This window comes from Pseudomonas sp. MONT-RG-20F-20-E-7-02 (assembly GCF_022662395.1).
GTDB lineage: Bacteria > Pseudomonadota > Gammaproteobacteria > Pseudomonadales > Pseudomonadaceae > Aquipseudomonas.
In genome coordinates this window covers 1-45,815 of sequence record NZ_JAKNQN010000017.1, presented here as the reverse complement: position 1 = coordinate 45,815, position 45,815 = coordinate 1, and the positions used below count along the sequence as shown (strand labels likewise).

Here is a 45,815-nt window from a genome sequence, read left to right as displayed (position 1 = left end):
ATTTGGTCTCCAGCAGCCTTGAATCAGCGCACTCCTCAGGCCTTGTCTACACTCAACTACACCCCAGGAGAGTAAGCGCTCGGCGACTCGCCGGCACAGGAGTGCTCGATGTCTCCCCGATTTCAGTGCAAGCAGCGCGGCGCCATCGGCTTAATGGCCGTCGGCGTATTGGCGGTGGTATTGGCCTTTACCTTGCTGGTGGTCGACAGCGGCCGCCTGTACCTGGAGAAACGCAAGTTGCAGGGCGTGGCAGACACCGCGGCGCTGGAAGCCGTCAGCCGCAATGGCACCTGCGTGGCGGGCCTCAGTGCGGCGTCTTATGCCGGGCAAAGTGTGGCGCGCAATCATTTCGTGGTGGGTAACGGCAACACGCTTGTCACCCAATGTGGCTCCGTCACCACCGGCGCCTCGGGCCAGCGCACGTTCAGCGCCAACCCGGCGCTGTCGTCGGCTATCCAGGTGGTTGCCAGCAAAACCGTAACGACCAGTGTGGCCGGCGGAATCTGGTCGCTATTCTCCGGCAACTCGGTCAGCCTCAATACGGTATTGAGCGCTACGGCGGTGGCCGCCAAGCCCACGCCAACCTTGGCCCAGTTGACCATCAACAGCATGTTGGCCAGTGTCGACACCACCAGCTCCAACCTGCTGAACCCGCTGTTCAGCGGCTTGCTCGGCGGCAACGTCAACCTGACACTCGCCGGCTGGAATGGCCTGCTCAACACCAATATCAGCCTGCTCAGTTACCTCGACCAGTTGGCGATCAACCTGGGCGTGTCCGCCGGCAACTACACCCAACTGCTCAACACCAATGTCACTGCCTCGCAGTTGATCCAGGCGGCGATCACGGTGCTGACCGCCAACGGTGCGACTGCAGATGTCTTGACCGCCCTGGGCAGCCTGAAAATCGCCGCGATCAACCAGGCGCCACTGACCCTCGGGAAGATTCTGCAGCTGCAGACGGGCACCACGTCTGCGGCGCTGAATGCCAACTTGCAGGTGTTCCAACTGATTCAGGGTGTGGTGCAGCTGTCCAACAGCCAGAGCGCGGCCGCCGCAACCTTGCCGGTCAGCTTGCTGGGGCTGGCGAATATCACCACCCAAGTGAAAGTGATTCAACCGCCGCAGTTGTCGGCCATCGGCGATCCGGCGCTTGCCGTCGCCAACCCCACAGGCCCGAATGCGATTTACGTGCGTACCGCCCAGGTGCGCACCCAGGTGACGGTCAGCTTGCCGGTGCTGAGCAGTTTGTCGGGGCTGACCACGGCCGTGAATGACTTGGTAGGCCCGCTGACTCCGGTACTCAGCGGCCTGTTGAGCTTGAACCTGGTGACCACGATCAACTCGACCTTGTGTTTGCTGGGCGCCGGCTGCCAGCAGTTGGATCTGCTGGTGTTACCAGGCAACTTGCCGCTCAGTATTGTGCTGGATGCCGGGGGCGCCAGCAGTTATGTCACCGCCTACAGCTGCCCGACCGGCAACGCGGGCACTAAAAGTGTGACAGCCCACACCTTCACCTCGCTCGCTTCGCTGAATGTGGGCAACATTACCAATACCTTTTCGTCCACGCAGCCGATGTCAGTGGCGCCTATGGCACTGGTCGATATTGGCACCAAGACCTGCCATAAGATTCTGGGTATTGGCTCTTGTGACCCCCGCGTACCGTTTGGCGCAGGTGGTCTTGCGATCCAGGTACAAAGCAAAATCGCTGGGAGCAACAGCATCCAGGACTTGACGTATTCCAGCACCACGCCGTTCGCCACGCCACCGAATGTGGGGCTCCCGCCGACCTATCAGGCAGCTGCGTCGGCAACCAATCTGGTAAGCGGGGTTTCCACTGCACTTAACGGCGTGAGCATTACGGCTTTCCAGCCATCAGGGGGGAACCCATTGGGTATATTGGCGCCGACCGTCGCCTCGCTTATCGGCGGCGTCAGCGCCATTGTCACGCCGGTGGTGGATAACCTGCTCGGCCCGCTGCTCAACCCGATCCTCAACAACCTGCTGAATATGCTGGGCATCAGCCTGGCGAACGTAAACGTCGGCGCCAACCTGACCTGTGGCCAGACCGGCGAAGCCTACCTGGTGATTTAAGCCTCGGTGGCCCTGGGCAGTTCCACACAAAAGCGCGCGCCGTATTCGCCGTTGCTGACGCTCAAGCGCCCGCCCATGTTTTCCACAATGCCGTAGCTCACCGACAGGCCCAGCCCGGTGCCCACGCCAATCGGCTTGGTGGTGAAGAACGGTTCGAAAATCCGCTCGAGCAAGCGCGGGTCGATGCCGCCGCCGTTGTCCTCGACCCAGATGCGCACATGGCGGCTGTCGTGTTCGGTGTGCACGGCGATCCACGGGCGCAACGCCGGGTTTTTCTCGCGTTGGCCCAGCAGGGCGTCGCGGGCGTTGACCATCAGGTTGATCAGCACCTGTTCAAGCTGGTCGACGTAGCCTTTGACCTGCACGGGAATGTCCGCCTGGGTCAGGCGCACGTCCACGCCTTTGCCGCGCAGGCCTTCGCTGAGCAGCGACAAGGTGCCCTCGACCGCCTGCGCCGGGTCGAAGGGTTGCTGTTCGACTTCCGAGCGGCGCCCAAACACACGCATATGGTCGACCACCCGCGCCGCCCGCTGCACCTGGGCATCGATGCGCTGGAGTTTTTCGGTCAGGTAATCGATCTGCGCATCGCCATTGCTCAGGCGCTTGAGCACATTGACGATGGCCATGCGCATCACGTTCAGCGGCTGGTTGATCTCGTGGGCCAGGCCTGTGGCCATTTCGCCAAGGGTGGCCATTTTCGCGCTTTGCGTGAGTTGCTGTTGGGAGCGGCGCACTTCGGTGTTGTCGCGGCCCACCGCCTGCACCTCGACCAAGGCGCCGTGCTCGTCAAACACGCCACGGTCAGACCACACCCACCAGGCATGTTCGCGCCCGGGCAGTTGCAGGCTGATTTCGGCGGTGCTCACCGGAAACTCCGGCGTCAGTTGCTGAATGCGCTGCACAAATGCTTCGCGCTGTTCGGCCGACAGCCAGTCGCCCAGGTTCAGCCCGCGCAACTGAGCGGGTCGGCATTCCAGGTAGTTGGCCAGCGGTGTGTTGCCGAAGGTCAGGGTCAGGTCCGGGCGATAGCGGCAGATCATCGCCGGGGAATCTTCCACCAGGATGCGGTAACGCTCTTCGCTGTCCTTGACCTGTTGCGCGGCCAAGGTCGCGTCAGTGACGTCCAGCCACAGGCCAATCGCTTCCACTGGCACACCCAAGTCATCGCGCAGCAGCTTGGCTTCGTCGAGCAGCCAGTGGTAATCGCCGTGTTTATCCTGCACCCGATAACGACTGCGCACACTGCCTTCGCGCAGCAGTTGGCGGGTGCGCTGGAAGTACAGGTCGCGGTCGTCGGGGTGCACCCATTGCACCAGGTTGTCTAGGCTGCACTCGGCGAGGGTGCGGCCCAACAACGGCAGCAGGCTGTCACTGAAAAACACCGGCAGCAGCGCACCGTTTACGTAGCGTTGCACGTAGATCACCGCCGGCGAGCTGGCAATCAGGTTGTCCAGGCGCGCGTGGGCGGCGTCGGCTTGCACCTGCTGGTTCTTGATGTCGCTGATGTCGAGCATGAACCCGACCCAGCGTCGCTGATCACCCTGGCCCAGCACTTGGCCCTGCACGCGATACCAGGTCGGCGGCTGGGCGCTGTTGCCACGGTGGAGGCGCACGCTGGCGAGCAAGGGCTTGCCAAGGGTTTGCAGGTCACGCAGGCGGCTGTGCAGTTCCTGGCGGTCGGCGGGGTGGATGAGTTCCAGCCAGGCGTCCAGGGGCTGGCGGGTCGGGGCTTGTTCCGGGCCGAGGTTGCGCATCAATTGGGGCGCGAGTTGGATCTCGCCGCTGGCCGGCAACAATTCGAACCAGCCAGTGCCCAGCAAACCTTGCAGGGCTTCCAGGCGCTCCAGTTGTTGATGATGGCGTTGTTCGCGCAGGCGGCTGAGCAGTGGCGCAGCGAGGGCGGCGGCGAGGTTCAGCCAGTCGCGGTCGCGCATCTGCGGCTGGCCGCTGTAGGCCCCGCATAGCAACCACGCGGCGACGCCTTGGCCATCGCGATACGGCACCAGAAAGCCATCGGCATTGCCGAACACGCTGTGCAAGCGCGGGTACTCGCCGCGACCATAAGGCGCCTGCAAGCTCAGCGGCGTGGTGCCGTTGAGGCTGTCCAGGCACGTACCGAGGCGCTGCCCGTTGTGCCAGAACATCGGCGCGTCATGGTTGGCGTACTGGCTGTAGATGATCCAGCCCTGGTCTTCCTGATCGAGCAGTGCGAGGGCCGCACACGGGATGCGCCAGCGCTGTGCCACGCTGGCCAATTGTTCGTTGAACACCTCGGGCAATCGGCTGAGGCTGCACACGCGCAGGTGCTCACTGACCAGGCTGGCCAGTTGCTGATTCTGTTCACGCTGCTCGGCCAGGTGGTGGCCATTGAGCAAGTCGCCGATATCCATGGCATGCAGCAACCAGCCGCTGTCGTGGGCTTCAATCGTGCCGCGGGTCTGCAGGATTTGCCCCGCGACGCCCTGGAAATCCAGGTCGAGGCTATGGCGCTGCCAATCGGCGGGCACGCCTTCAACCGTCAGCGCGCTATGGGGGCACAGCAGGTCTTGCAGGTACGGCGAGTCGGCGTACGGCGCCAGCTGCTGGCGCAGCGTGCCGCTGATATCGAGCACACGGCCTTGCGCGTCCAAATGCACCTGCAACCCGGCAGACGCCGGTGCCGGTGTGTCGACGGCCAGCGCGCTGCTGCGGCCGAGCAGGCGCCCGAAAAGTTTGTCCCCCGAGGTCAAAACTGCAGGCTCGAGGTGGCCTGCAGCGTCGCCGGCAACTGCGGCACGGTGCCGATGCCGGGCAGGACAATAAAGGGCATCACCGCCTGCAGGTTGGCCGTGGGGTAGTTGATTTGCACAGACAGCAAGCCGCCGACGAAGGTGGTGGTGACTTGGTTGGCGTTAAATTTGTACGTGGAGGGAATCCACACCAAGCGATTGATGACGGCGGTTTTGGCGGTGCTTTGCACGGCGGCCTGATAGCCGGTCATGGTGGGGTCCAGCGCCACGCTCAGGCGCACGGCTTCGGCGGTGGCCTGGTTGAACGACTGCAACAGCAGCAGCGGCAGGCTATAGCTGACCATGCCGTAGAACACGGCGAAAAAAATCACGAACACAGCAATGAACTCGATTGCTGCCGCGCCTTTTTGCTTCTTCGGGAGGCTTGTTCTCATCACCGCGTCTACCCTGACGGCTACTACTTGATATCAGCATAGAATCAATCGGCAAAAAGGGATGTTTTTTACGTGATCAACGGCGCAGTGGTGGTGGTGTGGTTGGTGCTGTGTGCGGTGCAGGATATTCGGCAGCGATTGCTCGCCAATCGCCTGACGCTGGGCGCAGCGCTGTTGGCGTTGATCTATGCGCTGTGGACGGGCAGCACTTGGCTGGGCGCGCCAGCCGGGCAGGGTTTTCTGGCATTTTTTCTGGCGCTGCTGCTGACCTTGCCGGGTTACGCCCTTGGCCGCCTGGGCGCGGGGGATGTGAAGCTGCTCGCGGCATTGGCGCTGGTGTCGGATGCCGAGTACCTGCTGTGGTCGTTTGTAGGGGCTACGGTGGCCAATGGGCTGTGGATTTTAAGCGCGCCAACACTAATCCCGCTTATGAGTCATGGGCTTAAGGAGAGCATGGGTTATCTGGTGCCGGAGCCGTCAAAAAAACTGCCCTTTGCGCCGTTTCTATTGGTGGGTTTTGCCTCCGCCTGGTTTTGGATCCATTAGTCGCCAGCGGGTATTAACGCTATGTACATAGTCGGAAAGTACGTCTACGTTTAATACATAGATGTACGGGAATATGTGTCGTCAAGGATCAGTCAAACATTTGGCTCGCTAGGCATGGAGTAGCGCGTGAACAAGCTTACCTCTGCGGTAAAAGTGCTCGTTGTCGATGATCAACCGCTGATCGTGGAAGAGCTCTGTGAATTTCTTGAAAGCCGCGGTTTCCGCTGTGTTCCGTGTGAATCCAGCCAACAGGCCTTGAAGCGCTTCAGCGAAGACGCCGAGATCGGCCTGGTGCTCTGCGACCTGCACATGCCGGAGATGGACGGCATCGAGCTGGTCCAGGCCCTGCAAAAGGTCGCCGGTAAGCAGCGTGCCTTCGAGGCGATCATGCTGACCGGTCGCGCCGACAAGCAGGATGTGATCAAAGCCCTGCGTGCGGGGATCGCGGACTATTACCAGAAACCCATCAACCTCGATGAATTGCTCGAAGGCTTGCAGCGCCAGGAAGCGGCGTTGCAAGAGCGCAAGAAGGACCTGCAACTGGGCAACTTGAACCAGAAGCTGCAGTTCCTTTCCGAGTCGATCAACGACCTGTACCAGGACCTCGACAAAGTGCGCAGCAGCCGGCCTGGGCTGGACAGTGAAGAACTGTCGGCCGAGGACGTGGGGGCGGTGGAAATTCCGGCAATCTTCAACCAGTTGTCGCCGCGCCAATTAGACGTCGCGCGGCTGGTGGGGAAAGGGCAGACCAACTATCAGATTGCCTGTGAATTGGGCATTACTGAAAACACCGTGAAGTTGTATGTGTCCCAGGTGCTGCGCTTGACGCACATGCATAACCGCACGCAATTGGCGTTGGCGTTGTCGCCGAATAATTCGGCGCTGCGTCAGCGGGTAACGGCACACTGATTTTGCAACAAACGTGGGAGCGGGCTTGCCCGCGATAGCGGTAGATCAGTCACAGATAGGGTGGCTGACACTCCCTCATCGCGGGCAAGCCCGCTCCCACATTTAGAGAGTGGCCTGGCAGAAATTTACTCAATTACTCCCTTCGGTTTTCCCGCCCACCTTCTGCTCGAAATACTCCGGAATTGGATACTTGTAGCTGTCCAGAAACCGCTGGTTGGCTTTGTCGCGTTCGGCCGCCGAGGCTTTCTGCGGCTTCTGCGACGCGGCGCTGCCCGTAGACTGCAACGTCAACCATTGCTCGGTGAGCGCCTGCTGCGGTGACGACGGGCCGGGTTCTATGGCCATGACGCTCATGGGCAACGCGAGCACGGCCAGGCTGGCGAGATAAGGCAGGTTCATCATCAATTCCTCGGGTTGCTTGCAGCGTCACTGACGGTGGCGACTTGATCCTTGGCCTTGGCGACAGATGCGCTTGAGCCCTTGAGTTTCTCGGCGCGGGCCTGGGCTTCAGTGACTTGTTCGGGGCTCAAGCTCATCTGGCTGACCAGTTGCGCCGCCTGTTTCCACTTGTCCTGATAGATCAGCAGGGTCACCAGGTTGACCGCGGCCAATGGGTCGCTTTGCTTGAGTTCCATGGCGGTCATGAATTCAAAGCGCGCGTCTTCCAGGCGCAGTTGGTTGAGGTAGACCACGCCCAGGTCATTGCGGATTTTCTCGTCGGTGGGCGCCAGCCGGGCCGCGCGTTGCAAGTGGGCCATGGCTTGCACGTTATCGCCCTTGGCCGAGGCGATTTGCCCCAGGCCGTGTTCGCCTTCGGCGGCCATGCAGGTGCCGACCAGGCTGCGGTACAACGGCTCGGCTTCGCTGCGCCCGAGCAGGCGATAAGCCTTGGCCTGGCGCAGGCGTACCTGGGGCAGATTCGCCGGCAGGCTTTGCAAGTTGGCGAGGCTGGCGTGCAGCTTGCCGTCGCCGGCCATTTCATCGGCCAGGTTCAACGACAGTTCCTGCTCGGAGCTGGGCTTGGGGCAACTGCCGGTGGCCAACAACGCGTCCCACGGGGCTTGGCCGTTGCTGGCACAACCGCCCAGCAGCAACAGGCTACAACCGGCTATCAAGGCTTTCATCGGGCGCTCCTCATAAGTTACTCAAGGCTCGGGTGATGCCGATAAAGGCCGGCCCCCCGAGCACGATCAGCAAGGCGGGAAACAAAAACACCATCATCACCACCGACATTTTTGCCGACATCTTCGAGACGAATTCCTGGATGCGTGTAAGGCGTCGGTCATCGAGCAATTGCTTGAGCGACAGCAACGATTTCATCGCGCCACCGCCTTGCTGAACCAGTTGCTGGAGGATGGTGCAGGTGTCGGTGAATTCATCCACGGCCAGCAGGCGGGCGGTTTTGCCCAGCTCCTCGCTCAGCTCCAGGCCGGAGTCGACCCGTGTGAGGATCAGGCGCAGTTCAAAGGTCAGCGCGGGCAACAGGCGTTGCGCTTCGGTACTCAATACGCGCAGCGCTTGTTCAACCGCCATGCCGGATTCGAACAGGATGCGCAGCAGCGGAATGAAGGTCGACACCTCGCGGGAGATCCGCAGCTGCCGCGCCTTGGCCGCCCTGGCCAGGATGCGTTTGGGCAACAGGTAGCCGATGCCCAGGGCCAACAGCGGCGCCAGCCATGGCGAGGCGAGGTGAGGAAAAAGTAATTGCTGGCCCACCAAGGTAATCACCAACAGCAGCAACGGCGTGCCGACCTGGAAGGCAGCGAACATCGAGCGCTGGTTGGCTTTGCGCCAGCCGACGCGGTTGAGCAGCACCTGGGTTTCGTTGTCCAGGCTCACCGAGCGTTGCGCGAGCGGGCTGCTGCCCAGTTGCCGCATCAGCGTGCCGAACCGGTGTTCACGCGCCATCTGGCCCTGCAAGCGTTGGGTGACCAGACGCTGGCCGCGCCGGTGTTTGAGCAGGTTGGCCAGCACCAGCAGCAGGGCGGCGGTAAACAGTACAGCGCTGATCAGCAGTGCAATCGCCATCTCATACGCTCCGCAACATGCGCCACAAGGTGAAGCACCCCAGCAGCTGCATGATTAAGGCCACGAACAACAGGATGCGCCCGGTGCCGTCGTCCCACATGGTCATCAGGTACGCGGGGTTCACCGCCAGGAAGTAGCCAATCATTGAGATTGGCAGGGCGGTGAGCACATACGCGGTCACCCGCGTTTCGCCGGTCAGGGCGCGCAGCTGGCGGGCGGCTTGCTCGCGCTCGCGGATCATCTTGATCAGGTTTTCCAACAGCTCGCTGGCATTGCCCCCGTAGCGATGGTTGACCTTCAAACCCAGCGCGAACAGGCGAAACTCATCGCGCTCGTAAAATTCGGCAAAGTCGTGGGCCGATTCCGGCAGGCTCACGCCCAGCTGCACATTGCGGCGGATGCGGCCCATGGCTTGTTGCAGCGGGTCTTCAGTGATCTCGATACCGCCCAGCACCGCGTCGGCCAGGGTGCGCCCGGCCTTGAGGCTGCGCACGGTGTGGTCGAGCAATTGCGGCAGCTGTTCGATCATGCGCTTGATGCGCCGTTGATAGCGCCAGGCGATGTACACGCGCAGCAGCAGGGGCGGCAGCACCAGCATCACCAGCAGGCCGAGCCAACCGGCCACCAGCAACCCCAACACCACGCCCAGGCGCCACACGGCCAGCCACAGGCCGAGGTTGTCACTGGGCTTGCCCAGGCCGGCGCGCAGGAACATGCGTTCTACGCCGCTCCACTGTCTGTTCTCTTCGACCAGCTGCGGCTGGCCTTCGGCAAGGCGGCCGAGCACGCGTTCGGTCTGGGCGCGGCGCAAACCGTTCTGGAAGGAGCGAATCGACAGGCCGATCAGGATCAGGCAGATGAGCAGCAGGATAGCCCCGGTCATGGTTGCGTCCCCTTCAAGGCAGTATCGGTTCGCGGCGCAATTTTTCGCCGGCCGGGTTGACCGCCTCGCGCAGGAAGCCGAAGCCGGTGCGCCGGTCATGGCGGAACAGGGTGTTGGTCACGTACACGTCTTCACGGATGCCCACCACCTCGACCACTTCGCTGACGCAACGTCGGCCATCCGGCAGGCGGGTCAGTTGGATCACCACATCCAGCGCCGCGCAGATCATCTGCCGCAGGGTTTTCTCCGCCACCACGCGGCCGGTCAAACCCACCAGCGTTTCCAGGCGCAGCAGCGCATCGGCGGCGTTGTTGGCGTGCACGGTACTCATGGAACCGTCGTGGCCGGTGTTCATCGCGGTGAGTACGTCGAGTACTTCCACGCCGCGAATCTCACCGAGGATGATGCGGTCGGGGCGCATCCGCAGGGCGTTGCGGATCAGGTCGCTGGCCTTGACCTCGCCGTGGCCCTCGGCATTCGGCGGGCGGGTTTCCAGGCGCACCACGTGTGGGTGGCCCAATTGCAGCTCGGCAACGTCTTCGATGGTCACCAGACGTTCATGCGGGTTGATCAACTGACTGAGGATATTCAGCAGCGTGGTTTTACCCGTGCCGGTGCCGCCGCTGATGAGGATGTTGCAGCGCTTGCCCACCGCTTCCTGGAAGAAATCGAAGATGTTCTGGTCGATGGTCTGCATCGCGACCAGGTCGCTGCTTTTGAGCATGTCCTTGCGAAATTTACGAATCGACAGGCATGGCCCGTCCAGGGCAATCGGCGGGATGATCGCGTTGACCCGGCTGCCATCGGGCAGGCGCGCATCGACCATCGGCGACGACTCATCCAGGCGCCGGCCCAGGGGCGCCAGAATGCGTTGCATCACGCGCTCCACGTGGTGGGCGTCGATAAATCGCAGGTCACTCTGGTGCAGCAAACCGTCACGTTCGATAAACACCCGGTGCGGGCCGTTGACCAGAATCTCGGTCACCGACGGGTCGCGCAGCAGCACTTCCAGCGGGCCGAAACCGGTCAGCTCATCAACGATTTCTTCGGCCAGGCGCTCCATCTCGTAGCGGGAGATTGCCAGGTGCATGCGGTTGATGTATTCGGCGACTTTGTCGATGACAAATTGCGCCAGCAGCGGGCGCGAACCCTCGAGCAAATTTTTCCCCGACTCTTCGATGGCGTCGATGATGTAGCGATGCAGCACCAGTTTCAGCCCGTCGTGGTCGGTGTTGCCACCGACGCCGCGAGCGGGTGCGCCGAAGAGTTTTTCGCCGTTCATTTGCCGGATCCGATCAGGCGTTCAAACCAATTGTGTGACGGCTTTTTCATGCCTTCCGAACGTTTTGCCAGGCGGTCGCCCAGGGTTTTCAGGCCGTGGGTCAGGGGTTCTCGCGGGGCCAGGGCGAACAAGGTTTGCCCCTGGTTTTTCGCGTTCAGGCGCACTTCCGGGCTCAGCGGCAACACGGCGATCACCTCCAACCCATAGCTCTTGCTCAGGGCCTCGGCGTCGGGCGCGCAGTTTTTGATATAACGATCCACCAACAGCTTGGCGTGCTCCAGTTTCATGCCTTTTTCGCGCCACTGGTTCAGCACCGCGAGGTTGCGACGGCAGTCCAGCACGCTTTGGTCGGTGCACCAGAGCAGCTTGTCGCAGTGGCTGACAAAGGTGCGCAGCGCTTCGCTGTCCGGCTGGCCGGCAAGGTTCACCACAATGTGCTGGAAGTGTTGGCGCAAGGCGCTGAGCAACATGTACAGCTCGGCGGCGCTGGTCTGCTCCAGCGGCTCGTCGTTGGAGGCGTAGGCGAGGATGCGCAGGCCGTCTTCAGCGGAGGTAAACGCGCTGTTGATCAACGTCGCGTCCAGCCGCCGCAGGTGGCGCAGGGCATCGCCGAAATTGAACGAGCTTTCCAGGCCCAGCAGCGCCAGGCTGTCACCGCGGGGCAGGCCCAGGTCGAGCAGCAGGGTTTGCTGGCCGCTCTTTTGGACGACCAGCGCCAAGTGGCTGGCGAGCAGCGCGCCGTCGGCATTGCTTTGGGTGCCGTACAGCACGGTGAGGCCGCCCAGTTGCGTGTTGGTGGTCACCGGCGGCAGGCGTTTACTCAGGCGGCGCACCAGCCCGGCGACTTCGCTGGAGCGTGAACCGTAGGCGACAAAATCCCGTGCGCCGGCACGCATTGCATTGAGCACCAACTGGTTGTCCATGCCGTCGCCGAGGGCGACGATGGCCAGCATCGGCTTGGCTTCCAGCGCGCCTTCGATCAGCGCGCTCTGGGCTACCACGTGCTCGCGATCGAGGCCGACAAACACCAGATTGGCGAAGGTCACGTCGACCAGGGCCAGCAGTTCGTCGAGGGTGCCACTGCCGGCGCTGACCACTTGGCCAAGCGGCGCCAGCGCGCCCTGCAGCCATTCCAGGTCGGTGGTATTACGGGTGATTGCCAGGAAGGTCTGGCTCAGGCTATCGCTCATTGAGACAACCCATTGTTACGGTCGAAATTGCCGTTTTCGAGGAAGTACAGGCGGTACCAATTCGGGTCGTAGTTGCGCAGGTTCTCGCCGGGCAAGGACGGTAGCTGCGCGTTGGCAGCCAATGGCTGCACCAGGTGCGGAGTGACGATCATCAGCAGTTCTTTGTCCTGGCGGTTGACGGAGGAATCGCGAAAGAACGCGCCCAGGATCGGGATGTCACCCAGGCCAGGAAACTTGCTGATATTGGTGGTGTTATTGCTGCTGATCAGGCCACTGATCACGAAACTTTCGCCATCGGCCAGCGACACGGTGGTGTCAGTCCGGCGGATGGTCAGGGCCGGCACCTTGATGCTCTGAATCACCAAGGCGTTGGTGTAATCCAGCTCGCTGACTTCCGGTGCCACCTTGAGGGAAATCCGGTTGCGGTCGATCACGGTGGGGGTCAGGGTCAGGCGAATGCCGAACTCTTTGTACTCGATGGAAATGGTATCGCTGCCACTGCTGGGCACCGGGATCGGTATCTCGCCACCGGCCAAAAAGGTCGCGCTTTGCCCACTCATGGCCACCAGGCTTGGGCGCGCCAGGGTGTAGGCAAAGCCGCTGCTTTCCAGGGCGTTGATCATCGCCGAGACGCGCCCGCCGCCGAAGCCGATATTGAATTGGTCAGCGCTCACCGGCAGCTTGAAGGTGCTGGGAGTGGGAAATAACAGGTTGGGGCTGCCGAGGAAAAAGTTCTTGCCCATGCCCAGGATCTTGGTGCTGGCTTCCTTGAGCTTGGTGCGGCTGACCTCGACAAAACGGATATCGGTCTGCACCTGGCTGGGTAGAGAAGGGTCATCCGCTGGCGCCAGTGACAAGCTGGTCAAGGCGGCGGTGGCCTTGCCCTTGACGAACACCATACTCTGGCGCGGTGTAGTCGAGCAGGCGGTCCAGACAAGCACGCTGGTAGTGCCGGAAGCGATGCCGGTGAGCAGGAAACCGCGATCGCCATTGAGGTGGACGTCGGCGATTTTCGGGTCGCCAATCGCCAGGCGCGTGATCGCCACCGGCAACCGCAGTTCTTGTTGCAAACCCTCGCCGACCGACAGCGCGGCGGGCAATTGGCCGAGGCTGGCGCAGTTGCCCGTGGCGGCCACAGCCAGGCCCACGGCCAGGTTCGACAGCAGCAGGACACAGGCGATTTTCAGCGTGAACACCGGTGCGAAACGTCGGGTCATGCACAGCATCCTTGTTCAGTCGGGCGTTGTTTGGGTTGCTTGGTTGCCGCGTATCACCTCGACACCGGTGCGGCGCGGTGCGCTCTGGGCGACTTTTTTCGGGGCTTGGGCGAAGGCCAGCTGGGTGAATTGGTAGAGGTCGCGGTTGGCGCTTTGCAGCTTGGCCGGCGTATCGCTTTCGCCGGCCCAGTAGTGGCTCAACAGGCGTTCGTCGCTGCTGCGCACGGCCAGGCGCAAGGTGCCGGCCTGGGAGGCGAGCATCAACCGGCTCAGCAGTTGCTCGGGCACCGCCAGCACCACGGTGCGGGAGGGCGCGCGGCGTTGGGCTTTTTCTTCGGCGGTCATCGCGGGCGGGGAAGCAGGGGTGCCGTCGTTGGTCAGGCCCAGTTGGTCGCCGACGCTGAGCAGGCGCATGGCGGGGACGACCACTTGCGCCGATTGTTCGAGGTTGGCGGTGTCTTGGCGCAGGTACAGCAGCACGTCCACATAGTCGCCGGGGCTCAACTGGCCGGCAGCGCCGATCACTTCATCAACGGCAACGGCCAGGGCGCGTTCATCCGGGCGAATCATGCGTGCCAGCGGGCCGCCGGGGGTGAAACTTTCCTCGTTGAGCCAGGTGCCGGCCTGCAGTGCACGCCACGGGGTGCGGCCGATGGCCTGGTCAACACTGGTCATGCTGCCGGCGGGCACGGTGCGCAGTTTTTCTACGATAAGGTCAGCGGCATTCAGGGCAACAAAGGGCGGCACATCATGGGCCAGCACCACCACCGGTTGGCGGGTCTGGTCTTCAACCACGGCGACGGCTTTTTCGGCAGGAGCGGTTTGTGGCGGTGGCGGTGGTGCCGGAGCGGGCTCACGGCTGAGTACCAAGCCCCAATAACCGGCAAACAGCGCGCCGACCAAAAGCACACCGGCCAGTATCATGCTCAGACGCGTGTTCATGACGGCTCTCCTTTTCCTGTTGCACCACAACCCGTCTATCCGAACAGGTCAAATCCGCAACCCGGCTGCTATGAACAGTGGACTAACTATTTCGCTATTTGAAGGTAGTTCAGCTAGGACGAAATGCCATTACTGACAGAAAGATTTCTTTGACGGGCAAGACTCAGCCTTTGAAATCACGGTTTTAAGGCGTCAGCAAAGCACCCACTACTTTGTGATTAATCCGTTCTTACAGTTGTGAGTGCGGGGTTTGTTGACAATGCTCAGATGGCACATCGCAATTACTGTGCAGCACCGAGCTAGGGCGCCTGGCCGCCCAGGGAGCAGTACGATGATTCTTGATTTCCTGATTAGACTTCACGTCCAACTTCAGTTGTTTTTTCAGCGCAAAGACGGCGCGACGGCAATTGAATATCTCATTCTCGTGGCGATTGTAGCGTTGGTGATACTGGCAGCTGGTACTACGCTGAAACCACAGATCACCGCCTTCTTTACCAAGATCACCACCGCCATTACACCGACAAATTGATGATCGGGCGCGCAGTCGCCAGAGGAGCAGTGTCATGATCCTTGATCTACTGATGAAACTTCATGTTCAACTGCAGTTGCTGTTTCGTCGCGAAGACGGTGCAACCGCCATTGAATACCTTATTCTCGTGGCAATTGTAGCGCTGGTGATACTGGCTGCAGGGACTACGCTGTCGCCACAGATCAGTGCGTTGTTTACCAAAATCACCACGGCTATTACGCCAACGTGATCGTGCAGACGGCATTCTGTGAGTACTTTTATGATTGATTAGCAAGGCCAGGTAGTACCCATGAATGCTGCATCCGCACCTTTTCGCCAACAAATCCTGTTGGTGGACGACGAAGAAGATGCCCTCGTAGAACTGGCGGAGTCGCTGGAGAACGAGGGCTTCGTTTGTTTTACCGCCACCTCCGTCACCTACGCGCTGCAGGAGCTGACCCTGAACCCCGACATCGCGCTGGTCATCACCGACCTGCGTATGCCCGAGGAAAGCGGCATCTCCCTGATCAAACGCCTGCGTGAACACACCGACCGCCAACACTTGCCGGTGATCGTGATGTCGGGTCATGCCGAGATGGATGATGTGAGCGACATGCTGCGCCTGCAGGTGCTGGACCTGTTTCGCAAGCCCATCTATCTGTTGCGGTTGATTGATACGCTCAACAGCCTGTTTCCACTGAGAAAGACTCACCTGTAGGTGCGAGCTTGTTGTAGTAAGCGGGCTTGTACTGGCCAGCGGGCTTGTTGTGGCGAGCGGGCTTGCCCCGCGTTGGGGCGCGAAGCGGCCCTGACCCAGGCACCGCATTTCTCCAGTTAGAACTCATCGGCAGGTTTTGGCGCTGCTTCGCAGCGCAACGCGGGGCAAGCCCGCTCGCCACAAAAGGTATTCCCTCCATTCACAGCTGATAGCTGAAGCTCAGCGTATACCGCGGCCGCCGGTTGAAGCTATCCAGCGCTATGTCCGACATCGGCTTGGCGGCTTCCAAGGCAATGTTGTAGTACTTGTTGTCGCCAAAGCGCAGGCCTACCGCCGCCGATGACATGTCATTGCCTTTGACCGGCAGCTCGTTGAACCAGGTCTTGGCGCGGTCGAGTACCACATAGGGTTGCAGCACCCGCACCCAATCGCCGGCGCGGTTGAAGCTGTAGTTGACCTCATACGCCACGCCCCAACCCTTGTCGCCCGAGCCCTGGTCATCCGGGTAGCCACGGCCGAAATTCTGCCCGCCGAAGGTCGCGCGTTCACTGTCGGGCAAGGTGTTGTCGCTCCAGTAGAACGCACCCGAGAGCACGCCCTGCCAGTTATCGAAGAACTTGTCGCTCTGCACGCCGGACAGGCGCAGGCGGAAGAAGTCCAGGTCAGGTTTTGTACCCTCCAGATCACTGCGCGTCGTGGCGCCCAAACCATTGATGCCTTGATACAAACCGGCGCTGAGAATACGCAATTGGCGCGTGTCGGACTTGCGCCAGTCGCCCTCGAACGCCAGCGCGCGCAAGTTGGTTTCGATGTCGAAACGGTTGGGGTAGCCGACCAGTTGATAGCGGGTGGTTTGGTCCACCGCGTACAGGCGCGTGCCCAGGGTCAAGGATTCGTTGGGCGAGGCGATCAGCGGGTGGCTGAGGCCGATGGTGTAGCGGTCGATCGACTGGTGCGGCTTGAGTTCGAAGCCGCCGTCGAGCTGGATGTTGCTTCTGGGGTCGGCACGATAACGCTCGGCGCCCAGCGCCAGTTGGGTGCCCTCGGCATTGATGAACTGGCTGTAGCCCAAACGGTAATAGTGTTCTTTGTCGTCGCCCGGTGGGAACAGGCCGCTGACATTCAACTGCTCGCCCATGGACGTCTGCGAATTGCTGGTGGCGGTGAGCAACGCCTGCGTGCCGCCACGGTTTTCGTCGACCAGGCTCATGCTGGTGGTGAAGGGCTTGCGGCTGGCCTGGATCGTCATGTGCGTGCCGCCATCGGTGGTGCCGGGCGGTGGCACTTGGGCCTGCAAGGTTACGCCAGGAATACGGCCCATCAGCGTGGTGTAGCGCTCGAAGGTCTTGCGGGTCAGCGGGCGTTCGGCGAGCAGTTTATTTGCCAGTTTGTCGACGTAGGCCGACACCGAACCGATGTCGCCGCTTTGCTGGTAATCCTTGATGTAACCCTCCACCAGTACCACACGCACCAGGCCGTTTTCGAAGGTCTGTTGCGGCAGGAATGCGTAGGACAACAGGTAGCCGTCATCCTGGTAGCGGCGCGTGATGCTGCGGGTGGCTTCGATCAGTTGCGCAAGGTTGGTCTCATGGCCAATCAACGGCGCGTAGGCCTTGGCGGTCTCGTCCAGCGGGTAGATGGTGCCGCCATCGATCTGCAGCTTGCGGATGGTGACTTTGGTGTCCATCAGTAACGGCTGGCCTTGGGTGGCCGGCGCCTCGGGGACCTGGGTCTGGGGTGTGACCGGTCGATAGGCATCGGCGGGCAGGTTGGGCACCGGCAGGTTGCGGATGGTGTCGTTGCTGTTGAGGAAGCTGGGAAGGGTCTCGGCCTGGACGTAGGCACTGAGGGTGAGCAGTAACAACGGCGTCAACACGCGCATAGGACACTCCATGGTCAAACTGCAGCAGCGTTTCTGGCCCGCCGGGTTCTGGGACGCGGTTCGGGAGAGCCAAGCATTAGGTTTTGAAACAAGCCCCATAAAAAAGACGAGAGACTTATAGGGTCTCTCGTCTCAACCAAGCGTAGGCGCTGTAGGGGAGGCCGTCTAATCGGCCAGGTGCAATTCTATTTTTTACCGGTCAGGCCGTTTAACAAACCGCCCAGGCCGCCGCTTGTACCGGTGCTTGCACTGCCACTGGCCGACGCGTTGGCACCGACGCTCAGGCCACCGAGCAAACCGCCACCGCTGCTGGTGCCACCGGTGACCAAACCACCCACCGAGCCCACGGTGTTGCCAACGGCGGTGACGGTGGTGCCTACAGCGTTAGTGATCGGGTTGGCGTTGGCTGCGGTCAGGTTGGCGCCGATACCGCTGACTGCGCCGCCGACTTGAGTCACCAAACCGTTGACCGGTGCGCCGATGCCGGTGGTGGTGCCGATGTTTTGCGTCAGGTTGGCGACACCGGAGGTCACAGGGTTGAGTGCTGCGCCGACGTTGGTGGCCAGGCCCGCTACCGGTGCAGTGGCGGCGGTGTTGGCCACGCCGTTGCCGCCGATGAGGGTGCCGAGGGAGGCAACCGTATTGCCCAGTGCCCCACCGGTGACACCCGCTGCGCTGATGGTGCCGTTGGTGTTGCCGACATTCAGGCCGTTGCCCACGTTGGCGACCAGGCCGCCGACCAATTCAGGCAAACCGGAAGTGGGGCCAGTCGAAGCCGGATTGATATAGCCGCTCGACTTATCGAGTGCCGAGCCGGCACCGGTCAACACGCCGCCCACGATTGTGCCCAGAGGGTTGCCCGCACCGCCGGCGCCGGCGACTTGGATGCCCGCACCATTGAGGGTGGAGCCGACTTTATCCAGCAGGCCGCCGACCGGGTTGGCCAGGCCAGTCTTGTCGCCGAGGTTGCCGGTAGTGTTTTCCACCAGCGACACGACGGGGACCAAGATTTTGCTGCCCACGGTGTTCGTCAGGGAACCCAGTGGGCCGGTAGTGCTCGCGGTGCTGAGGGTGTCGCCGAGCATGGTCACAGCCTGGCCGACTTTATCGACGACGCCGCCTGCTGCATTACCCACGCCACCGGTCAGCCCGCCGACGACAGGAATACCGCCGAGGGTGGTGCCCAGGGATTTGCCGGTGTTCGATACGCCGGTGCCCAAGTCGGCAACGCCGTCACCTACACCTGCGACGGTGATGCCCAGTGAATTGCTGTTGGTGCCCAGCGAGCCCAGGCCCGCAGTCACGCCGGTACCGATGCTGGTCACGGCATTGCCAGTCGCAGTGACCAGGCCGCCCGCGGTTACACCGACGATAGGTACGCCGGTCAAGGTCGAGCCAAGATCACCCACCGCTGCGCCGACGTTACCCACGGTTGTGCCCAGGGTGCCGGCAATTTGGCCGGTGACCAGCGGGGTAGTGGTCGAACCGGTTCCGCCACCTGTGCCGCCGCCAGTGCCACCACCGGTTCCGCCACCGGTTCCACCACCCGTGCCGCCGCCAGTGCCACCACCCGTGCCGCCGTCAGTACCGCCACCAGTGCCACCGCCCGTGCCGCCGTCAGTACCGCCACCGGTGCCACCGCCTGTGCCGCCGCCAGTACCACCACCGGTTCCGGCTCCTGCGTCAGGGGAAGAGGCCGCCACACTGCTGTGATGTCCGCCACCACCGCTGCTGCAGCCACCGAGGCTCATCGCCATGATCAGGGCCAGCGCGGTACTTGCTTTCCATAGCACTACTTGAGTTTGAGTTTTCATGATTGAGTTCCCTTGCACCTGTACAACCTTGGTTGTTTCAAACGCTCGTTACTTCTAGGGATAGCGATGCGTTTGTCCGTGTGGCTATCACAGACCCAGGTACTCTTTCTCGCAACGCTCAACTTGGTATTAACGATTTATATACGGGGGGGCTGGCAGCGCTTAGCGACTAATACCAAGGGTGTAAAGGGAGGATGTATCAAGATATATATATATGTTTTATATCAAGGGTTTAAATAAAAAAAGCGGACCTGATAAGGTCCGCTATAACTTTGGGTGTATATATACAATTAATCAGTGCTTTTCAGGCAATGGGCTGCCATTTACCGCGCATATGTTCAATATCGCCGGCGCCCTTTAACAGCAACTCGCCGCTGGAGCCGGGTGCACTCGCCAGCAAAATAACTTCACTGGGCAGGCGCACCGGTTTTTTAAACTCGACCACGATTTCAATATTGGCGGCGGGCAAGTGTTCGCCCAGTGCGGCGAGGGTGTGCGCCTTGTTCCACAACCCATGAGCAATGGCTTGGGGGAAGCCGAATAGTTTGGCGGTCAGGGCGCTCAAATGGATCGGGTTGTAATCGCCGGACACCCGGGCATAGCGGCGGCCGATATCGGCAGGGGCTTTCCAGCGGGTCAGTTCAGTGACCTGCGTGGGGCTGGGCAACGCGTTATCCGTCGGCTCGCCCTCGAGCTTCACGCCCCGGCAGAGCATCTGGCTTTCGGCTTCCCACAGCAGGCCGAGGGAATCCTCGACCGTTGTGATCACCTCAAAGGTTGCACCCTTGGCGTGCGGCTTAAGGTTTTGCGCGTGCACCGCCACCGTCAACTCGTTCAGCGCGCCCAGCGGCCGGTGAATGCGGATACGGTTACTCAGGTGAATCAACCCCAGCAACGGGAACGGAAAATCTTTTGCGGTGAGCAATTGCATCTGCAGGCCGAACGCCAGGATATGCGGGTAAGTAGCCGGCAGGATGGGGCTGTCGGCAAAGCCGCAGACGTTGCGATAGGCCGCCACCGCCTTGGCGTTGACACTCACCCGGCAACGCAATCCTCGCTCGGGCAACGTGCTGCCGGTGATCTTGCGCTTGAGGGCCGCGCGCCAATACAGCGGCGGCAGAAACGGGGTACTGCCTAAGGTCTGCCATTCCATGCTTATGCTCCCAGCAGGCTCTGCCCACACACCCGCAATGCCTGGCCGGTGACTGCGCCGGAACCCGGCTGGCCGAGCCAGGCCACCGCTTCGGCGACGTCCTGTGGCAAACCGCCCTGGCCCAGCGAGCTCATGCGTCGCCCGGCTTCGCGCAGGGCGAACGGAATGTGCGCGGTCATCTGGGTTTCAATAAAGCCAGGCGCCACGGCATTAATGCTGATCCCGCGCTCGCCCAGCAACGGCGCCCAGGCCTGGGCCAGGCCGATCAGCCCGGCCTTGCTCGCGGCATAGTTGGTTTGCCCGCGGTTACCGGCGATGCCACTGATGGAGGCCAGCAAGACCACGCGGCCGTTGTCGTGCAAGGTGCCGCTGTCGAGCAGCGCCTTGGTCAGCACTTGTGGGGCATTGAGGTTGACGGCCAGCACCGCGTCCCAGTATTCCGGGGTCATATTGGCCAGGGTCTTGTCGCGCGTGATGCCAGCGTTGTGCACCACGATATCGATGCCGTCCGGCAGGTGTTCGATCAACTGCGTGGCCGCGTCTTCGGCGCAAATATCCAGCAACACACTGCGTGCGCCCAGGCGTGCAGCCAGGGCTTCGAGATCCGCCTTGGCCTGGGGCACATCCAGCACGATGACCTCGGCGCCATCGCGCGCCAGGGTTTCGGCGATGGAGGCGCCAATACCTCGGGCGGCACCGGTGACCAGCGCCTTGCGCCCGGCCAGCGGGCGAGTCCAATCCTCGACCGGCGTTGCGCAGGCTTGCAGGCGAATCACCTGGCCGGAGATGTAGGCGCTTTTCGGCGAGAGGAAAAACCGCAAGGCGCCTTCCAACTGGTCTTCGGCGCCTGCACCGACATACAGCAGTTGCAGGACGCCACCGCTGCGCAGCTCCTTGGCCAGGGAGCGACTGAACCCTTCCAGGGCGCGCTGGGCACTGGCGGCGAACGGGTCGCTGAGGCTTTCCGGCGCGCGCCCCAGAATCACCAGGTGCGCGCTGTGATCGAGATTTTTCAGCAGCGGTTGAAAGAATTCGCGCAGTTGCTTGAGTTGGTCGGTGTGCTGCAAGTCGCTGGCATCGAACACCACGGCCTTGAGTTTGGGGCCATGTCCGGGAATCCATGCGGGCGCGCCCAACGGCTCGGCGCCATAGCTGTAAATCGCGTCGGTGAGCTTGTTGGCAAAGGGCAGCACCTTGGCCGCCAGCGCACCGCCGCCCAGCAGCAACGCGCCTTCTACCGGGCGCAGGCGCCCGGCCTGCCAGCGTTCCAGGCGTACCGGTGACGGCAGGCCAATGGCGGCGACCAAGCGATGGCCGAGGCTTGAGTTGGCGAAGTCGATATAACGGTCAGACATGGAACGCTCTCCGAAGGCTGGGGTTCAAAGGGTTGACCACCCCGGTGCGGTAGTCGTTCGATCAGCCTAGGCTAGGCTGGATGATTCCACCCACAACTATCAGGGAGCTTTCCATGACTCAATTGCGCCGTGTAGCGATCATTGGCGGTAATCGCATCCCCTTCGCCCGATCCAACGGCCCGTATGCCACGGCGAGTAACCAGGCGATGTTGACTGCGGCCCTGGAAGGCCTGATCGAACGCTACAACCTGCACGGCCTGCGCATCGGCGAGGTAGCCGCCGGTGCGGTGCTCAAGCATTCCCGTGACTTCAACCTCACCCGCGAATGCGTGCTGGGTTCGCGCCTGTCGCCGCAAACCCCGGCCTACGATATTCAGCAGGCCTGCGGCACGGGGTTGGAAGCGGCGTTGCTGGTGGCCAATAAAATCGCCCTGGGCCAGATAGAGAGCGGGATTGCCGGGGGCGTCGACACCACCTCCGACGCGCCCATCGGCGTGAATGAAGGCCTGCGCAAGATCCTGCTGCAAGCCAACCGCAGCAAGTCCATGGCGGACAAACTTAAAGTCCTGTTACAACTTCGTCCCCACCACCTCAAGCCGGAGCTGCCGCGCAACGGCGAGCCGCGCACAGGCCTGTCGATGGGCCAGCACTGTGAGTTGATGGCGCAGACCTGGCAGATTCCCCGCGCGGAACAGGACCAGTTGGCCCTGGAAAGCCACCAGAAAATGGCCGCGTCCTACGCCGAAGGCTGGCACAACGATTTGCTCACGCCGTTTCTCGGCCTGACCCGAGACAACAACCTGCGCCCGGACCTGACCCTGGAAAAACTTGCCAGCCTAAAACCGGTGTTCGAGCGCAGCGAAAAAGGCACGCTTACCGCCGGCAACTCCACCCCACTGACTGACGGTGCTTCCCTGGTATTGCTGGGCAGTGAGGCCTGGGCCAGGGAGCGCGGCTTGCCGATCCTCGCTTACCTGCGCGATGGCGAAGCGGCGGCGGTGGATTTCGTCAACGGCGCCGAAGGCCTGCTGATGGCGCCGGTGTACGCGGTGCCGCGTTTACTGGCCAGGAATGGTCTGACGCTGCAGGACTTCGATTACTACGAGATTCACGAAGCCTTCGCTGCCCAGGTTTTGTGCACGCTGAAGGCTTGGGAAGACCCGCAATACTGCAAAACCCGTTTGGGGCTGGACGCGCCGCTGGGCTCCATCGACCGTAGCCGACTCAACGTCAAAGGCAGTTCACTGGCGGCCGGGCATCCGTTTGCGGCGACGGGTGGGCGGATTGTGGCCAACCTGGCCAAGCTGTTGGACGCCGCCGGGAAGGGCCGTGGGCTGATTTCAATCTGTGCGGCGGGAGGCCAAGGTGTAACGGCGATTATCGAACGCTGAATTGTGCAGTTAAATTGGCATATTGGATGCATTCTTGAGTGCCAAAGGTCGGTAGCCTCTCCCCGCGGCGGGCCGATTGCCGTATAACGAGTGCCATACGCGTGTTTGGTAATAAAGGACCCACAATAAAAGCTGATGAAGACTCCTAAACGCATTGAACCCCTGATCGAAGACGGTCTGGTCGACGAAGTGCTGCGCCCACTCATGAGTGGTAAAGAAGCAGCTGTTTATGTGGTGCGCTGCGGCAACGAATTGCGTTGCGCCAAGGTTTACAAGGAGGCGAATAAACGAAGTTTTCGTCAGGCGTCCGAATACCAGGAAGGCCGTAAGGTCCGTAACAGCCGGCAAGCCCGGGCCATGGCCAAGGGTTCCAAATTCGGCAAGAAAGAAACCGAAGATGCCTGGCAGAACGCCGAAGTAGCGGCGTTGTTCCGTCTGGCCGGTGCGGGCGTTCGCGTGCCCAAGCCGTACGACTTCCTCGAAGGCGTGCTGTTGATGGAGCTGGTGGCCGACGAATACGGCGACGCCGCGCCACGTCTGAATGACGTCACGCTGGAGCCGGACCAGGCACGCGAATACCACGCCTTCCTGATTTCCCAGATCGTGCTGATGCTGTGTACCGGCCTGGTGCACGGCGACTTGTCCGAGTTCAACGTACTGCTCACGCCGACGGGCCCGGTGATCATCGACCTGCCCCAGGCGGTGGATGCGGCGGGCAACAACCACGCGTTCAACATGCTGGAGCGGGATGTGGGCAACATGGCTTCCTACTTCGGGCGCTTTGCCCCGGAGTTGAAGAAGACCAAGTACGCCAAGGAAATGTGGGCGCTGTATGAAGCCGGCACCTTGCACCCGGCCAGCGTATTGACCGGCGAGTTCGACGAGCCGGAAGAGTTGGCGGATGTTGGCGGTGTGATCCGCGAGATTGAAGCGGCGCGGTTGGATGAAGAGCGTAAGCAAGCGATTCGGGCGGCGGATGATGCGCCACCGACCAAGACGGCAGAGGAACCGCCGCCGCCTTGGATGCAGTGATCTTGCGGTAGCTGATCGTTCCCACGCTCCGCGTGGGGATGCTTCTTGTGACGCTCCGCGTCACGCTTTGGGACGCGGAGCGTCCTTGGCTGCGTTCCCACGCAATGTGTGGGAACGATCGTCAGGCGCAGCAACTGCCCGACGCCAACTCCTTGAGAATCGGACAGTCCGGCCGATGATCGCCCTGGCAGTGCTCCACCAGGTCCTGCAACGTATCGCGCAGTTGCCCAAGCTCCAGAATCTTCTGATTCAGCTCATCGATATGCTGGCGTGCCAAGGCTTTTACGTCGGCGCTGGCCCGTTGTCGGTCTTGCCACAACGTCAGCAACTTGCCGACTTCCTCCAGCGAAAACCCCAGATCCCGCGAACGCTTGATAAACGCCAGAGTGTGCAAGTCGTCGCTGCCGTACACGCGGTAGCCGCTGTCGGTGCGGTGCGCGGCTTTGAGCAGGCCGATGGATTCGTAGTAGCGAATCATCTTTGCGCTCAGCCCGCTCTGGCGGGCGGCTTGGCCGATGTTCATGGGCGTTGATCCTCCAGATCCTTGGGTTTCCAAGTTTTCAACAGTAACGCATTGCTCACCACACTGACGCTGGACAAGGCCATCGCCGCGCCCGCCAATACCGGGTTGAGCAGGCCAAACGCAGCCAGTGGAATGCCGATCAAGTTATACACAAAGGCCCAGAACAGGTTCTGGCGAATTTTGGCGTAGGTCTTGCGGCTGATCTCCAGCGCGGCCGGCACCAGGCGCGGGTCGCCACGCATCAACGTGATGCCCGCCGCGTGCATGGCCACGTCGGTGCCGCCGCCCATGGCAATGCCGATATCGGCAGCCGCCAGGGCCGGGGCGTCGTTGATGCCGTCGCCGACCATCGCCACTACGCCGGTTTTCTTCAGCTCGGCGACGGTGGCAGCTTTGTCGGCCGGGAGGACTTCGGCGTGGACATCGTCGATGCCCAGCGCTTCAGCAACCACGTGGGCGCTGCCGCGATTGTCGCCGGTGAGCAAGTGGCTGCTGATGTGCTGCGCCTTGAGTTGTTCCACGGCTTGCAGTGCGCCGGGCTTGAGTGTGTCGCCGAAGGCGAACAGCCCCAGCACGCGCGGTTGTTCACCTTGTTCGATCAGCCAGGACAAGGTCCTGCCTTCGGCCTCCCAGGCCTTGGCGGCAGTGGCGAGGTCGCCCTCGTTCAAGCCGTTTTCTTCCAGCATGCGGCGGTTGCCGAGGGCGAGTGGCCGGCCGTCGAGCGTGCCGGCAATGCCGCGCCCGGTCAGGGACTGGCTGGCAGTCACATCGGCCACGTTCAGCCCTTGTTCGCTGCAGGCGTCCAACACAGCCTTGGCCAGCGGGTGTTCGCTGCCGCGTTGCAGTGCCCCGGCCTGTTGCAGCAGTTGCGCTTCATTGCCATCCACCGCCGCCAAGTGCGCAATTTTCGGCGCGCCGGAGGTCAGTGTGCCGGTCTTGTCGAAGACCACGGCGCTGACTTCATGGGCGCGCTCCAGGGCTTCGGCGTCCTTGATCAGAATGCCATAGCGCGCGGCGACGCCGGTGCCGGCCATGATTGCGGTCGGTGTGGCCAGGCCCAAGGCACATGGGCAAGCAATCACCAGCACGGCGACGGCATTGATGATCGCGGTTTCCAGCGGCGCGCCGTACAGCCACCAGCCCACCAGTGTGATCAACGCGATCACCAACACAGCAGGCACAAACACCTGGCTGACTTTATCCACCAATTTCTGAATCGGCGCTTTGGCGGCCTGGGCGTCTTCGACCAGGCGGATGATGCGCGCCAGCACGCTCTCGGCGCCCAGCGCCTGGGTGCGCACCAGCAAGCGGCCTTCACCGTTGATGGCGCCGCCGGTGACCTTGTCGCCCGGTTGCTTCGGCACGGGCAGGCTTTCGCCGCTGATAAGTGCCTCGTCGGCATGGCTTTGGCCGTCGACCACTTCACCGTCCACCGGGAAGCGCTCGCCGGGTTTGACCAGCACCAGGTCATCGAGCTTGAGCGCGCTGATGGCGACGTCTTCTTCGCGGCCATCCAGCACGCGAATCGCCCGCTCCGGGCGCAAGGCTTCGAGGGCGCGGATGGCGCTGGCGGTCTGGCGTTTGGCGCGGCTTTCCAGGTATTTACCCAGCAGCACGAGGGCGATCACCACGGCCGAGGCTTCGAAATACAGGTGCGGCATGCTGCCCGCAGGGGCAGTGAGCCATTCATAAATACTCAGGCCGTAACCGGCGCTGGTGCCGATGGCCACCAGCAGATCCATGTTGCCGGCGCCGGCGCGCACGGCTTTCCACGCGGCGATATAGAAGCGCGCACCAAAGATGAACTGCACCGGTGTGGCCAGGGCGAACTGCACCCAGGCCGGCAGCATCCAGTGCAGGCCGAAGGGCTCCACCAACATCGGCAGCACCAATGGCAGCGCCAGGGCAATTGCCAGCAGCAATGACCAGCGCTCGCGGTGCAGGCGCTGGGCTTGATTGGCGTCGGTGACGGTTTCACTTTGCGGCAGGGTGGCGGTGTAGCCGGCCTTGTCGACGGCGGCGATCAAGATGCCGGGGTCCATCTGGCCCTGCACTTGGACATGTGCGCGTTCATTGGCCAGGTTGACGCTGACACTTTGCACCCCCGGCACTTTGCCCAGTGCGCGCTCGACACGGCCGGCGCAGCTGGCACAGGTCATGCCGCTGATGGGCAGATCAAACGTGGTAGATCCATTCATGGGGCAGCCCTCCAAGAGACATTGCCCCTAGGATCAACCTTGACCTGTGGGGAAGGTCAAGGGCCTTTAATAACCCAGTAAGCGATCATTCCCACGCTCCCGCGTGGGAATGCTGCTAGGGACGCTCCGCGTCCGCTCTTAAGGGTTTGACGCAGAGCGTCACAGGCTGCATTCCCACGCGGAGCGTGGGAACGATCAATAGCCTAAAGCAGCTTTCTTGAGGTACATGCCATCCGGGCCTTGAGCGATGCGCACCTTACGGACGTCTCCGGCCTTCAGCGTCATGTTTTGCGCAGGTGGCGCCAACAGTCCAGGCAGGCAACCCGGGGATTGGCCCGGCAGCAGCTTCAGGCGCAACGACACATTGCCGGCCGGCAGGTTGAATGAGGTCGCTTGTTCCTGGAATAGACGGCCTGCGAGCTGGTCATTGAGGTAAAGGCCGATCTCGCAGTTGGTCGGCACTTCCAGGCGCTCGCGGGAAATAATCAGCACCGCATAGTCTTCATCTGCACTGGCCATGGGCGCAACGGCAGACAGGCTCAACAGGCCGACAACGGCAAAAAACGACCAGCGCATGGCGAATGCTCCGTGGTTCATATCTAAGATGGATCAAGCTTGGCCGAGGCGGCGCCTGAATACCAGCCCGGCCGACATTTTAGGCGCTTGACCTTGCCATCGTGGCAAGGTCGAGACTGGCCCCAACCTCATCAAAGGAGTCATGACATGCAAGTATTCAGCGTTGAAGGAATGACCTGCGGCCATTGCGTTCGGGCGGTGACCGAGGCGGTGAAAAACCAGGACCCGGCGGCGAGCGTGAACGTCAACCTGGCGGCCAAGGAAGTCGGTGTGGAAAGTCGCTTGTCAGCCGAGCAAGTCATCGAGCTGATCACCGAAGAAGGCTACAGCGCCAAGCTCGCGTAAATTTTCCGATAGTTAGCGAGCTAACGTAATGTTCATCACACCCAAGCGCGGCTAGACTGTCGGGCTGCCGACTCACTTGGGTGTCTGATGAACCTCCGCATAATCCTGATTCTGGGCGCCTTGAGCGCCTTCGCGCCGTTGGCGATCGACTTTTATCTGCCGGGCTTCCCGGCGATGGCCACGGCCTTTGCGACTGACGAAAAACATATCCAGCTGACCCTGGCGGTGTATTTCGCTGGCCTGGCCATCGGCCAATTGATCTACGGCCCGCTGGCGGACCGCTTTGGCCGGCGCGTGCCGCTGCTCAGTGGCGTGACCCTGTTTACCCTCGCATCCTTTGCCTGCGCCTACGCGCCGTCGCTGGACTGGCTGATCGGCGCGCGCTTTGTACAAGCGCTCGGCGGTTGCGCCGGCATGGTGATTTCCCGTGCGGTGGTCAGCGACAAATGTGATGCCGTGGGCTCCGCCAAGGTGTATTCGCAACTGATGCTGGTGACCGGCCTGGCGCCGATCCTCGCGCCGTTGGCGGGTGGCGTGATGGTTGGGGTGTGGGGCTGGCAGTCGATTTTCCTGGCGCTGTCGATGTTCAGCGTAATGGCGGCCATCGCAGTCGCGGTCGGCCTGCCGGAAACCTTTCCCGCGCATCAGCCGCGCCAGCCGTTGTCCGGCTCGCTGCGCCGCTACGGCGCGCTGTTGTCCGACCGGGTTTACCTCGGCTACGCCTTGACCGGCGGTATCTCGATTGCCGGGATGTTTGCCTACATCGCCGGTTCCCCCTTCGTATTTATCAAACTCTACGGCGTGCCTGCCGAGCATTACGGCTGGCTGTTCGGCTCCAACGCCGCCGGCTTTATCCTGGTGGCGCAGCTCAATGCACGGTTGCTGGCCAAGCGCGGTCCGGCGTTTTTGCTCTCGCGCACGGTCTGGGTCTACGTCGCGGCGGCGTTGTCGCTGTTGGGCATTGCCGCGTTGCGCACTGAAGCGCTGTGGCCTTTGTTGGTGCCCCTGTTTATCTGTATCGCCAGCCTGGGCTGCATTTTGCCCAACACCTCGGCGTGCGCCATGAGCGGGCAGGGCGCGCGCGCCGGGAGCGCCTCGGCGTTGCTGGGCTGCATACAGTTTGGTGTGGCGGCGGGCGCGGCGTCGCTGGTCGGTGTGTTGCACGACGGCACGGCAATGCCGATGGCGATGGTGATCAGCTTGTGCGGTGTATTGGCAGTGACGATTGCCATGTCGACCCAGCGCCTGCAACGGGCGAGGGCCGTGCAAGCGCAGGTCTGAAGTGCGGATCAGCCAGCGGCGGAGCGTTGCTGGCTGAGGGGAATGCGGTGGGGCGCTTGAATGCGGGCTTGCAGGGTGTCGGCAAAGGCACGGGCCTCGGCCTCACTGCGGAAGGTGAACGCATCACCGTCGAGGCTGACCTGCCATTTGTTGCCGGGGGATTTTGCTAACGCTCTTATCAGGATCTTCATTGCTGACTTCCTCACGTAAAAGAATCGTGGCAAAGGCGGCCAATATAAACCCGAATGCGCTCACAAATATGACAAAGGTCAACTCTCTGACTAGCGGTGTCGTCCATTACTCACAGGAATAAAGGACGACACTGACAGACGATTTTTAGAACCCTTCCAGCACGATCTTGCCTTTGGCTTTGCCGCTTTCCAGCAGCGCGTGGGCGCGGCGCAGGTTTTCTGCGTTGATCACACCGAAGTGCTCACCCACCGTGGTTTTCAAGGTGCCGGCGTCGATCAGGTCAGCCACACGGTTGAGCAGGTTGTGCTGTTCGATCATGTCCGGCGTCTCGAACATCGAGCGCGTGTACATGAACTCCCAATGCAACGACAGGCTCTTGCGCTTGAGCTTGCTCACATCCAGCGCCTTGGGGTCGTCAATCAGCGCCAGCTTGCCTTGCGGCTCCAGAGCTTCCACCAGTTGGTCCAGATGATGATCTGTCTGGGTCAGGCTGGCGACGTGGGTCACTTGCGGGTGGCCGGCGTTTTTCAGCGCTTCGCTCAGCGGCTGGCTGTGGTCGATCACCAAGTCGGCGCCGAGGGCCTTGGCCCATGCCTGGGTTTCCGGGCGCGAGGCGGTTCCGATGACTTTCAGCGCGGTGAGCTGGCTGGCCAGTTGGGTCAGGATCGAACCCACACCGCCGGCGGCGCCGACGATCAGCAGGCTCTGGCCTTCGTCATCGTTGCCTTCGCGCACTTTCAGGCGCTCAAACAGCAGTTCCCAGGCGGTGATGGCGGTCAGCGGCAGCGCGGCGGCTTCGGCAAACCCCAGGCTCTTGGGCATGCGGCCGACGATGCGCTCATCCACGGTGTGCAGTTCGCTGTTGCCGCCCGGGCGTACCAGGGAGCCGGCGTAATACACCTTGTCCCCGGCCTTGAACAGCGTCACGTCGCTGCCGACCGCCTTGACCACGCCAGCCACGTCCCAACCCAGCACCTTGGCGGCGCCGTTTTCCGGGGCGACGTTCTGGCGCACTTTGGTGTCCACCGGGTTGACAGAGATGGCTTTGACTTCCACCAGCAGGTCACGCGGGCCGGCGACCGGCTCGGGCAGTTCGATGTCTTGCAGGGCTTGTGTGTCGGTGATCGGCAGTGAGGCGTAGTAGGCAATGGCTTTCATGTGGGCTCCGGAAAAAGGGCGGTGATCAGGCAATAAATTTCAGGCGCTTGAGTTCGAAGTGCTCGATCACGTCAGCGGCCTTGGCGCGGAAATTCTGGATATGCGCGCTCTGGTCGTGGTCGGCCAGCGCTGCGTCGTCGCTCCAGCGTTCGAGCATGTAGAAGGTCTCGGGGTGTTGCAGGTCCTGGTGCAGGTCGTACTGCTCGCAACCAGCTTCCAGGCGGGTCGGCTCCAGGATGTCGCGCAACAAGGTTTCCAATGCGGCGTGTTGGCCGGGTTTGGCGATCAGCGTGGCGATGACGTTAAAGGCAGTGGACATATTCAACTCCTGGCACGTGATGAACGGGATGGGCAGATGATTGGCTATTTCCCAGGAAGATAAAAGCCGCTAAAAGAGCAGTCTGTTTCAATGAAGTATTGATAATCGGCGGGAATGCATGCTGCGTTTTGATGATTTGCAATTGTTTGTGCGCGCGGCGGACTTGGGTAGCCTGTCTGCTGCCGCACGGGTCATGGACCTGTCGCCCGCGGTGGCCAGCGCTGCGTTGAAGCGCATCGAGCAGCAACTGGGCGCGCGGTTGCTGGCGCGCTCCACCCGCAGCTTGCGTCTGACCGCCGAGGGCGAAGGTTTTTTGGAATACGCCCGCGCCGCGCTGGGCTCATTGGACGAAGGGCGGCGCTTACTGGCCAGCGGCCAGGACCATGTCAGCGGCGTGCTGCAACTGTCGGCGCCGTCGGACTTCGGGCGTAATCAGTTATTGCCGTGGCTGGATGAGTTCCAGCTTGAATACCCGCAACTGAGCATCCGCCTGCTGCTGGGCGACCGGATTGCCGACCTTTTTCGCCAGCCGGTGGACATCGCCCTGCGCTACGGCGAGCCCGAAGACTCCAGCCTGATTGCGCTGCCCATCGCCCCGGACAATCTGCGCGTGCTGTGCGCCGCGCCCAGCTACCTCGCACGGCATGGCGAGCCGCGCCATCTGGAACAACTGGCCCAGCACAATTGCCTGCTGTACATGCTGAGCAGCCGCGTTCACGACCACTGGAGTTTTCACGACGGCAAACGCGAAGTCAGCCTGACGGTGAGCGGTGACCGTTTCAGTGACGACGCCGATGTGGTGCGCCGCTGGGCCGTGGCGGGTGTCGGCATTGCCTATAAGTCCTGGCTGGATGTGAGCAGCGACGTGCTGGCCGGGCGCTTGCGCGTGATCCTGCCGGAGCTGCGCGGTGAGCGCACGCCGCTCAACCTGCTATGCGCCCATCGTGCGCAATTGAGCAAACCCATCAACCTGCTGCGGGAAATGCTCGTGGCCCGCTGTGCGACGTTGACGGCGCAATGGCCGGAGCGATTAAGCGTCGCGCAATAGCCTCCATCAAAGCAGGAAATTTCACTCAGACCCTGTCCCTATCCGCGCCGTCAGACGCCGCGGAATGGGCGGTTTGCGCCCCTATACTTCAGTTCCAACCGCAGCAGACAAATGATTAACAAGGAGTGAATACATGGAAGCGGCACCTTGCATCAGTCACATCGCCAGCTTGCTTTGCGAGCCCAAGCGCACCGCCATGCTCTGGGCCTTGATGGACGGGTCGGCCAAATCTTCAGAAGAGTTGGCGACGCTCGCCGGGTTGTCATCGGCCTCGGCCATCGCCCATTTATCGCGGCTGACCGGGGGTGGATTGCTGCGGGTGGAGGCCCGGCGCGGCAAGCGCCTGTTTCGTATGGCGGCCGCCGATGTCTGCGTTGCCATCGACGCGTTGGCCAGTACCACCATGGCCAGTGCCGCGCGCAGTACGCCGGATGTATTGCCGCCGGCATTGCTGGCGCCGGCACCTTTGCGGCGCGCGCGCTTATGCCACGGCCACCTGGGCGGAGAGCTGGCGGCGGGGCTGTATAGGCGGATGTTGGAGGCTGGCTGGATCGACCGTTATGAACAGCGTACCGACGTCACCCTGGCGGGCGTGCGGCAGCTGGCGGCCATGGGCATTTTTACCCAGGCACTGGGCGCGCCCTTGGCGTGCGATTGTTTTGACTGGAGCCAGCAGCAACCGCACCTGGGCGGTGCATTGGGAGCCGGGCTGCTGAAACTGTTTATGCAGTCCGGCTGGATCAGCCTGGTCAACGAGTCCCACGCGTTGCTGGTCACCGACCTCGGGTTTGCAGAAATCAACCGGCTGGCCGCGTTGTAGCAGGGCAATGGTCGTTCAGAGTTTCAGTCAGGTCGCATCCAGCAATTAGCGGCGCAAACGTTACCGCACACTCGCCGAGGGGGTTCTTCACACAGGGGGTGCGGCATGGGTATGCAAGGCTATAGCGCAGCGGAACGGCTGGAACGGTTGCCCATCAGCGGTTACCACCGAATCATCTTCATCATCATCGCCCTGGCGTTTTTCTTCGATTCCATGGACCTGGCGATGATGACGTTTCTGTTGGGCTCGATCAAAACCGAGTTCGGCCTGAGCACGGCCCAGGCCGGGTTGCTGGCCAGTTCGAGTTTTTTCGGCATGGTGGTGGGTGCGTCTTTGTCCGGGATGTTGGCGGATCGTTTTGGACGCAAGCCGGTGTTCCAGTGGAGCATCGTGTTGTGGGGCCTCGCCAGCTACCTGTGCTCCACCGCGCAAACGGTGGAGACGTTGACGCTGTTTCGCATCCTGTTGGGGATCGGCATGGGCATGGAGTTTCCGATTGCGCAGTCGATGCTCTCGGAGCTGATCCCGGCCAAAGGGCGCGGGCGCTATATCGCCTTGATGGATGGCTTCTGGCCGCTCGGTTTTGTGGCGGCGGGCGTGCTGTCTTACTTCCTGCTGCCGGTGATTGGCTGGCGCGACATCTTCTTGGTGTTGGCCGTGCCGGCGGTGTTTGTCCTGGCGATTCGGTTTTTTATCCCCGAGTCGCCGCGCTGGCTTGAACAGGCAGGACGGCACGAAGCGGCAGACAAGGTGTTGCAGGGCATTGAGCAAAAAGTGCGCGACTCGTTGGGGCGTGCCGACTTGCCGGAGCCCATCGCCTTGCCACGGGTGGAGAGCGTGCCGGGGACGTTTTTTTCGGCGTTTCAACAACTGTGGTCGGCGCAGTATCGCCAACGCACGATGATGATCTGGAGCGTGTGGTTCTTTGCCTTGCTTGGCTTCTACGGGCTGACCTCCTGGCTGAGCGCGTTGTTGCAGCAGTCGGGTTTTGCCGTGACTCAGTCGGTGTATTACACGGTGATCATTTCCCTGGGCGGGATTCCCGGCTTCCTGATGGCGGCCTGGCTGGTGGAGCGCTGGGGGCGCAAACCGGTGTGTGTGGTGACGTTGCTGGGCGGCGGGGTGATGGCGTTTCTGTATGGGCAGAGTGCGGTGTTTGGCGGCAACGTGGGGCTGCTGATTACGTCGGGGCTGTTGATGCAGTTCTTTCTGTTTGGCATGTGGGCGGTGCTGTACACCTACACGCCGGAGCTGTATCCCACATCGGCGCGGGCCACGGGTTCCGGGTTTGCCTCGGCGATTGGCCGGGTTGGGTCATTGTTGGGGCCGTTGGTGACCGGGCTGGTGTTTCCGATAACCGGGCAGGGCGGGGTGTTTGCCTTGGGCGCGCTGTGTTTTGCGGTGGCGGCGCTGGTGGTGTGGGTATTTGGGATGGAGACGAAGGGTAAGACGTTGGAAGAACTTACCCAGGCTTGAGACAGATGAGGTCAATGTGGGAGCTGGCTTGCCTGCGATGGCGGTATATCAGTCCGCCATAGGGTGCCTGATACACCGCCATCGCGGGCAAGCCCGGCTCCCACATTGATTTCTGCTGTGTCAGCCGTTGTTGCTTAAGGCTTTACGAGCCGCGCATCCAGGCTGTTCTGCGCCAGGCGTTTGGCCTGGTCCTGGGTCATGCCCAGGCTGGTGTACAGCGCGTGGAAGTTCTCGGTCACATAACCACCGAAGTACGCCGGGTCATCCGAGTTGACCGTCACCTTCACACCACGCTCGAGCATGTCGAGAATGTTGTGTTGGGCCATGTCATCGAACACGCACAGCTTGGTGTTGGACAGTGGGCACACGGTCAGCGGGATCTGCTCGTCGATGATGCGCTGCATCAAACGCTCGTCTTCGATGGCGCGCACACCGTGGTCGATGCGCTGGATTTTCAGCAGGTCGATGGCTTCCCAGATGTACTCCGGCGGGCCTTCTTCGCCGGCGTGGGCCACGGTGAGGAAGCCTTCGTGACGGGCACGGTCGAACACGCGCTGGAACTTGCTTGGCGGATGACCCATTTCCGAGCTGTCCAGGCCGACGGCCACAAACGCGTCACGGAACGGCAGGGCCTGGTCGAGGGTTTTCTCGGCTTCGGCTTCGCTCAAGTGGCGCAGGAAGCTCAAGATCAAACCGCTGGTGATACCCAGTTGCTGCTCGCCATCTTTGAGCGCAGCGGCGATGCCGTTGAGCACCACTTCGAACGGCACGCCACGGTCGGTGTGGGTTTGCGGGTCGAAGAAGGGTTCGGTGTGGATCACGTTCTGTGCTTTGCAGCGCAGCAGGTAGGCCCAGGTCAGGTCGTAGAAATCCTGGGAGGTGCGCAGCACATCGGCGCCCTTGTAGTACAGGTCGAGAAACTCTTGCAGGTTGTTGAAGGCGTAGGCCTTGCGCAGGGTTTCGACGTCGTTCCACGGCAGTGCAATCTTGTTGCGCTCGGCCAGGGCGAACAGCAGCTCAGGCTCCAGCGAGCCTTCCAGGTGCAGGTGCAATTCAGCCTTGGGCAGGGCGTTGAGCCAATCGTACATTTTCTAAATTCTCATCAGGTGCAATGGCGGCATTCTACAGGCCATGGCTGAAATAATCGGCAAAACCTGACCAGCAGGAGAGTATTGCTTTTATTCACGCAAGGAGCGCGTGAACTAAGGTGTAACGAAACGTTAGCGGCGCGGTGCAGTCTGTACCCCATCAATGACTGATTTGCTGCACGAAAAGGCCCGGAATGCTCACATCCCTCAAGCAAGAAAAATACATGCTACTGGCGCTGATTGCCGCCATCGCCGCCTACCCGTTGGAGCACTGGATGCTGCACAGCGGGCAAATCGTGGCGCTGCTCAGCGGGGTGGCGCTGATTGTGTTTATCGTCGTGGCCTCGATGCGTGTCGCCCACCATGCCGAGCAACTCGCGGAAAAGGTCGGCGACCCTTACGGCACCATGATCCTGACCCTTGCCGCCGTGCTGGTGGAAGTGGTGATCCTGGCGATCATGATGAGCAACGAGCCTTCACCGACGCTGGTGCGCGACACCATTTACTCGGCGGTGATGCTCGATATAAACGGCATCCTCGGCCTGGCCGCGCTGATGGGCGGCATCAAGCATGGCGAACAGTCCTATAACGATGACTCGGCGCGCAGCTACAGCGTGATGATCCTCACCGCCATGGGCGTGTCGATGGTGGTGCCGGAATTTATCCCCGAGGCGGACTGGAAAATTTACTCGGCCTTCACCATCGGCGCGATGATGCTGCTCTACACCCTGTTCCTGCGCATGCAGGTGGGGCCGCACAGTTATTTCTTCAGCTACAGCTACCCGGAAAAACGCCGCAAGAAACAGCCGGAAGAACAGCAGGAGCCGCCGATCAGTTTGGCTTTCTCCATCGGCACCTTGGTGTTTGGCGTGATCGTGATCGGCGCACTGGCGGAGGTGATGTCCAAGACCCTCGACCTTGGCCTGGAAGGTACGGGCGCACCGCCGGTGATCACGGCGATCGTGGTCGCGGCCATTTCGGCGGCGCCGGAGATTCTGACGGCGTTGCGCGCGGCCTTGGCCAACCGCATGCAGTCGGTGGTGAACATCGCACTGGGTGCGTCTTTGTCGACGGTGATCCTCACCGTGCCGGTGATGGAGGCCATGGCGCTTTACACGGGCCAGCCTTTCCAGATGGCGATGACGCCGGTGCAAACCGTGATGGTGTTGATCACGCTGGTGGTCAGCGCGATCAACCTCAACGATGGCGAAACCAACGCCATCGAAGGGATGACCCATTTTGTGTTGTTTGCGACGTTTATCATGCTGTCGTTGTTGGGCCTGTAAACACCACAGAACCCAATGTGGGAACTGGGTTGTGTGGGAGCTGGCTTGCCTGCGATGCAGACACCTCGGTTTTTCAGTTGCACCGAGATGATGCTATCGCAGGCAAGCCAGCTCCCACAGAGGCCCGCACCCACATTTTTGAAGGTGTTTCTTCAGTTACGCCCGGTTGATCAGTTCCCGCGCTGCCTGGCTGTGATCGGCGATCAAGCCTTTGAGATCCAAACCTTCAACCTGCCCATCAATCACCCGCCACTTACCGCCAACCATCACCCGATCCGCGCGGTCCGCACCGCACAGCAGCAGCGCCGAAATCGGATCGTGGCTGCCGGAGAAGCGCAGCTCATCGAGCTTGAACAGTGCCAGGTCAGCCTGTTTGCCCACGGCCAACTCGCCAATATCCGTACGCCCCAGCAACTGTGCGGAGCCCTTGGTGGCCCAGCCCAGCACGCCTTCGGGGGTGATCTTTTCTGCGCCGTAACGCAGGCGCTGGATATACAAGGCCTGGCGCGCTTCAAGGATCATGTTCGATGCATCGTTGGAGGCAGAGCCATCCACGCCAAGACCAATCGGCGCGCCGGCGGCAAGCAGGTCCAGGGTCGGACAGATGCCGGACGCCAGGCGCATGTTCGAGCTTGGGCAATGGCAGATGCCGGTGCCGGCAGCGCCGAGGCGCGCGATTTCATCCGGGTTGAAGTGAATGCCATGGGCCAGCCATGTGCGCGGGCCGAGCCAGCCGACGCTGTCGAGGTAGTCGACGGTGCGCAGGCCGAAACGCTGCAGGCAGAAGTCTTCTTCGTCGAGGGTTTCCGCCAGGTGCGTGTGCAGGCGCACGTCGAGGCTGTTGGCGAGTTCGGCGCTGGCTTCCATGATTTGCGGCGTGACCGAAAACGGCGAGCAGGGCGCCAGGGCAATCTGGATCTGCGCGCCGTCGCCGCGTTGGTGGTAGGTGCGGATCAGGCGCTGGCTGTCTTCGAGAATCACTTGGCCTTGTTGCACGGTCTGTTGCGGCGGCAGGCCGCCGTCGGCTTCGCCCAGGCTCATGGAACCGCGAGTGAGCATGGCGCGCATGCCCAGTTCGCGCACGCTTTCGACCTGTACGTCGATGGCATTTTCCAGACCGTCGGGGAACAAGTAGTGATGGTCCGCCGCGGTGGTGCAGCCCGAGAGCAGCAATTCAGCCAAGGCGACTTTGGACGCCAGTGCGAGTTTTTCCGGGGTCAGCCGCGCCCAGACTGGGTACAGGGTTTTCAACCATGGGAACAATGGCTGGTTAACCACTGGCGCCCAGGCGCGGGTCAGGGTTTGGTAGAAGTGGTGATGGGTGTTGATCAGCCCGGGCAGGATCACGTGTTCGCGAGCATCGAACACTTGCCCGCAAGGCACGGCGGGCTCGCGTCCCCAGCCGAGCACTTCGGTGATTACACCGTCTTGCAGCACCAGGCCGCCACGGGCGTCGAGGCCATTGGCAGTGAAAATCGCGAGGGGGTTTTTTAACCAGATACGGGTCGCAGGCATTGGCCGGCTCCTCTGAATGATGGGTTCAGGTTTGCCAGCTCAGTGTTGCCCTGTCTGCTGATCCAGGGTCGCCGGTGAGGGCGAGGTCGGTAGATTACGTGTTGTTAGAGGTTGGGTCTACATTGCTCAATGTGGGAGGGAGCAAGCCCTCCCACATTTTGATCCGTGGTATTACCAGGCGATGGTGTCGCCTTTGTAGTCGATAAAGTGATGGCCGCCCTTGCCGGTATAGGCATTCACTTGATCCACCAGGCCACGCACGCTGGTGTCCACATCGATGTGCGCGTTCTCGCCGCCCATGTCGGTTTTCACCCAGCCTGGGTGCAGCGACAACACGGTGAGTTTGTGGTCACCCAGTTGCGTAATGAAGCTGTTGGTCATGGAGTTGAGTGCGGCCTTGCTGGCCTTGTACAGCGCCAGGTCGGAACCGTCGGGGATGGTCACACTGCCGAGTACCGAACTCATGAAGGCCAGCACGCCGCTGTCTTTGCGGATCTGCCCGACAAAACGCTGCGCCAGGTTGATCGGCGCCACCGCATTGGTGAAAAACAGCTGGCCGACTTCCGCCAGGGTGGCGTGGCCAGGCTCCTGGTTGGCCGGGCCCTTGACGCCGGCGTTGACGAACAGCAGGTCTAAGGTGCGGTCCTTGAGGCGCTGGCTCAGGGCGATCACGGCTTGCTGATCGTCCATGTCCAGCTTCTCGATGTGTACCGGGCCCACGGCTTTCAGCGCATCGGCCTTGCTCGGGTCACGCACGGTGGCAGTCACATCCCAGCCGTCATGGAGCAATTGCTTGACCAGGCCAAGGCCCAGCCCGCGGGAGGCGCCGATAATCAGTGCGGTTTTTGGCGTAGACATGAAGGCTTCCTTTAGCGTCGCGGTTCAGTGAATTCGGCTGACAACATTACTCCAGCCTTGGGCAAATAGGGGCCAGTGTTTCTGGTTAAAAAACAAACAGCGCCCGCAAGCCCTTATGACAGAAGGGTTACGGCTGGATGTGCTCAGGTTATCCACAGGCAGGTGCACAGTAGATGTGGGCAATTTCAGCGTTGCAGCAGGATGCGCCCACGGCTCAGGTCGGCAAGCTGGGTTTGCAGGGTGTCGATGTGCGCTTCGCCCAGAGCCAGTTGCAACTCCACGCCATTGGCGGTGAAGGTTTCTTCCACAACTAACCCGCCCAGTTCGGCGGCGCGCAGTTTGACCAGGTTCAATTCGGAAAACCCGCAGGCGCAATTCAGTGGTACACGGCTGATCAGCTCGATGCGCTCGGCGGCTTGCAGGCATTTGTTCGCGCCGCCGCCGTAGGCACGGGCCAGGCCGCCGGTGCCCAGTTGGATGCCGCCGTACCAGCGAATCACCAGCACCGCGACTTGATCAAACCCTTGGGCTTCGATGGCGGCCAGGATCGGTCGCCCGGCGGTGCCGCCGGGTTCACCGTCGTCGTTGCTGCGGTACTGGTCGGCGAGTTTCCAGGCCCAGCAGTTGTGGGTGGCGTTGAGGTCGCTGTGTTGCTCGAAAAACGCCTGGGCGTCTTGCGCGCTGGTGATCGGCGCCGCGAGGGTGATGAAGCGGCTTTTGCGTATTTCTTCGCGAAATTCGCAAAGGCCGGTGAGCGTGAAAGGCATAAGTCGCTTCGATTATTGGGCTGGCTTGATGCCACAGCCTTTGAGAATGATGTGGATCAGGTTGGTGCCGGCGTCTTCCATGTCTTGCTTGGTCAGCTTGGTGCGACCGGTGACGCGGCAGATCTGGGTGGCAAAGTCGGCGTAGTGCTGGGTGCTGCCCCACAGCAGGAAGATCAGGTGCACGGGGTCGATGGGGTCCATCTTGCCGGCGTCGATCCAGGCCTGGAACACGGCGGCGCGGCCGCTGAACCAGGCGCGGTAGTCCTGGCTGAAATATTCGGTGAGGCATTCGCCGCCACTGATGATTTCCATGGCGAAGATCCGCGAGGCCTGCGGGTGGCGCCGGGAAAACTCCATCTTGGTGCGGATGTAGCGGGTGAGGGCCACGGCCGGGTCATCCTCGGCGGTCAGCGCGTTGAAGGTGCTGTCCCAGAGTTCGAGGATGTTGCTCAGCACCGCGATGTACAGGCCAAGTTTGTTGGTGAAGTAGTAATGCAAGTTGGCTTTGGGCAGCCCGGCACTTGAGGCAATGGTGTTCATGCTGGTGCCTTTGTAGCCATGGCGCGCGAACTCGTCTTCAGCAGCCTGCAGAATCGCTTGTTCATTTTTTTGCCGAATACGGCTGGCGGGTTTACCGGCGTGGTTGCTGTGGGCAGGAACTTCGAGGCTCATGGAGGTTTCCGTGCTGATCGAGAGAGACGACGTGTGCACAGATAACCCACCCTCAAGCCCCAGACAAGTCCCGATGCAATAAAAGCGTCAAAGCGGTTCCAGAGTGTCGCTTTCCGGTGCGTGGTTTGCGGCAGTGGAGGCCGCCTTGGCTTCCGGTAACAAAAGACACAGCACAATCGCAGTCAGGCCGCCGCTGGTGATAGCTGAGTCGAACAGGTTTTGCACCAGCGAGGGCATCAGGTGCAGCAGGTCCGGCTGGGCGGCAATGCCCAGGCCGACGCCGAACGAGGTGGCGATGATCAGCATGCTGCGTCGGTCCAGCGGCGCCTGGGCCAGGATGCGCACGCCAGCAGCGGCGACACTGCCGAACATCACCAGCGTTGCGCCGCCCAATACCGGCTTGGGAATTTGCTGCAGCACGGCGCCGATCAGCGGAAACAAACCGAGGCAAAACAGCAGCACGCCGATGTACAGCCCGACGTAACGACTGGCCACGCCGGTGAGCTGAATCACGCCGTTGTTCTGTGCAAAGGTGGTGTTGGGGAAGGCGCTGAAGGTGGCGGCGATCATGCAACTCACGCCATCGCCCAATACGCCGCCTTTGAGTCGGCTTATATAAGAAGGGCCGCTGATGGGCTGGCGCGCGATCATGCAATTGGCGGTGAGGTCGCCGACCGTTTCGATACTGCTGATCAGATAAATCAGCGCGATAGGCAGGAAGGCGCTCCAGTCGAAGTTGAAACCGAAGCGAAACGGCATGGGCACGCTGATCAACGGCAAGTCGGGCAGGGCTTGGGGCACCAGTTTGCCGCTGAACCACGCGGCCAAACTGCCGAGGGCCAGGCCGATGATGATCGCCGAAAGACGTACCCATGGGGTGTTGGAGCGGTTGAGCAGGATGATGGTCAGCACCACGAACACGCCCAGTGCCAGGTTGATGGGCGCACCAAAGTCCGGCGCGTTGAACCCGCCGCCGAGGTCGGTGATACCGACTTTGATGAGGCTGATGCCGATCAGTGTGATGACAATCCCTGTAACTAATGGCGTGATCACACGACGTAGCTGGCCGATAAAGCGGCTCAGCACGATCTGCACTGCCGCGCCGAAAAAGCACACACCAAAGACCATCGCCATGATGTCTTCCGGGCTGCCGCCGCGTTGCTTCACCAGGAATCCCGCCGACAACACTGCGCCGAGAAACGCAAAGCTGGTGCCTTGCAGGCAGATCATCCCGGCGCCGATGCCAAACGGCCTGCGTGCCTGAATGAAAGTACCGACGCCGGAAACCATCAACGCCATGCTGATCAAGTAGGGCAAATGGGCGCTGAGGCCCAGGGTGGAGCCGATAATCAGCGGCGGGGTGATGATGCCGACAAAAGCTGCCAGCACATGTTGCAAGGCGGCCAGTAGTGCGGGAATGGGTTTCGGGCGGTCGTTGAGGCCGTAGATCAGGTCGCTGGGGCTGGCGTTTTCTGGTGGCATGGTGGGCAAACTCGGGGCGGACGGTTCAAGGTCCTGGCTTCCTTGCAAAAAGCTGTCCAGTTGCTCAGCTTTTGACGAGAGGCCCGAGTTAACGCGTTGTTGCCAAACTCTCGAGGAAGCTTTCCAGCACCAAATGAGGGCGGCGGCCCTTGCGCGTGACCGATGCGAGGCTTAAATCGTAAAAACGTGTAGCCGGTTTCAGCGCGCGCAGTCGGCCTTGTTGCACCCACAGGCTGGCGTAGTGATCGGGCAAGTAACCGATGTAGCGACCGGTGAGGATCAGGAACGCCATGCCTTCGCGGTCCGAGGCGCTGGCGGTGCAATTGAGTGCCTGGTAATGCGCCTGGATCTCGGCGGGCAGGCGGAAGGTGGGGGCGATGGCGTCCTGGCTGTCGACGCGGGTGTCGTCGAGTTGTTTGTCGTCGGCATAAAACAACGGGTGGCCGACCGCGCAATAGAGCAGCGAGCGTTCGCTGTACAACGGCTGGTATTCCAGGCCGGACAAGGCACTGGCCTGGGGCACCACGCCGACGTGCAGGCGTCCGTCGAGTACGCCTTGCTCGACTTCGTTGGGGGCGATCATGCGGATTTGTATTTGCACGTCCGGCCCGCGTTCCTTCAACTGCGCCAAGGCGTGGGTAATGCGCATGTGCGGCAGGGTGACGAGGTTGTCGGTGAGGCCGATGATCAGCTCGCCGCGCAAATGTTGGTGCAGGCCGTTGACCTCAGTGCGAAAGCTTTCCAGGGCACTTAATAGTTGCAACGCCGATTGGTAGACCTCGCGGCCTTCTTCGGTCAGCGAGAAGCCGGCGCGCCCGCGTTGGCACAGCCTTAATCCGAGGCGCTGCTCCAGGTCGCTCATTTGCTGGCTGATGGCCGAGCGGCCGATGCCGAGCACGGTTTCTGCGGCCGAGAAACCTCCGCATTCCACCACGCTGCGAAAGATGCGCAACAGGCGAATATCGAAGTCGCTGACTTGGGCCAGTGGGTCGGGTCGACGGCTGCTCATAGTTTAGTGAAGGCCTGACTGAAGGTTAGAAGAGTTGAATTTCACCGACTTTATCCCCGTGGCAATTTAGCTGCAACAACGCTTTTCAATCCCGACGCTGCCTTATGCCCTGCGAGGTTTTGCTGATGAACATGCCCGAAAACGCCCCTTCGTCCCTGGCCAGCCAACTGAAGTTGGATGCGCACTGGATGCCCTACACCGCCAACCGTAACTTCCAGCGTGACCCGCGCCTGATCGTGGCCGCCGAAGGCAGCTGGTTGACCGATGACAAGGGCCGTAAGGTGTATGACTCATTGTCGGGCCTGTGGACCTGCGGCGCCGGGCACACGCGCAAGGAAATTCAGGAAGCCGTGTCCAAACAACTCGGCACCTTGGACTACTCCCCAGGCTTCCAATACGGTCATCCGTTGTCGTTCCAACTGGCGGAAAAGATTACCGACCTGACCCCAGGCAACCTGAATCACGTGTTCTTCACCGACTCCGGCTCCGAGTGCGCCGACACTGCGGTGAAGATGGTGCGTGCCTACTGGCGCCTGAAGGGCCAAGCCACCAAGACCAAAATGATCGGCCGCGCCCGTGGCTATCATGGCGTGAACATCGCCGGCACCAGCCTGGGCGGCGTGAACGGTAACCGTAAGCTGTTTGGTCAGGGCTTGATGGATGTTGACCATCTGCCGCACACCTTGCTGGCCAGCAATGCATTCTCCCGTGGCATGCCGGAGCAGGGCGGTATCGCCTTGGCCGACGAGCTGCTCAAGTTGATCGAGCTGCACGACGCGTCGAACATCGCTGCGGTGTTTGTCGAGCCGATGGCCGGCTCCGCTGGCGTGCTGGTGCCGCCACAGGGTTACCTCAAGCGCCTGCGTGAAATCTGCGATCAGCACAACATCCTGCTGGTGTTCGACGAAGTGATCACCGGCTTTGGCCGTACCGGCTCGATGTTCGGTGCCGACAGTTTCGGCGTGACCCCGGACCTGATGTGCATCGCCAAGCAAGTCACCAACGGCGCGATCCCGATGGGCGCGGTGATTGCCAGCAGCGAGATCTATCAGACCTTCATGAACCAGGCGACGCCGGAGTACGCGGTGGAATTCCCCCACGGCTACACCTACTCGGCGCATCCGGTGGCTTGCGCGGCGGGCCTGGCGGCATTGGACCTGTTGCAGAAAGAAAACCTGGTGCAGAGCGTGGCCGAAGTCGCCCCGCACTTTGAGAATGCGCTGCACGGCTTGAAAGGCAGCAAAAACGTAATCGATATTCGTAACTACGGCCTGGCCGGTGCGATCCAGATTGCCCCGCGTGACGGTGATGCCATTGTGCGTCCATTCGAAGCAGGCATGGCCTTGTGGAAAGCCGGTTTCTACGTGCGCTTTGGCGGCGACACCCTGCAGTTCGGGCCAACCTTCAACAGCAAGCCGCAGGACCTGGATCGTCTGTTCGACGCGGTCGGCGAAGTGCTGAACAAAATCGACTGATTTCTCCTTCTATATAGAACAACTTTTCAGGAGCCCTGCATGAGCCTTATCCAGCACTTGATCAACGGTGAGTTGGTCAACGACAGCGGCCGTAGTGCCGACGTGTACAACCCGTCTACCGGCCAGGTGATTCACCAGGTACCGTTGGCCAGCCGTGAAACTATTCAACAGGCGATCGACTCGGCCAAGGCGGCGTTCCCGGCCTGGCGTAATACCCCACCGGCCAAGCGTGCCCAGGTGATGTTTCGTTTCAAGCAATTGCTGGAGCAGAACGAAGCACGTATCTCGCAGTTGATCAGCGAAGAGCACGGCAAGACCTTGGAAGACGCCGCAGGCGAATTGAAACGCGGCATCGAGAATGTCGAGTACGCGTGCTCGGCGCCGGAGATTCTCAAGGGCGAGTACAGCCGTAATGTGGGGCCGAATATTGATGCCTGGTCGGACTTTCAGCCGCTGGGCGTGGTGGCGGGTATTACCCCGTTCAATTTCCCGGCGATGGTGCCGCTGTGGATGTACCCGCTGGCGATCGTCTGCGGTAACTGTTTCATCCTGAAACCTTCGGAGCGTGATCCAAGTTCTACGCTGCTGATCGCGCAATTGCTGCAGGAAGCCGGGCTGCCTAAAGGCGTGTTGAGCGTGGTGCACGGCGACAAGGGCGCGGTGGATGCGCTGATCGAAGCGCCGGAAGTCAAGGCGCTGAGCTTTGTGGGCTCGACGCCGATTGCCGAGTACATCTATTCCGAAGCGACCAAACGCGGCAAACGTGTGCAGGCACTGGGCGGGGCGAAGAACCACGCGGTGTTGATGCCGGATGCAGACCTGGACAATGCCGTGAGTGCATTGATGGGCGCGGCGTATGGTTCCTGCGGTGAGCGTTGCATGGCCATCTCGGTAGCGATGTGCGTGGGTGATCAGGTGGCGGATGCGTTGATTGCCAAGCTGGTGCCGCAGGTCAAGGCGCTGAAGATCGGCGCAGGCACTTCGTGTGGCCTGGACATGGGGCCGTTGGTGACGGGCCAGGCGCGGGACAAGGTCAGTGGCTATATAGAAGACGGTGTGGCTTCGGGCGCTGAGCTGGTAGTGGATGGTCGCGGGTTGAGTATTGCGGGCCATGAAGAAGGCTTCTTCCTGGGTGGCAGCCTGTTTGATCGCGTGACCCCTGAGATGCGTATCTATAAAGAAGAGATCTTTGGGCCGGTGCTGTGTGTGGTTCGGGTGAACAGCCTGGAAGCGGCGATGCAGCTGATCAACGACCATGAATATGGCAACGGCACCTGCATCTTTACGCGTGACGGCGAAGCTGCGCGCCTGTTCTGTGACGAAATTGAAGTGGGCATGGTCGGTGTGAACGTGCCACTGCCGGTACCGGTGGCGTATCACAGCTTTGGCGGTTGGAAGCGCTCGCTGTTTGGCGACCTGCATGCCTATGGGCCGGATGGGGTGCGTTTCTATACGCGTCGCAAGGCGATTACCCAGCGCTGGCCGCAGCGGGCCAGTCATGAAGCGTCGCAGTTTGCCTTTCCTAGTTTGTAAGCCGTTGTAGTTGAAAGCCGGCCCCTTGGGGCCGGCTTTTGCGTTTCTGGGGGCTTTTTGACCGATATGACAGAAATGTGAAAAAAGGTG

General features: G+C 61.5%; 43 protein-coding genes. 16 read left to right on the top strand and 27 right to left on the bottom strand.

Going from position 1 to position 45,815, the window contains the following annotated elements:
- The first annotated feature begins 108 nt into the window (after positions 1-108).
- Positions 109-2,091, top strand: coding sequence for a pilus assembly protein TadG-related protein (locus tag L8I05_RS28520; protein ID WP_242176518.1), 1,983 nt, complete (start codon positions 109-111; stop codon positions 2,089-2,091).
- Here L8I05_RS28520 and L8I05_RS28515 read toward each other — a convergent pair.
- Together L8I05_RS28515 and L8I05_RS28510 are read right to left on the bottom strand one after the other, a co-directional pair.
- A complete protein-coding gene (locus tag L8I05_RS28515; RefSeq protein ID WP_242176517.1) occupies positions 2,088-4,820 on the bottom strand; it encodes a PAS domain-containing sensor histidine kinase in 2,733 nt (910 codons plus the stop codon). The genes L8I05_RS28520 and L8I05_RS28515 overlap by 4 nt on opposite strands.
- Positions 4,817-5,254: a TadE/TadG family type IV pilus assembly protein gene (locus tag L8I05_RS28510; RefSeq protein WP_242176516.1), complete on the bottom strand. Its 438-nt coding sequence runs from the start codon at positions 5,252-5,254 to the stop codon at positions 4,817-4,819. Before L8I05_RS28510 ends, L8I05_RS28515 begins: the two co-directional genes overlap by 4 nt.
- A gap of 72 nt (positions 5,255-5,326) precedes the next feature.
- Between L8I05_RS28510 and L8I05_RS28505 the strand changes: the two genes are divergently transcribed.
- Entirely contained in the window at positions 5,327-5,800 is a 474-nt protein-coding gene (locus tag L8I05_RS28505; protein WP_242176515.1) for a prepilin peptidase, read from the top strand.
- Positions 5,801-5,926: 126 nt separating this feature from the next.
- Positions 5,927-6,709, top strand: a complete 783-nt coding sequence (locus L8I05_RS28500) for a response regulator transcription factor (RefSeq protein ID WP_242176512.1) — start codon at positions 5,927-5,929, stop codon at positions 6,707-6,709.
- Positions 6,710-6,838: 129 nt separating this feature from the next.
- Here L8I05_RS28500 and L8I05_RS28495 read toward each other — a convergent pair whose 3' ends face one another.
- The 8 genes from L8I05_RS28495 to cpaB are packed head-to-tail and all read right to left on the bottom strand — an operon-like array spanning position 6,839 to position 14,251.
- On the bottom strand, positions 6,839-7,108 hold the full coding sequence (locus L8I05_RS28495) for a DUF3613 domain-containing protein (RefSeq protein ID WP_242176488.1): 270 nt from the start codon (positions 7,106-7,108) through the stop codon (positions 6,839-6,841).
- A 2-nt stretch (positions 7,109-7,110) separates the two neighbouring features.
- A complete protein-coding gene (locus L8I05_RS28490; RefSeq protein WP_242176486.1) occupies positions 7,111-7,833 on the bottom strand; it encodes a tetratricopeptide repeat protein in 723 nt (240 codons plus the stop codon).
- 10 nt (positions 7,834-7,843) lie between these two features.
- Positions 7,844-8,737, bottom strand: a complete 894-nt coding sequence (locus L8I05_RS28485; protein WP_242176475.1) for a type II secretion system F family protein — start codon at positions 8,735-8,737, stop codon at positions 7,844-7,846.
- Between the two features lies 1 nt (position 8,738).
- Positions 8,739-9,620: a type II secretion system F family protein gene (locus L8I05_RS28480; protein ID WP_242176473.1), complete on the bottom strand. Its 882-nt coding sequence runs from the start codon at positions 9,618-9,620 to the stop codon at positions 8,739-8,741.
- 13 nt (positions 9,621-9,633) lie between these two features.
- Positions 9,634-10,902 (bottom strand): CpaF family protein, encoded by a 1,269-nt coding sequence (locus L8I05_RS28475; RefSeq protein ID WP_197625605.1) that lies wholly within the window; start codon positions 10,900-10,902, stop codon positions 9,634-9,636.
- Positions 10,899-12,092, bottom strand: coding sequence for a pilus assembly protein (locus tag L8I05_RS28470; protein WP_242176457.1), 1,194 nt, complete (start codon positions 12,090-12,092; stop codon positions 10,899-10,901). Before L8I05_RS28470 ends, L8I05_RS28475 begins: the two co-directional genes overlap by 4 nt.
- The gene (locus tag L8I05_RS28465; protein WP_242176455.1) at positions 12,089-13,309 is read right to left on the bottom strand and encodes a type II and III secretion system protein family protein; all 1,221 of its coding nucleotides are present in this window, start codon (positions 13,307-13,309) and stop codon (positions 12,089-12,091) included. The genes L8I05_RS28470 and L8I05_RS28465 overlap by 4 nt, the downstream gene beginning before the upstream one ends.
- Positions 13,310-13,324: 15 nt before the next feature.
- Positions 13,325-14,251 (bottom strand): Flp pilus assembly protein CpaB, encoded by a 927-nt coding sequence (cpaB, locus tag L8I05_RS28460; RefSeq protein ID WP_242176446.1) that lies wholly within the window; start codon positions 14,249-14,251, stop codon positions 13,325-13,327.
- 331 nt (positions 14,252-14,582) lie between these two features.
- Here cpaB and L8I05_RS28455 point away from each other — a divergent pair, with 331 nt between their 5' ends.
- From L8I05_RS28455 to L8I05_RS28445, 3 genes are read left to right on the top strand one after another with little or no spacing between them, the layout of a single operon-like run.
- Positions 14,583-14,780, top strand: a complete 198-nt coding sequence (locus L8I05_RS28455) for a Flp family type IVb pilin (RefSeq protein WP_242176435.1) — start codon at positions 14,583-14,585, stop codon at positions 14,778-14,780.
- 34 nt (positions 14,781-14,814) lie between these two features.
- A complete protein-coding gene (locus tag L8I05_RS28450) occupies positions 14,815-15,009 on the top strand; it encodes a Flp family type IVb pilin (protein ID WP_197625595.1) in 195 nt (64 codons plus the stop codon).
- A gap of 60 nt (positions 15,010-15,069) precedes the next feature.
- Positions 15,070-15,477, top strand: coding sequence for a response regulator (locus L8I05_RS28445; RefSeq protein ID WP_242176432.1), 408 nt, complete (start codon positions 15,070-15,072; stop codon positions 15,475-15,477).
- A gap of 199 nt (positions 15,478-15,676) precedes the next feature.
- On the opposite strand, the gene L8I05_RS28440 is transcribed toward L8I05_RS28445, so the two are convergent.
- The 4 genes from L8I05_RS28440 to L8I05_RS28425 all read right to left on the bottom strand — a co-directional run bounded on the left by L8I05_RS28440 (position 15,677) and on the right by L8I05_RS28425 (position 21,681).
- Complete coding sequence (locus L8I05_RS28440) at positions 15,677-17,359, bottom strand: POTRA domain-containing protein (protein ID WP_242176424.1); 1,683 nt, start codon at positions 17,357-17,359, stop codon at positions 15,677-15,679.
- 185 nt (positions 17,360-17,544) lie between these two features.
- A complete protein-coding gene (locus L8I05_RS28435) occupies positions 17,545-19,173 on the bottom strand; it encodes a collagen-like triple helix repeat-containing protein (protein WP_242176410.1) in 1,629 nt (542 codons plus the stop codon).
- Between the two features lie 304 nt (positions 19,174-19,477).
- Positions 19,478-20,326 carry a MaoC/PaaZ C-terminal domain-containing protein gene (locus L8I05_RS28430; RefSeq protein ID WP_242176401.1) on the bottom strand — a complete coding sequence of 283 codons (849 nt, stop codon included), beginning with the start codon at positions 20,324-20,326 and terminating at the stop codon, positions 19,478-19,480.
- Positions 20,327-20,328: 2 nt separating this feature from the next.
- A complete protein-coding gene (locus tag L8I05_RS28425; protein ID WP_242176398.1) occupies positions 20,329-21,681 on the bottom strand; it encodes a 3-oxoacyl-ACP reductase in 1,353 nt (450 codons plus the stop codon).
- 113 nt (positions 21,682-21,794) lie between these two features.
- Between L8I05_RS28425 and L8I05_RS28420 the strand changes: the two genes are divergently transcribed.
- Positions 21,795-23,072 carry an acetyl-CoA C-acetyltransferase gene (locus L8I05_RS28420; RefSeq protein ID WP_242176389.1) on the top strand — a complete coding sequence of 426 codons (1,278 nt, stop codon included), beginning with the start codon at positions 21,795-21,797 and terminating at the stop codon, positions 23,070-23,072.
- A 135-nt stretch (positions 23,073-23,207) separates the two neighbouring features.
- A complete protein-coding gene (locus L8I05_RS28415; RefSeq protein ID WP_177017446.1) occupies positions 23,208-24,104 on the top strand; it encodes a PA4780 family RIO1-like protein kinase in 897 nt (298 codons plus the stop codon).
- Between the two features lie 121 nt (positions 24,105-24,225).
- On the opposite strand, the gene cueR is transcribed toward L8I05_RS28415, so the two are convergent.
- The 3 genes from cueR to L8I05_RS28400 all read right to left on the bottom strand — a co-directional run bounded on the left by cueR (position 24,226) and on the right by L8I05_RS28400 (position 27,401).
- The gene (cueR, locus tag L8I05_RS28410) at positions 24,226-24,627 is read right to left on the bottom strand and encodes a Cu(I)-responsive transcriptional regulator (RefSeq protein ID WP_025857597.1); all 402 of its coding nucleotides are present in this window, start codon (positions 24,625-24,627) and stop codon (positions 24,226-24,228) included.
- Positions 24,624-26,825 (bottom strand): heavy metal translocating P-type ATPase, encoded by a 2,202-nt coding sequence (locus L8I05_RS28405; RefSeq protein ID WP_242176380.1) that lies wholly within the window; start codon positions 26,823-26,825, stop codon positions 24,624-24,626. Before L8I05_RS28405 ends, cueR begins: the two co-directional genes overlap by 4 nt.
- A 195-nt stretch (positions 26,826-27,020) precedes the next feature.
- On the bottom strand, positions 27,021-27,401 hold the full coding sequence (locus L8I05_RS28400; RefSeq protein WP_242176362.1) for a hypothetical protein: 381 nt from the start codon (positions 27,399-27,401) through the stop codon (positions 27,021-27,023).
- Between the two features lie 147 nt (positions 27,402-27,548).
- Between L8I05_RS28400 and L8I05_RS28395 the strand changes: the two genes are divergently transcribed.
- Positions 27,549-27,746, top strand: coding sequence for a cation transporter (locus tag L8I05_RS28395; protein WP_242176360.1), 198 nt, complete (start codon positions 27,549-27,551; stop codon positions 27,744-27,746).
- Between the two features lie 87 nt (positions 27,747-27,833).
- Positions 27,834-29,027 carry a multidrug effflux MFS transporter gene (locus L8I05_RS28390; protein ID WP_242176352.1) on the top strand — a complete coding sequence of 398 codons (1,194 nt, stop codon included), beginning with the start codon at positions 27,834-27,836 and terminating at the stop codon, positions 29,025-29,027.
- 8 nt (positions 29,028-29,035) lie between these two features.
- Here the strand turns inward: L8I05_RS28390 and L8I05_RS28385 are convergent, their stop codons facing one another.
- The 3 genes from L8I05_RS28385 to L8I05_RS28375 all read right to left on the bottom strand — a co-directional run bounded on the left by L8I05_RS28385 (position 29,036) and on the right by L8I05_RS28375 (position 30,696).
- On the bottom strand, positions 29,036-29,218 hold the full coding sequence (locus L8I05_RS28385) for a hypothetical protein (protein ID WP_017134711.1): 183 nt from the start codon (positions 29,216-29,218) through the stop codon (positions 29,036-29,038).
- Positions 29,219-29,363: 145 nt separating this feature from the next.
- A complete protein-coding gene (locus L8I05_RS28380) occupies positions 29,364-30,377 on the bottom strand; it encodes a zinc-binding alcohol dehydrogenase family protein (RefSeq protein WP_242176350.1) in 1,014 nt (337 codons plus the stop codon).
- Positions 30,378-30,402: 25 nt separating this feature from the next.
- Positions 30,403-30,696, bottom strand: a complete 294-nt coding sequence (locus L8I05_RS28375; RefSeq protein WP_197625572.1) for a putative quinol monooxygenase — start codon at positions 30,694-30,696, stop codon at positions 30,403-30,405.
- Between the two features lie 118 nt (positions 30,697-30,814).
- Between L8I05_RS28375 and L8I05_RS28370 the strand changes: the two genes are divergently transcribed.
- From L8I05_RS28370 to L8I05_RS28360, 3 genes are all read left to right on the top strand, one after another.
- Positions 30,815-31,744 (top strand): LysR family transcriptional regulator, encoded by a 930-nt coding sequence (locus L8I05_RS28370; protein WP_177017452.1) that lies wholly within the window; start codon positions 30,815-30,817, stop codon positions 31,742-31,744.
- 133 nt (positions 31,745-31,877) lie between these two features.
- Positions 31,878-32,564: a winged helix-turn-helix domain-containing protein gene (locus L8I05_RS28365; RefSeq protein WP_242176339.1), complete on the top strand. Its 687-nt coding sequence runs from the start codon at positions 31,878-31,880 to the stop codon at positions 32,562-32,564.
- A 105-nt stretch (positions 32,565-32,669) separates the two neighbouring features.
- The gene (locus tag L8I05_RS28360) at positions 32,670-34,040 is read left to right on the top strand and encodes an MFS transporter (protein ID WP_242176336.1); all 1,371 of its coding nucleotides are present in this window, start codon (positions 32,670-32,672) and stop codon (positions 34,038-34,040) included.
- Positions 34,041-34,174: 134 nt separating this feature from the next.
- Here the strand turns inward: L8I05_RS28360 and L8I05_RS28355 are convergent, their stop codons facing one another.
- Entirely contained in the window at positions 34,175-35,128 is a 954-nt protein-coding gene (locus tag L8I05_RS28355; RefSeq protein ID WP_043051475.1) for an adenosine deaminase, read from the bottom strand.
- Between the two features lie 194 nt (positions 35,129-35,322).
- Between L8I05_RS28355 and L8I05_RS28350 the strand changes: the two genes are divergently transcribed.
- Positions 35,323-36,414, top strand: a complete 1,092-nt coding sequence (locus L8I05_RS28350) for a calcium:proton antiporter (protein ID WP_159953999.1) — start codon at positions 35,323-35,325, stop codon at positions 36,412-36,414.
- A gap of 156 nt (positions 36,415-36,570) precedes the next feature.
- Here L8I05_RS28350 and L8I05_RS28345 read toward each other — a convergent pair whose 3' ends face one another.
- From L8I05_RS28345 to L8I05_RS28320, 6 genes are all read right to left on the bottom strand, one after another.
- Positions 36,571-37,929, bottom strand: a complete 1,359-nt coding sequence (locus tag L8I05_RS28345; RefSeq protein ID WP_242176327.1) for an 8-oxoguanine deaminase — start codon at positions 37,927-37,929, stop codon at positions 36,571-36,573.
- A 171-nt stretch (positions 37,930-38,100) separates the two neighbouring features.
- The gene (locus tag L8I05_RS28340; RefSeq protein WP_242176313.1) at positions 38,101-38,787 is read right to left on the bottom strand and encodes an SDR family oxidoreductase; all 687 of its coding nucleotides are present in this window, start codon (positions 38,785-38,787) and stop codon (positions 38,101-38,103) included.
- A gap of 185 nt (positions 38,788-38,972) precedes the next feature.
- Positions 38,973-39,554, bottom strand: coding sequence for a YigZ family protein (locus tag L8I05_RS28335; RefSeq protein WP_242176306.1), 582 nt, complete (start codon positions 39,552-39,554; stop codon positions 38,973-38,975).
- A gap of 12 nt (positions 39,555-39,566) precedes the next feature.
- Complete coding sequence (locus tag L8I05_RS28330; protein ID WP_159954003.1) at positions 39,567-40,226, bottom strand: TetR/AcrR family transcriptional regulator; 660 nt, start codon at positions 40,224-40,226, stop codon at positions 39,567-39,569.
- 87 nt (positions 40,227-40,313) lie between these two features.
- Positions 40,314-41,708 (bottom strand): nucleobase:cation symporter-2 family protein, encoded by a 1,395-nt coding sequence (locus tag L8I05_RS28325; protein WP_242176305.1) that lies wholly within the window; start codon positions 41,706-41,708, stop codon positions 40,314-40,316.
- Between the two features lie 88 nt (positions 41,709-41,796).
- Positions 41,797-42,717 (bottom strand): LysR family transcriptional regulator, encoded by a 921-nt coding sequence (locus L8I05_RS28320; RefSeq protein ID WP_242176304.1) that lies wholly within the window; start codon positions 42,715-42,717, stop codon positions 41,797-41,799.
- A 125-nt stretch (positions 42,718-42,842) separates the two neighbouring features.
- On the opposite strand from L8I05_RS28320, the gene L8I05_RS28315 reads away from it, so the two are divergent.
- Both L8I05_RS28315 and L8I05_RS28310 read left to right on the top strand, forming a co-directional pair.
- On the top strand, positions 42,843-44,192 hold the full coding sequence (locus L8I05_RS28315) for an aspartate aminotransferase family protein (protein WP_177017461.1): 1,350 nt from the start codon (positions 42,843-42,845) through the stop codon (positions 44,190-44,192).
- A 39-nt stretch (positions 44,193-44,231) separates the two neighbouring features.
- Entirely contained in the window at positions 44,232-45,725 is a 1,494-nt protein-coding gene (locus tag L8I05_RS28310) for a CoA-acylating methylmalonate-semialdehyde dehydrogenase (RefSeq protein WP_242176303.1), read from the top strand.
- The last annotated feature ends 90 nt before the right edge of the window (positions 45,726-45,815 follow it).

Coding starts and splice junctions, on each gene's coding strand:
- L8I05_RS28520 (WP_242176518.1), top strand. CDS start 109: ATGTCTCCCCGATTTCAGTGCAAGCAGCGCGGCGCCATCGGCTTAATG.
- L8I05_RS28510 (WP_242176516.1), bottom strand. CDS start 5,254: ATGAGAACAAGCCTCCCGAAGAAGCAAAAAGGCGCGGCAGCAATCGAG.
- L8I05_RS28495 (WP_242176488.1), bottom strand. CDS start 7,108: ATGAACCTGCCTTATCTCGCCAGCCTGGCCGTGCTCGCGTTGCCCATG.
- L8I05_RS28490 (WP_242176486.1), bottom strand. CDS start 7,833: ATGAAAGCCTTGATAGCCGGTTGTAGCCTGTTGCTGCTGGGCGGTTGT.
- L8I05_RS28485 (WP_242176475.1), bottom strand. CDS start 8,737: ATGGCGATTGCACTGCTGATCAGCGCTGTACTGTTTACCGCCGCCCTG.
- L8I05_RS28480 (WP_242176473.1), bottom strand. CDS start 9,620: ATGACCGGGGCTATCCTGCTGCTCATCTGCCTGATCCTGATCGGCCTG.
- L8I05_RS28475 (WP_197625605.1), bottom strand. CDS start 10,902: ATGAACGGCGAAAAACTCTTCGGCGCACCCGCTCGCGGCGTCGGTGGC.
- L8I05_RS28470 (WP_242176457.1), bottom strand. CDS start 12,092: ATGAGCGATAGCCTGAGCCAGACCTTCCTGGCAATCACCCGTAATACC.
- L8I05_RS28465 (WP_242176455.1), bottom strand. CDS start 13,309: ATGACCCGACGTTTCGCACCGGTGTTCACGCTGAAAATCGCCTGTGTC.
- cpaB (WP_242176446.1), bottom strand. CDS start 14,251: ATGAACACGCGTCTGAGCATGATACTGGCCGGTGTGCTTTTGGTCGGC.
- L8I05_RS28455 (WP_242176435.1), top strand. CDS start 14,583: ATGATTCTTGATTTCCTGATTAGACTTCACGTCCAACTTCAGTTGTTT.
- L8I05_RS28450 (WP_197625595.1), top strand. CDS start 14,815: ATGATCCTTGATCTACTGATGAAACTTCATGTTCAACTGCAGTTGCTG.
- L8I05_RS28445 (WP_242176432.1), top strand. CDS start 15,070: ATGAATGCTGCATCCGCACCTTTTCGCCAACAAATCCTGTTGGTGGAC.
- L8I05_RS28440 (WP_242176424.1), bottom strand. CDS start 17,359: ATGCGCGTGTTGACGCCGTTGTTACTGCTCACCCTCAGTGCCTACGTC.
- L8I05_RS28435 (WP_242176410.1), bottom strand. CDS start 19,173: ATGAAAACTCAAACTCAAGTAGTGCTATGGAAAGCAAGTACCGCGCTG.
- L8I05_RS28430 (WP_242176401.1), bottom strand. CDS start 20,326: ATGGAATGGCAGACCTTAGGCAGTACCCCGTTTCTGCCGCCGCTGTAT.
- L8I05_RS28425 (WP_242176398.1), bottom strand. CDS start 21,681: ATGTCTGACCGTTATATCGACTTCGCCAACTCAAGCCTCGGCCATCGC.
- L8I05_RS28420 (WP_242176389.1), top strand. CDS start 21,795: ATGACTCAATTGCGCCGTGTAGCGATCATTGGCGGTAATCGCATCCCC.
- L8I05_RS28415 (WP_177017446.1), top strand. CDS start 23,208: ATGAAGACTCCTAAACGCATTGAACCCCTGATCGAAGACGGTCTGGTC.
- cueR (WP_025857597.1), bottom strand. CDS start 24,627: ATGAACATCGGCCAAGCCGCCCGCCAGAGCGGGCTGAGCGCAAAGATG.
- L8I05_RS28405 (WP_242176380.1), bottom strand. CDS start 26,825: ATGAATGGATCTACCACGTTTGATCTGCCCATCAGCGGCATGACCTGT.
- L8I05_RS28400 (WP_242176362.1), bottom strand. CDS start 27,401: ATGCGCTGGTCGTTTTTTGCCGTTGTCGGCCTGTTGAGCCTGTCTGCC.
- L8I05_RS28395 (WP_242176360.1), top strand. CDS start 27,549: ATGCAAGTATTCAGCGTTGAAGGAATGACCTGCGGCCATTGCGTTCGG.
- L8I05_RS28390 (WP_242176352.1), top strand. CDS start 27,834: ATGAACCTCCGCATAATCCTGATTCTGGGCGCCTTGAGCGCCTTCGCG.
- L8I05_RS28385 (WP_017134711.1), bottom strand. CDS start 29,218: ATGAAGATCCTGATAAGAGCGTTAGCAAAATCCCCCGGCAACAAATGG.
- L8I05_RS28380 (WP_242176350.1), bottom strand. CDS start 30,377: ATGAAAGCCATTGCCTACTACGCCTCACTGCCGATCACCGACACACAA.
- L8I05_RS28375 (WP_197625572.1), bottom strand. CDS start 30,696: ATGTCCACTGCCTTTAACGTCATCGCCACGCTGATCGCCAAACCCGGC.
- L8I05_RS28370 (WP_177017452.1), top strand. CDS start 30,815: ATGCTGCGTTTTGATGATTTGCAATTGTTTGTGCGCGCGGCGGACTTG.
- L8I05_RS28365 (WP_242176339.1), top strand. CDS start 31,878: ATGGAAGCGGCACCTTGCATCAGTCACATCGCCAGCTTGCTTTGCGAG.
- L8I05_RS28360 (WP_242176336.1), top strand. CDS start 32,670: ATGGGTATGCAAGGCTATAGCGCAGCGGAACGGCTGGAACGGTTGCCC.
- L8I05_RS28355 (WP_043051475.1), bottom strand. CDS start 35,128: ATGTACGATTGGCTCAACGCCCTGCCCAAGGCTGAATTGCACCTGCAC.
- L8I05_RS28350 (WP_159953999.1), top strand. CDS start 35,323: ATGCTCACATCCCTCAAGCAAGAAAAATACATGCTACTGGCGCTGATT.
- L8I05_RS28345 (WP_242176327.1), bottom strand. CDS start 37,929: ATGCCTGCGACCCGTATCTGGTTAAAAAACCCCCTCGCGATTTTCACT.
- L8I05_RS28340 (WP_242176313.1), bottom strand. CDS start 38,787: ATGTCTACGCCAAAAACCGCACTGATTATCGGCGCCTCCCGCGGGCTG.
- L8I05_RS28335 (WP_242176306.1), bottom strand. CDS start 39,554: ATGCCTTTCACGCTCACCGGCCTTTGCGAATTTCGCGAAGAAATACGC.
- L8I05_RS28330 (WP_159954003.1), bottom strand. CDS start 40,226: ATGAGCCTCGAAGTTCCTGCCCACAGCAACCACGCCGGTAAACCCGCC.
- L8I05_RS28325 (WP_242176305.1), bottom strand. CDS start 41,708: ATGCCACCAGAAAACGCCAGCCCCAGCGACCTGATCTACGGCCTCAAC.
- L8I05_RS28320 (WP_242176304.1), bottom strand. CDS start 42,717: ATGAGCAGCCGTCGACCCGACCCACTGGCCCAAGTCAGCGACTTCGAT.
- L8I05_RS28315 (WP_177017461.1), top strand. CDS start 42,843: ATGAACATGCCCGAAAACGCCCCTTCGTCCCTGGCCAGCCAACTGAAG.
- L8I05_RS28310 (WP_242176303.1), top strand. CDS start 44,232: ATGAGCCTTATCCAGCACTTGATCAACGGTGAGTTGGTCAACGACAGC.